The sequence below is a fragment of the Sphingomonas sp. UYAg733 genome, assembly GCF_054057355.1.
In genome coordinates this window covers 1-57,671 of sequence record NZ_JBSRZE010000014.1, presented here as the reverse complement: position 1 = coordinate 57,671, position 57,671 = coordinate 1, and the positions used below count along the sequence as shown (strand labels likewise).

53 protein-coding genes (1 of these 53 running past the window's edge) are annotated in these 57,671 nt (G+C 63.3%); 27 read left to right on the top strand and 26 right to left on the bottom strand.

What is annotated here, in order from left to right:
• On the bottom strand, positions 1–389 hold the 5' portion of the coding sequence (mreC, locus tag ACVWZA_RS17750) for a rod shape-determining protein MreC (protein ID WP_457312681.1). It extends 511 nt beyond the left edge of the window; only the first 389 of its 900 coding nucleotides appear in the window; the start codon lies at positions 387–389; its stop codon lies beyond the left edge, outside the window.
• 159 nt (positions 390–548) lie between these two features.
• Positions 549–1,595 carry a rod shape-determining protein gene (locus ACVWZA_RS17745; protein ID WP_457312679.1) on the bottom strand — a complete coding sequence of 349 codons (1,047 nt, stop codon included), beginning with the start codon at positions 1,593–1,595 and terminating at the stop codon, positions 549–551.
• 162 nt (positions 1,596–1,757) lie between these two features.
• On the opposite strand from ACVWZA_RS17745, the gene mutL reads away from it, so the two are divergent.
• Entirely contained in the window at positions 1,758–3,551 is a 1,794-nt protein-coding gene (mutL, locus tag ACVWZA_RS17740; protein WP_457312677.1) for a DNA mismatch repair endonuclease MutL, read from the top strand.
• Positions 3,552–3,672: 121 nt separating this feature from the next.
• Entirely contained in the window at positions 3,673–3,948 is a 276-nt protein-coding gene (locus ACVWZA_RS17735) for a hypothetical protein (RefSeq protein WP_457312675.1), read from the top strand.
• Between the two features lie 426 nt (positions 3,949–4,374).
• On the opposite strand, the gene rplI is transcribed toward ACVWZA_RS17735, so the two are convergent.
• The 4 genes from rplI to ACVWZA_RS17715 form a co-directional block, all read right to left on the bottom strand.
• Positions 4,375–4,989: a 50S ribosomal protein L9 gene (gene rplI / locus ACVWZA_RS17730; protein WP_457312673.1), complete on the bottom strand. Its 615-nt coding sequence runs from the start codon at positions 4,987–4,989 to the stop codon at positions 4,375–4,377.
• Between the two features lie 12 nt (positions 4,990–5,001).
• Positions 5,002–5,226, bottom strand: a complete 225-nt coding sequence (gene rpsR, locus ACVWZA_RS17725) for a 30S ribosomal protein S18 (protein WP_034158365.1) — start codon at positions 5,224–5,226, stop codon at positions 5,002–5,004.
• 13 nt (positions 5,227–5,239) lie between these two features.
• Complete coding sequence (rpsF, locus tag ACVWZA_RS17720; protein WP_183112728.1) at positions 5,240–5,662, bottom strand: 30S ribosomal protein S6; 423 nt, start codon at positions 5,660–5,662, stop codon at positions 5,240–5,242.
• Positions 5,663–5,824: 162 nt separating this feature from the next.
• A complete protein-coding gene (locus ACVWZA_RS17715; RefSeq protein ID WP_457312671.1) occupies positions 5,825–6,025 on the bottom strand; it encodes a hypothetical protein in 201 nt (66 codons plus the stop codon).
• A gap of 553 nt (positions 6,026–6,578) precedes the next feature.
• Here ACVWZA_RS17715 and fabD point away from each other — a divergent pair.
• The 6 genes from fabD (at position 6,579) to ACVWZA_RS17685 (ending at position 12,387) form a co-directional block, all read left to right on the top strand.
• Positions 6,579–7,514 carry an ACP S-malonyltransferase gene (gene fabD / locus ACVWZA_RS17710; protein ID WP_457312670.1) on the top strand — a complete coding sequence of 312 codons (936 nt, stop codon included), beginning with the start codon at positions 6,579–6,581 and terminating at the stop codon, positions 7,512–7,514.
• 104 nt (positions 7,515–7,618) lie between these two features.
• A complete protein-coding gene (fabG, locus tag ACVWZA_RS17705) occupies positions 7,619–8,356 on the top strand; it encodes a 3-oxoacyl-[acyl-carrier-protein] reductase (protein ID WP_457312668.1) in 738 nt (245 codons plus the stop codon).
• A gap of 88 nt (positions 8,357–8,444) precedes the next feature.
• Positions 8,445–8,681 (top strand): acyl carrier protein, encoded by a 237-nt coding sequence (locus tag ACVWZA_RS17700; RefSeq protein WP_034158361.1) that lies wholly within the window; start codon positions 8,445–8,447, stop codon positions 8,679–8,681.
• A 147-nt stretch (positions 8,682–8,828) separates the two neighbouring features.
• Positions 8,829–10,088 (top strand): beta-ketoacyl-ACP synthase II, encoded by a 1,260-nt coding sequence (fabF, locus tag ACVWZA_RS17695; protein WP_457312665.1) that lies wholly within the window; start codon positions 8,829–8,831, stop codon positions 10,086–10,088.
• A gap of 6 nt (positions 10,089–10,094) precedes the next feature.
• On the top strand, positions 10,095–11,063 hold the full coding sequence (gene mltG, locus ACVWZA_RS17690; RefSeq protein ID WP_457312663.1) for an endolytic transglycosylase MltG: 969 nt from the start codon (positions 10,095–10,097) through the stop codon (positions 11,061–11,063).
• Between the two features lie 55 nt (positions 11,064–11,118).
• Positions 11,119–12,387 (top strand): F390 synthetase-related protein, encoded by a 1,269-nt coding sequence (locus ACVWZA_RS17685; protein WP_457312721.1) that lies wholly within the window; start codon positions 11,119–11,121, stop codon positions 12,385–12,387.
• Here the strand turns inward: ACVWZA_RS17685 and ACVWZA_RS17680 are convergent.
• The 15 genes from ACVWZA_RS17680 to ACVWZA_RS17610 all read right to left on the bottom strand — a co-directional run bounded on the left by ACVWZA_RS17680 (position 12,378) and on the right by ACVWZA_RS17610 (position 26,478).
• Entirely contained in the window at positions 12,378–13,379 is a 1,002-nt protein-coding gene (locus tag ACVWZA_RS17680) for a Rieske 2Fe-2S domain-containing protein (protein ID WP_457312661.1), read from the bottom strand. The genes ACVWZA_RS17685 and ACVWZA_RS17680 overlap by 10 nt on opposite strands.
• The gene (locus ACVWZA_RS17675) at positions 13,376–14,509 is read right to left on the bottom strand and encodes a hypothetical protein (protein ID WP_457312659.1); all 1,134 of its coding nucleotides are present in this window, start codon (positions 14,507–14,509) and stop codon (positions 13,376–13,378) included. The genes ACVWZA_RS17680 and ACVWZA_RS17675 overlap by 4 nt, the downstream gene beginning before the upstream one ends.
• Positions 14,506–15,651 (bottom strand): hypothetical protein, encoded by a 1,146-nt coding sequence (locus tag ACVWZA_RS17670; protein ID WP_457312657.1) that lies wholly within the window; start codon positions 15,649–15,651, stop codon positions 14,506–14,508. The genes ACVWZA_RS17675 and ACVWZA_RS17670 overlap by 4 nt, the downstream gene beginning before the upstream one ends.
• Positions 15,648–16,484, bottom strand: coding sequence for an MBL fold metallo-hydrolase (locus tag ACVWZA_RS17665; protein WP_457312655.1), 837 nt, complete (start codon positions 16,482–16,484; stop codon positions 15,648–15,650). The genes ACVWZA_RS17670 and ACVWZA_RS17665 overlap by 4 nt, the downstream gene beginning before the upstream one ends.
• Entirely contained in the window at positions 16,477–17,463 is a 987-nt protein-coding gene (locus ACVWZA_RS17660) for an NAD-dependent epimerase/dehydratase family protein (protein WP_457312653.1), read from the bottom strand. Before ACVWZA_RS17660 ends, ACVWZA_RS17665 begins: the two co-directional genes overlap by 8 nt.
• Complete coding sequence (locus tag ACVWZA_RS17655) at positions 17,460–18,461, bottom strand: 3-oxoacyl-[acyl-carrier-protein] synthase III C-terminal domain-containing protein (protein WP_457312651.1); 1,002 nt, start codon at positions 18,459–18,461, stop codon at positions 17,460–17,462. Before ACVWZA_RS17655 ends, ACVWZA_RS17660 begins: the two co-directional genes overlap by 4 nt.
• A 40-nt stretch (positions 18,462–18,501) precedes the next feature.
• Positions 18,502–19,047 (bottom strand): TetR/AcrR family transcriptional regulator, encoded by a 546-nt coding sequence (locus ACVWZA_RS17650; RefSeq protein ID WP_457312650.1) that lies wholly within the window; start codon positions 19,045–19,047, stop codon positions 18,502–18,504.
• Between the two features lie 154 nt (positions 19,048–19,201).
• Positions 19,202–19,807, bottom strand: a complete 606-nt coding sequence (gene eda / locus ACVWZA_RS17645) for a bifunctional 4-hydroxy-2-oxoglutarate aldolase/2-dehydro-3-deoxy-phosphogluconate aldolase (RefSeq protein WP_457312648.1) — start codon at positions 19,805–19,807, stop codon at positions 19,202–19,204.
• Positions 19,807–20,772: a glucokinase gene (gene glk / locus ACVWZA_RS17640; RefSeq protein ID WP_457312646.1), complete on the bottom strand. Its 966-nt coding sequence runs from the start codon at positions 20,770–20,772 to the stop codon at positions 19,807–19,809. The genes eda and glk overlap by 1 nt, the downstream gene beginning before the upstream one ends.
• 17 nt (positions 20,773–20,789) lie before the next feature.
• Positions 20,790–22,607: a phosphogluconate dehydratase gene (gene edd, locus ACVWZA_RS17635; protein ID WP_457312644.1), complete on the bottom strand. Its 1,818-nt coding sequence runs from the start codon at positions 22,605–22,607 to the stop codon at positions 20,790–20,792.
• Positions 22,604–23,320, bottom strand: a complete 717-nt coding sequence (pgl, locus tag ACVWZA_RS17630; protein ID WP_457312643.1) for a 6-phosphogluconolactonase — start codon at positions 23,318–23,320, stop codon at positions 22,604–22,606. Before pgl ends, edd begins: the two co-directional genes overlap by 4 nt.
• Before the next feature lie 65 nt (positions 23,321–23,385).
• Positions 23,386–24,846 (bottom strand): glucose-6-phosphate dehydrogenase, encoded by a 1,461-nt coding sequence (zwf, locus tag ACVWZA_RS17625; RefSeq protein WP_457312641.1) that lies wholly within the window; start codon positions 24,844–24,846, stop codon positions 23,386–23,388.
• Positions 24,847–24,918: 72 nt separating this feature from the next.
• Positions 24,919–25,848, bottom strand: a complete 930-nt coding sequence (gene argC, locus ACVWZA_RS17620; RefSeq protein WP_457312639.1) for an N-acetyl-gamma-glutamyl-phosphate reductase — start codon at positions 25,846–25,848, stop codon at positions 24,919–24,921.
• A complete protein-coding gene (locus ACVWZA_RS17615) occupies positions 25,845–26,033 on the bottom strand; it encodes a hypothetical protein (RefSeq protein ID WP_457312637.1) in 189 nt (62 codons plus the stop codon). Before ACVWZA_RS17615 ends, argC begins: the two co-directional genes overlap by 4 nt.
• Positions 26,034–26,157: 124 nt before the next feature.
• A complete protein-coding gene (locus tag ACVWZA_RS17610) occupies positions 26,158–26,478 on the bottom strand; it encodes a MarR family transcriptional regulator (RefSeq protein WP_457312720.1) in 321 nt (106 codons plus the stop codon).
• A 308-nt stretch (positions 26,479–26,786) separates the two neighbouring features.
• On the opposite strand from ACVWZA_RS17610, the gene secG reads away from it, so the two are divergent.
• The 10 genes from secG (at position 26,787) to ACVWZA_RS17560 (ending at position 41,387) form a co-directional block, all read left to right on the top strand.
• Complete coding sequence (secG, locus tag ACVWZA_RS17605) at positions 26,787–27,161, top strand: preprotein translocase subunit SecG (RefSeq protein WP_457312635.1); 375 nt, start codon at positions 26,787–26,789, stop codon at positions 27,159–27,161.
• A 94-nt stretch (positions 27,162–27,255) separates the two neighbouring features.
• Positions 27,256–28,890: a CTP synthase gene (locus ACVWZA_RS17600; protein ID WP_457312633.1), complete on the top strand. Its 1,635-nt coding sequence runs from the start codon at positions 27,256–27,258 to the stop codon at positions 28,888–28,890.
• Between the two features lie 777 nt (positions 28,891–29,667).
• Entirely contained in the window at positions 29,668–32,136 is a 2,469-nt protein-coding gene (locus ACVWZA_RS17595) for a TonB-dependent receptor (RefSeq protein WP_457312631.1), read from the top strand.
• A 474-nt stretch (positions 32,137–32,610) separates the two neighbouring features.
• The gene (locus ACVWZA_RS17590; protein WP_457312629.1) at positions 32,611–33,861 is read left to right on the top strand and encodes a lipoprotein-releasing ABC transporter permease subunit; all 1,251 of its coding nucleotides are present in this window, start codon (positions 32,611–32,613) and stop codon (positions 33,859–33,861) included.
• The gene (locus tag ACVWZA_RS17585) at positions 33,854–34,528 is read left to right on the top strand and encodes an ABC transporter ATP-binding protein (RefSeq protein WP_457312627.1); all 675 of its coding nucleotides are present in this window, start codon (positions 33,854–33,856) and stop codon (positions 34,526–34,528) included. The genes ACVWZA_RS17590 and ACVWZA_RS17585 overlap by 8 nt, the downstream gene beginning before the upstream one ends.
• Positions 34,525–35,073, top strand: a complete 549-nt coding sequence (locus tag ACVWZA_RS17580) for a hypothetical protein (RefSeq protein WP_457312625.1) — start codon at positions 34,525–34,527, stop codon at positions 35,071–35,073. The genes ACVWZA_RS17585 and ACVWZA_RS17580 overlap by 4 nt, the downstream gene beginning before the upstream one ends.
• Before the next feature lie 4 nt (positions 35,074–35,077).
• On the top strand, positions 35,078–35,680 hold the full coding sequence (locus ACVWZA_RS17575; RefSeq protein ID WP_457312623.1) for a GNAT family N-acetyltransferase: 603 nt from the start codon (positions 35,078–35,080) through the stop codon (positions 35,678–35,680).
• Positions 35,677–36,156: a glutathione peroxidase gene (locus ACVWZA_RS17570; protein WP_457312621.1), complete on the top strand. Its 480-nt coding sequence runs from the start codon at positions 35,677–35,679 to the stop codon at positions 36,154–36,156. The genes ACVWZA_RS17575 and ACVWZA_RS17570 overlap by 4 nt, the downstream gene beginning before the upstream one ends.
• Before the next feature lie 110 nt (positions 36,157–36,266).
• Positions 36,267–39,779: a DNA polymerase III subunit alpha gene (gene dnaE / locus ACVWZA_RS17565; protein WP_457312619.1), complete on the top strand. Its 3,513-nt coding sequence runs from the start codon at positions 36,267–36,269 to the stop codon at positions 39,777–39,779.
• A gap of 15 nt (positions 39,780–39,794) precedes the next feature.
• Positions 39,795–41,387, top strand: a complete 1,593-nt coding sequence (locus ACVWZA_RS17560) for a long-chain fatty acid--CoA ligase (protein WP_457312617.1) — start codon at positions 39,795–39,797, stop codon at positions 41,385–41,387.
• A gap of 46 nt (positions 41,388–41,433) precedes the next feature.
• Here ACVWZA_RS17560 and ACVWZA_RS17555 read toward each other — a convergent pair whose 3' ends face one another.
• A complete protein-coding gene (locus ACVWZA_RS17555) occupies positions 41,434–42,504 on the bottom strand; it encodes a PA0069 family radical SAM protein (RefSeq protein ID WP_457312615.1) in 1,071 nt (356 codons plus the stop codon).
• Positions 42,505–42,582: 78 nt separating this feature from the next.
• A complete protein-coding gene (locus ACVWZA_RS17550; protein ID WP_457312613.1) occupies positions 42,583–43,530 on the bottom strand; it encodes a hypothetical protein in 948 nt (315 codons plus the stop codon).
• A gap of 148 nt (positions 43,531–43,678) precedes the next feature.
• On the opposite strand from ACVWZA_RS17550, the gene ACVWZA_RS17545 reads away from it, so the two are divergent.
• Positions 43,679–44,179, top strand: coding sequence for a YbjN domain-containing protein (locus ACVWZA_RS17545; RefSeq protein ID WP_457312611.1), 501 nt, complete (start codon positions 43,679–43,681; stop codon positions 44,177–44,179).
• A 27-nt stretch (positions 44,180–44,206) separates the two neighbouring features.
• On the opposite strand, the gene moaB is transcribed toward ACVWZA_RS17545, so the two are convergent.
• From moaB to ACVWZA_RS17530, 3 genes are all read right to left on the bottom strand, one after another.
• Positions 44,207–44,686, bottom strand: a complete 480-nt coding sequence (gene moaB / locus ACVWZA_RS17540; RefSeq protein WP_457312719.1) for a molybdenum cofactor biosynthesis protein B — start codon at positions 44,684–44,686, stop codon at positions 44,207–44,209.
• Positions 44,687–44,738: 52 nt separating this feature from the next.
• A complete protein-coding gene (locus ACVWZA_RS17535; RefSeq protein WP_457312718.1) occupies positions 44,739–46,472 on the bottom strand; it encodes a transglycosylase SLT domain-containing protein in 1,734 nt (577 codons plus the stop codon).
• A 62-nt stretch (positions 46,473–46,534) separates the two neighbouring features.
• On the bottom strand, positions 46,535–47,281 hold the full coding sequence (locus ACVWZA_RS17530) for a uracil-DNA glycosylase (protein ID WP_457312610.1): 747 nt from the start codon (positions 47,279–47,281) through the stop codon (positions 46,535–46,537).
• 116 nt (positions 47,282–47,397) lie between these two features.
• Here ACVWZA_RS17530 and ACVWZA_RS17525 point away from each other — a divergent pair, with 116 nt between their 5' ends.
• From ACVWZA_RS17525 to ACVWZA_RS17490, 8 genes are all read left to right on the top strand, one after another.
• Positions 47,398–49,059, top strand: a complete 1,662-nt coding sequence (locus ACVWZA_RS17525) for an electron transfer flavoprotein-ubiquinone oxidoreductase (protein WP_457312608.1) — start codon at positions 47,398–47,400, stop codon at positions 49,057–49,059.
• Positions 49,031–50,668 carry a tetratricopeptide repeat protein gene (locus ACVWZA_RS17520; RefSeq protein ID WP_457312606.1) on the top strand — a complete coding sequence of 546 codons (1,638 nt, stop codon included), beginning with the start codon at positions 49,031–49,033 and terminating at the stop codon, positions 50,666–50,668. Before ACVWZA_RS17525 ends, ACVWZA_RS17520 begins: the two co-directional genes overlap by 29 nt.
• A complete protein-coding gene (locus tag ACVWZA_RS17515; RefSeq protein WP_457312604.1) occupies positions 50,665–51,495 on the top strand; it encodes a 4-(cytidine 5'-diphospho)-2-C-methyl-D-erythritol kinase in 831 nt (276 codons plus the stop codon). The genes ACVWZA_RS17520 and ACVWZA_RS17515 overlap by 4 nt, the downstream gene beginning before the upstream one ends.
• Positions 51,496–51,701: 206 nt before the next feature.
• On the top strand, positions 51,702–52,436 hold the full coding sequence (locus ACVWZA_RS17510) for an N-formylglutamate amidohydrolase (protein ID WP_457312602.1): 735 nt from the start codon (positions 51,702–51,704) through the stop codon (positions 52,434–52,436).
• Between the two features lie 9 nt (positions 52,437–52,445).
• Complete coding sequence (gene ilvD, locus ACVWZA_RS17505) at positions 52,446–54,167, top strand: dihydroxy-acid dehydratase (RefSeq protein ID WP_457312601.1); 1,722 nt, start codon at positions 52,446–52,448, stop codon at positions 54,165–54,167.
• A complete protein-coding gene (locus ACVWZA_RS17500) occupies positions 54,154–54,555 on the top strand; it encodes a hypothetical protein (protein ID WP_457312599.1) in 402 nt (133 codons plus the stop codon). The genes ilvD and ACVWZA_RS17500 overlap by 14 nt, the downstream gene beginning before the upstream one ends.
• Before the next feature lie 62 nt (positions 54,556–54,617).
• Positions 54,618–55,946: an NAD(P)H-hydrate dehydratase gene (locus tag ACVWZA_RS17495; RefSeq protein ID WP_457312597.1), complete on the top strand. Its 1,329-nt coding sequence runs from the start codon at positions 54,618–54,620 to the stop codon at positions 55,944–55,946.
• Complete coding sequence (locus ACVWZA_RS17490) at positions 55,943–57,127, top strand: class I SAM-dependent RNA methyltransferase (protein ID WP_457312595.1); 1,185 nt, start codon at positions 55,943–55,945, stop codon at positions 57,125–57,127. Before ACVWZA_RS17495 ends, ACVWZA_RS17490 begins: the two co-directional genes overlap by 4 nt.
• The last annotated feature ends 544 nt before the right edge of the window (positions 57,128–57,671 follow it).

Below are 57,671 nucleotides of genomic sequence, written 5' to 3'. Positions count from 1 at the left end.
ACCGGATCGGCATTGCGTTCACGCAAGTGGAGCAACGCCTTGAGCCGGCGATTGTCATAGGACAGCGTGCGTGCGCGCAGCAGCAGGGCGCGGTTGTCGGCGATTTCCTTGCGCAACTGCGCATTCTTTTGATTGACGGCGAAATGATTGCCGATCGACGCCGGGATCGACGCGATGCCGCGGCCAAGTCCTGCCATGCCCGACGAAATCGGCGTAGTGATTTCGGCGACGGTCGCACGCAGCGCGGTAAAGGCCGGCGGGTTCAATGTATCGAGCGCGAGCAGGATCACCGCGACGATCGCTCCCGCGGCCGCGATGACATATCCCAGGAACAATCCGTATTGCGCCCGCCGCGAGAAACCCGGGCGCCGGTTGCGAGACGGCGCCATGTTACCCCCTCAAAAGCCCTAAGGCTGTGTACGATATACAAACGGTCTTCGGAACAATTGTTCTCACCTTCGTATAAGCCGTTCGCGCCGAGCGATGCGCTGGCCGTTCGTCCCGAACAAGGGGTTGGCCGGAACGAAAGGCTATCCGAATCGACGCCCTTAAGCGCTGTGCAACACGCCGCGGAACACCGGATCCTCAAGTGCGCGACCAGTGCCGAGCGCGACGCAGATCAGCGGGTCGTCGGCGATCGTCACCGGCAGGCCGGTTTCATCGCGCAACACCTCGTCGATGCCTTTGAGCAGTGCGCCACCACCGGTGAGCACGATACCTTGATCGACGATATCGGCTGCCAGTTCGGGTGCCGTATTCTCCAGCGCGATGCGCACGCCCTCGACGATCTGGCCGACTGGTTCGGACAGCGCCTCGGCGATCTGGCCCTGGTTGATCTGAATTTCCTTCGGCACGCCATTGACCAGGTCGCGGCCCTTGACGTGGATGGTGAGGCCGATGCCGTCGGGCGGCGGCTTGGCGACGCCGACTTCCTGCTTGATGCGCTCGGCGGTCGAATCGCCGATCAGCAGATTATGGTTACGGCGCACATAGGAGACGATCGCTTCGTCCATCTTGTCGCCACCGACGCGGACCGATGTTGTATAGGCAAGGCCGCGCAGGCTGAGCACTGCGACTTCGGTAGTGCCACCGCCGATATCGACGACCATCGACCCGATCGGCTCGGTGACCGGCATGTCGGCGCCGATAGCGGCGGCCATCGGTTCCTCGATCAGCCAGACCTGCGAGGCGCCTGCGTTCGATGCTGCATCGCGAATCGCGCGGCGCTCGACCGAGGTCGAACCCGACGGCACGCAGATCACGATCTGCGGCCAGCGGAAAAAGCGACGCTGTCCGCCATGAACCTTATGGATGAAATGCTTGATCATCTGTTCGGCGACGTCGATGTCGGCGATCACACCGTCGCGAAGCGGGCGGATAGCCTGAATGCTGTCCGGGGTCTTGCCCATCATCAGCTTGGCGTCGTCGCCGACCGCCTTGACCTTTTTCTGACCGTTGATCGTCTCGATCGCGACCACCGATGGTTCGTTGAGCACAATGCCGCGGCCCCGCAGATACACGACGGTATTCGCGGTCCCCAGATCGATCGCCATGTCGTGCGAGGAGAACCTGAAAAGTTTCGAGAAGAAGCTCATTGATCGTTCCGTTTCAGGCCGCCCCCATGTGACCGGGTTCGGCAGTTCGCACTGGTCCCGGCAAAACTGCTATATCCGAAGGATCCAGGGCGGAAATTCCACGCTCTGGATGCCTGTAGATGCGGGTCGCGGGATGCCGTCGCTTGGGCTACAGCATCATCCATGTCAATACGGCGCCTCCCCGAACATCTCGTCAATCGTATCGCTGCCGGTGAAGTGGTCGAACGGCCCGCCAGTGCGTTGAAGGAACTGGTCGAAAATGCGGTCGATGCGGGCGCGAATCGCATCGATATACGCTTGCGGGGGGGTGGCGTGGACGGAATCGAGGTGATCGACAACGGTTGCGGCATGACGCCCCCCGATATGACGCTCGCGTTGGAGCGTCATGCGACTTCCAAGCTCCCAGATGAGGCGATCGAGGCGGTGACGACGCTCGGTTTTCGCGGTGAAGCGTTGCCGTCGATCGCCAGCGTCGCACGCATGACGCTGGAAAGCCGGGTGCGCGGTGCGGAAGGCTGGTCGCGCGTGGTCGATAATGGCCTGCTCGATTCCGAAGGACCGATCGGCATACCGCCCGGCACAAGGGTGCGGGTCGATGGATTGTTCGAACGGGTGCCTGCGCGGCGCAAGTTCCTGCGCTCGGCCCGTTCGGAATATGCCGCCTGCCTCGATGTCGTGAAACGGCTCGCCATGGCGAACCCTGATATTGGCTTTTCGGTCGAACATGATGGCCGGCGGGTTCTGTCGGTGATGGGCGGGGAGACGCTGCCCGACCGCGTCGCCGCGCTGACCGATCGCGGGCTGGTCGAAAACGGCATCCTCATCGACCTGGAGCGTGAAGGCCTGCGGCTCGGCGGTATCGCCGGCCTGCCGACCTTCAACCGCGGCATCGCCGACCACCAATATCTGTTCGTCAATCGCCGGCCGGTGAAGGATCGCCTGCTCGTCGGCGCAGTGCGCGGCGCCTATGCCGAACTGCTCGCGCGGGACCGTCACGCGGTGGTCGCGCTGTTCCTCGACGTGCCGGGCGACGCGGTCGACGTGAACGTCCACCCCGCCAAGACCGAAGTCCGTTTCCGTGAACCCGCCATGGTGCGCGGCCTGATCGTCAGCGGCCTGCGCCGCGCGCTCGACGAAGCCGGCCATCGCAGCGCGCAACGCCCGGACCGAGGGGCGATGGCGGCATGGCAGAGCGAACCGATCGCGCCGCCCGCGTCGCAATTATGGGACCGGCAGCATGTCGGACAATGGGACGCGCCGTCTTCGTCGCCATCGTCGCAGACGCGCTATGCCGTGCATGATCGCCGCACCAGCTTCATTCCGCCACCGATGGCGCGGGCCGAGCCCGCCTATGCGCCGCCACCCGAAACGACCAGCTATCCGCTCGGCGTCGCGCGCGGCCAGGTGGCGAAGACCTATATTGTCGCCGAGGCGGAGGACGGTCTGGTGTTGGTCGACCAGCACGCGGCGCATGAACGGCTGGTGCTCGAACGCATGCGCAGGGCGATGGCGACCGGCGGTGTCGCGAGCCAGGCATTGCTGCTGCCCGAAGTGATCGAACTCGACGAACCCGCCTGCGACCGGCTCGATGCGCGCATCGCCGAACTGAGCGAATTCGGGCTCGATCTCGAACGCTTCGGTCCGCGCGCGATGCTTGTTCGAGCCGTGCCGGCGATGCTTGGCCAAAGCGATGTTACGGGCCTGGTCACCGATCTCGCCGATGAGCTTGCCGCGTTCGACGAGGCACTGAGCCTGAAGGAACGCCTCGATCATGTCGCCGCGACGATGGCCTGTCACGGCTCGGTCCGTGCCGGGCGGATATTGTCCGTGACGGAGATGAACGCGCTGCTTCGGGAAATGGAGGTCACGCCGCATTCCGGCCAGTGCAACCATGGCCGACCGACCTGGGTGAAGCTGGCACATGGCGATATCGAGAAACTGTTCGGGCGGCGATGAGGCTGTTTCGGCGCGTTGCGAATTTGCCTGAGCAGCGCGTGATCGCGGCGGCTGAGATTTTGGCGGCGACGCTTCTTGCCGAGGAGGATGAACAGGTCCGGCATTTATCGCCGACGGGTTCATGCCCGGTCAGGCGCATCGTTGCACCAACTTTCTGCCGATGGCCTTTAGCGGGCCGATCCTGGAAGATTTGGGCATCACTAAATTTGTGCCGACCATCAGTGTCCTTACGGCGGAAGGCGGCGAGATCCCGGCAAAGCTTGATCGACAACCCGAATATGTCGCCGCCCTCGCGCTGGCGCGGCGGCATTGTCAGGCGGTCCGGATGGACCATGATGTTTACGAAGCGATTGCATGCGGCATCGAAAATCGACGCCGTCAGCGCGGCTCTCAATGATGGCGTCGATATTGCGGGATCTTGCATTGCCTCCGCGCTGGTCGGCGATGGATGCGCCGAACACATTAAAATGAACGGCGATCGCGCGAGATAGCTGCTTCTGCAAACCTGTCGGCGCTGGTCAGTATCGCGACTCGGGCGTCGTGAAAAGGTTCCGGCATGCCGAAGAAAGATTCCCGTTCATCTGGCTGAAACCTTTACGCGCGGCGCGCATTTTTAAGTCAAGTCATCGAAGCAAAGCGACCTTATCATGAAAAGCATCGTGCCCCTTTTCCTTGCCCTGATCCCGCTGGTTGCCGTTGTCGGAGCGTGCGTGGCGGTGCCCTGAACCAACTATCCCGCCGATTGCAGCAGGGAGACAGGCAAATGAAAAGGGCCGCCCGGATTGCTCCGGGCGGCCCTTTTTCAATATCGCCGATGAAAGGCTCAGCCTTCGGTCGGCTCTTCCTCGGTCGCTTCGGGAGCAGCCTCGGACTGGACCTCGGCGGTCGCGCCGGGTTCCGCATTGGGGTCGTAAGCTTCGACGAAGCCCGCCTCGTCCTTTTCGAACATCGCGGACATGACGTCGACGCCCTGCGCCTGCATCTCGGCTTCTTCAGGCGAGCGTGCGACGTTGACCTTGATCATCACCGCGACTTCGGCGTGGAGCGAGACCTTCACGTCATACACGCCGATCGCCTTGATCGGCTTGTTGAGCACGATCGCCGACTTCGGCACCTTGTGACCATCGGCCTCGAGCAGTTCGAGCAGATCGCGCACCGCAACCGAACCATAGAGCTGGCCGGTGTTCGACGCCTGACGGATCAGGGTCAGCGTGATGCCGTCGATCGACTTGGCTTCGACCTCGGCTTCGCCGCGGCGAGCGTCGTTGTCGGCCACGATCTTCTCGCGGTTGGCCTCGAAGACCTTCTTGTTGGCGTCGTTGGCGCGCAGCGCCTTCTTGTTCGGCAGCAGGAAGTTGCGGGCGAACCCGTCCTTCACGGTGACGACGTCACCGATCTTGCCGAGTTTCTCGACGCGCTCCAGCAGGATAACATCCATGGTGCTCGCTCCTTACTTAACGATGTAGGGCAGGAGCCCAAGGTGACGGGCGCGCTTGATCGCCTGGGCGAGCTCGCGCTGCTTCTTGCCGCTCACCGAAGTGATGCGGCTCGGGACGATCTTGCCACGCTCGGACACGAAGCCCTGCAGCAACCGGACGTCCTTATAGTCTATCCGGGGAGCATCCTTGGCGGAGAAGGGGCAGCTCTTGCGGCGGCGGAAAAATGGGCGTGCCATGGTCTATGCCTCCTTATTCGCTATCGAAGTCGCGACGCGGGCGCTCGGGCCGGTCACCACGATCGGGACGATCGCCACGATCACCGCGTTCGCCACGGCGCTCACGGTCACGATCGCTCTTGCGCATCATCACGCTCGGGCCTTCTTCATGGCCGTCGACCTTGACGGTCATGTAGCGGATCACGTCTTCGTTGATCTGAGTCTGACGCTCCAGCTCGGCGACGACATCGCCGGGGGCGTCGATTTCGAGCATCACGTAATGCGCCTTGCGGTTCTTGGCGATCTTGTACGCCAGGCTACGCAGGCCCCAGGATTCGGTCTTTACGACCTTGCCCTTGTTGTCGGTGATGATCTTGGTGGCGTTTTCCGCCAGTGCGTCCACCTGCGCCTGTGCCAGATCCTGGCGCGCAAGGAACACATGCTCGTAAAGAGCCATGTCTTGTCCTTCGTCTTGGCCGATCGCTGACGCCCGCACCATGCGAAACGCCCCTCCGGCTATCGTTCTCAAAGCAATCAGGGGCGAAGAGCCACGCTCTCCACCCCGGAAGCGGCGATCCATAACGAGAAACGCGCGAAACGCAAGCGTTGACGATCCGCGTTACAGGATCGGTTGCGCCACCAGCCTGGCTTCCGCTTCGCATCCTTGCGGCCTGGCCATGGCGACATCGGCCATGAAACCGGCCTGACCATGCTTGGCCGCGACCGTCGATAAAGCGGTGGTCCGGCCGGCCTCGACCGCGCAGGCATTATGCACGCCGCACACGATGCGGCTTTCGCCATAAGCGCGTCCACGCGCCACAATCGCCGTGGCGCGCGAGTTTCGGCGAGCAACAAGGCCCAGGTCCAGCCCCAGGTGGTGTGACCCGAGCGATACTCGAAACTGCCCTTCAACTGCTCGGCCGGTTGACAGGTGGGGTCCTTGATCGATCTGGAAAGGGCGCGGCCGGTCTTAAAAACCCTTGGCCGCGACCCGACTGGCTATTGGCGTCGATGCCGGTCTTGCCGATCAGCTTGATCGTCAGTGGTGCATTGTCGGGCGTGATCGACACCCCGATTGCGTCAGCTGAACGCGCTCGCCATATAACGAATGGCGGTCGACACATCGCGCGTCGCCAATTCGCCGCGCGGCGTGTTCAGCAGAGTGCGACCAATGGATCGGGCGCCGCGAGAATGAACGTCTTCATAAACTGCTCCATCTTTTCGAATAGCGCCTCGTCTGGTGTCCTCATCTATCTATGATGCGGTCGTCGCAGCCCCGTGCCGCCCGAATGTCGAAATGGCCGCAAGGCGTCTCAGCTTGCCATGGGTCATTCATCTTTCTAGTCCGACGCCCCTGATCTGAAGGAGCCGAGATGCGCGCATTTATTTTTCCGGGGCAGGGCAGTCAGGCCGTCGGCATGGGCAAAGCCCTTGTGGATGCCAGCCCAATCGCCCGCGCGGTATTCCAGGAAGTCGACGAAGCGCTCGGCCAGCACCTGTTCCGGCTGATGACCGATGGGCCGGAGGATCAGCTGTTGCTGACCGAGAACGCCCAGCCTGCGATCATGGCCAATGCGATCGCGACCTTGCGCGTGCTGGAGAAGGAAGGCGGCATCCGCCTTGCCGACAAGGCCGACTATGTCGCCGGTCATTCGCTCGGCGAATATAGCGCTTTGTGCGCAGCCGGCGCGATCGACCTGGCGACGACCGCACTGCTGCTGAAGCATCGCGGCCAGGCGATGCAGGCGGCTGTGCCTGTCGGCGAGGGTGCGATGGCAGCCTTGCTCGGCACCGATCTGGACAAGGCCCGCTCGATCGCCGCGGCGGCGGCCGAGGGCGAGGTATGCACCGTCGCCAACGACAATGATCCGGGGCAGGTCGTCATATCCGGCGCGCGCGGCGCGATCGAACGCGCGATCGCGCTCGCCAAGGATATGGGTGCCAAGCGCGCGGTGTTGCTACCCGTTTCCGCGCCGTTCCACTGCGCGCTGATGCAACCTGCAGCCGATGCAATGGAAAAGGCGTTGGGCGAGGCGCGGATCGATGCACCGCTGGTGCCGGTCTTCGCCAATGTCACCGCATCTCCGGTCGGCGATGCCGACACGATTCGCCGCCTGCTGGTCGAGCAGGTCACCGGCATGGTGCGCTGGCGCGAATCGGTGATCGCGATGGCCGCGACCGGGGTCGAACATTTCGTCGAATTCGGCGGCAAGGTGCTCGGCCCGATGGTCAAGCGCAGCGCGGCCGATGTCGAAGTTACCAACGTGGTGACGATGGACGACATCGAGGCTTTGGCTAAGAACCTTTAACCTTCCGTCATCCCAGCGAAGGCTGGGATCTCGCGGCAATGAAGCGCGTCCGTGCGGCGCGAGATCCCAGCCTTCGCTGGGATGACGGAAGTGAGGAGATTGAGATGTTCGACCTGACAGGTATGACCGCGCTGGTGACTGGCGCTTCGGGGGGGATCGGTTCGGCCGTGGCGCAGGCGCTGGCGGCGCAGGGCGCGCGGTTGGCGGTGTCGGGGTCGAACGCGGCCAAGCTTGAGGCGTTCAGGGTCAGCCTCGACGGCGATCACGTCGCGCTGCCATGCGATCTGTCCGATGGCGCGGCGGTCGATGCGCTGGTGCCGAGCGCGGTGGAGGCGCTGGGCAAGCTCGACATCCTGATCAACAATGCCGGCGTGACGCGCGATAATCTCGTCATGCGCATGAAGGACGATGAGTGGGATCAGGTGATCCGCGTCAATCTTGAGGCGGCATTCCGCCTTGCGCGTGCCGCCGCGCGGCCGATGATGAAGGCGCGGTTCGGGCGAATCATCTCGATCACGTCGGTTGTGGGGACGACGGGGAACCCCGGCCAGGCAAATTACGCCGCGTCGAAGGGCGGCCTGACGGCGATGTCCAAGGCATTGGCGCAGGAACTCGCCTCGCGCGGTATCACGGTCAATTGCGTTGCGCCGGGTTTCATCACCTCGCCGATGACCGACGAATTGCCCGATGCGCAGAAGGAAGCGCTCAACGCTCGGATTCCGGTGGGAAAGATGGGCGAGGGGAGCGATATCGGCGCGGCGGTGGTCTATCTCGCGAGCAAGGAAGCCGGTTACGTCACCGGCCAGACACTGCACGTAAATGGTGGCATGGCGATGATCTGAACAGCGTCCGCCCCCTTGCGCGGGCACCAAGCGCGTTCTACGTGCGTTCAGGAATTACCAAAACCCCCAGCGATAGAGGGACGATACAATGAGCGAGACCGCAGACCGCGTTAAGAAGATTGTCGTCGAGCATCTCGGCGTCGAAGCCGACAAGGTTACCGAGGACGCGAGCTTCATCGACGATCTTGGTGCGGACAGCCTCGACATCGTCGAGCTGGTGATGGCGTTCGAAGAAGAATTCGGCGTCGAGATTCCCGATGATGCCGCCGAGAAGATCACGACCGTCAAGGACGCGATCACCTTCATCGACGAGCATAAGGACTGATCGGCGGGCATGGGCTGATGCATTCGCACCGCCCGCGCCCATCGTTTGCCTTCCTTTTGGCCATCGACATGACCGGCTCCCCGTCCCAGCGTATCGCACAGGGGCGGGGGGCCGTTCGTTTTTGCAGATGAAATACGGAGATCCGCCATGCGCCGCGTTGTCGTAACCGGACTTGGACTCGTCACCCCGCTCGGCGCAGACGTCGAGACGGCCTGGGCGAACATTCTTGCCGCCAAATCGGGCGCCGCCACGATCACGCGTTTCGATGCGACCGACTATGCGTGTCGCATCGCTTGCGAGGTCAAGCCGCCCCAGCATGAATATGGCTTCGATCCAGGCAAGCGCGTCGACCATAAAGTGCAGCGCCAGGTTGATCCGTTTATCATCTACGGTATCGATGCGGCCGGCCAGGCGCTCGAAGACGCCGGTCTGCTCGACATGACCGAGGAGCAGAAATATCGCGCCGGTTGTTCGATCGGTGCGGGAATCGGCGGCCTGCCTGGCATCGCCAGCGAATCGATCGTGCTCCATGAAAAGGGTCCGAAGCGCGTCTCGCCGCATTTCGTGCACGGTCGGCTGATCAACCTGATCACCGGGCAAGTTCAGATCAAATATGGCCTGATGGGCCCCAATCACGCGGTCGTCACGGCTTGCTCGACCGGTGCGCATTCGATCGGCGACGCTGCACGGATGATCGCGATGGACGATGCCGATGTGATGCTCGCCGGTGGTGCGGAAGGCGCGATCTGCCCGCTCGGCATTGCCGGGTTTTCCCAGGCTCGCGCGCTCTCGACCAATTTCAACGACACGCCGGAACGCGCCAGCCGCCCCTATGACACCGCCCGCGACGGCTTCGTCATGGGCGAGGGCGCCGGTGTCGTCTGCCTCGAGGAATATGAGCACGCCAAGGCGCGCGGCGCGAAAATCTATGCCGAGGTGATCGGTTATGGCCTGTCGGGTGACGCCTATCATGTCACCGCCCCGCATCCGGAAGGATCGGGCGCGTTCCGCTCTATGGAAATGGCGATGAAAAAGTCGGGCCTGGCGCTGTCGGACATCGATTATATCAACGCGCACGGCACCTCCACCCCGCTCGGTGACGAACTCGAACTGAACGCGGTGCGCCGCCTGTTCGGCAACAATATCGATACGCTGTCGATGAGCTCAACCAAGTCGGCGATCGGGCATCTGCTCGGTGGTGCCGGCGCGGTGGAGAGCATCTTCTGCATCCTCGCGCTGCGCGACCAGATCGTGCCGCCGACCCTCAACCTCGACAATCCGAGCGAAAATTGCATCGGTGTCGATCTCGTCCCGCACAAGGCGAAGGAACGCAAGGTCAAGGCGGTGCTGAACAATTCGTTCGGTTTCGGCGGCACCAATGCCAGCCTCGTCATGCGCGCGATCTGACCGCCCTTGCGTAGATTCGGCTGCTCCGCGCTGATCCTGATCTTTGCGCTCGGGATCGGGCTGTTTCTGGTCGTCCAATATTGGGGCGGCGCCGGGCCGCTGCCGCGCAACACGACGGTCGAGATTGCGCCGGGCACCAGCGTGGCCGGCGCGGCGGAGCAACTCGAAAAGGCCGGCGCGATCGGTTCGGCGCGTAATTTCAGGACGCTAGCGCGCATTTTCGGCGGCGGACAAGGCATCAAGGCCGGCGAATATCGGCTGCCGGCGCATCTTAGCCAGGCCGATATCCTGAAGCTGCTGCAAGGTGGCAAGACGCTGCAGCGCTTCGTCATGGTCCCGGAGGGCTGGCCATCGGTAATGGTCAAGGATGCGCTGATGAAGGCGAAGGGGCTGGAAGGCCCGGTCGCGGTTCCCGAAGAGGGCACGGTTCTGCCCGACAGCTACAGCTTCCAGCGTGGCGATACGCGTCAGGCGATGGTCGATCGCATGCAGCGCGCCATGAAAACCTATCTTGCCAAGGCTTGGGCGAAGCGCAAGCCGGGCATCGCGGTGACCACACCGCGCGATGCACTGATCCTCGCCTCGATCGTCGAGAAGGAAACCGGCAAGGAATCCGAACGGCGGTTGGTAGCAGCGGTTTATTCCAACCGGCTGAAGCGCGGCATGATGCTTCAAGCCGACCCGACGATCATCTACCCGATCACCAGGGGGCGGCCATTGGGGCGGCGGATCCTGGCGTCGGAGGTGCGCGCGGTGAACGGCTATAATACCTACGCGATGGTCGGGCTTCCGGCCGGGCCGATCGCCAATCCCGGCCGTGCGTCGATCGATGCGGTGCTCGATCCGGCGCAGTCGAACGCCTTGTATTTCGTTGCAGACGGCACCGGCGGCCATGTGTTTGCGGATACGCTCGAACAGCATAATGCGCACGTTCAGAAATGGTACGCGATCAGACGCGCACGCGGCGAGATGTGATCCTGGTTGGGCGCTCATCCTCAGGGGCACCTGGAAGGCAATCGGCGTGATCGCCATGCCGCCGGTCCTCACCGCGGTTTCGGCCTTCTGGCGGACGCGGTCATTGGTACGCCGGCTGAAAACACCCGTCGATCTGCGCGCATGGCAGGCGCGGCGGCTGAAGACTTTTCTGGGCGAGGCAGTCCCTCGGGTGCAAGCATTTGCCGGCATCTCGACATATCGGCTCGACCATCTCCCGATCATCGACAAAGCCGCGTTGCTGGCCGATTTCGCGGCCTATAACCGGCCCGGAATTACCGTCGAGGAAGTGCGGGATGCGCTCGATCGTGGCGCGGATCGCGTGCGAGGTTATCCGATCGGTCAGAGTACCGGGACCAGCGGTAATCGCGGGTATTTTGTGATCAGCGATGCGGAACGCTTCGTATGGCTCGGCACGATCCTCGCCAAGGCACTGCCGGACATTCTGTGGCGAAGGCACCGCGTTGCGCTCGCGCTGCCGGGGTTTTCCACGCTGTATCGTTCGGCGGAGCGCGGGCGACGAATTTCCCTGCGCTTTTTCGATCTCGCATTGGGCGTGGATGCCTGGGCCGACGAGCTGGCGGCATTCGCCCCCGATACGATCGTCGCGCCGCCCAAGATATTGCGCCGCCTCGCCGAGATAGGGCACTTGCCGGCGCATAATATTTTCAGCGGGGCCGAGGTCCTCGATCCGCTCGATCGCGCCGTCATCGAAACCGCGACCGGGGCGCGCGTTCGCGAAATCTATATGGCGACCGAGGGACTGTTCGGTGTGGCTTGCCCCCATGGCACACTCCATCTTGCCGAGGACGCAGTCCATTTCGAATGGCAGTCATCGGGTGATAGCGGGCTTGTCATACCGCTGGTCACCGACTTCACGCGCACGACACAGATCATGGCACGCTATCGGATGAACGACCTGCTCGCGCTGTCGGATGCGGCATGTCCGTGCGGGTCGCCGTTGCAGGCCGTTGCACGGATCGAGGGACGACAGGACGACAGTTTCGAGCTGATAGATAGCGCCGGGCACTGGCGCATGATCACGCCGGATGTCCTGCGCAATGCGGTCGTCGATGCCGACCGTCGCATTACCGATTTTAGGATCGTTCAGACTGGCCCGGCGGCGATTGCCGTACATCTCGACGCCGATTTACCCGCTGACGGCGATGCGCTGGTCGCGGCGTCACTGCTGCATCTGTTCGATCGCCTCGGCGTCGAATCGCCGGCATTATCCTTTCAGCGCGGCCTCACACTGGACGCCGGTCGCAAGCTCCGTCGCGTACGGCGCGACTGGCATCACAGATAAAGCGTCGTCGTCCGCTTTTCGTGCGATTGCGGACGGCCATTGGCCAGGCGCCAGACGGTCGGTCCGATCAGGTCCGCCGGGCCGACGGCGAAATCGATCTCGTCCCAATCTGCCAGCGCATTGACTTGATCCTCCAGCACGCGCTGATCCTGGCGCAGCAACGGCAAGTTGAAGGCTTTGAGTACCCAACGCTTGAGCCAGGCCGGCGCAATCGCCTTGCGCGTGGCGAATAATGCATAGGGCCGGGTCAGATCCACGTCTTCGGGCACGAAGATCGCGGTCAGCGATACTGTCAGCCCACGCTCGGTTTCGAACGCAAGCTGACCGATCGTCGGCGGGAAATAACGTCCGATCGACACCGTGCGCTTGCCCTCGAGCAGGCGCGGCATGAAGCCGTCGGCGCGAGCGTTCTCGTGATAGATCGCCTCGGCGCCATCGGGACCAAGCGTGACATCGACCTGCATCGCGCGGCGCTTGCCGATGCCGCGCAGGAACCAGGGATGAACATAATGCGGATGCGAGGCGTCGAGCATGTTCTCGATACCGTCGAGCAGGCGCATCTTGGTCGGCCCGACCGCCCAGCAAAAATGATCGAGGGCAGGATCATCGAGCAGGTCGGGAAGGCGCGGAAAGGATGGCGGGGTTTCCGCAAGCGACGTCCAGACCAGCCCAGCGCGGATCACGATCGGCAAGGCCTGTGCCGGCGCGTTCGGGACGATATCCGAACCCGGGACCTCGACGCATGCCCCGTCGGCACCGAACCGCCAGCCATGATAGGGGCAGGCGATCGCACCGTCTTCCACGCAACCGCCGGACAGCGGCAGCCCACGGTGCGGACAGCGATCGAGCAACGCGACTGGCTTGCCATCGCTCAGGAACAGCACGATCGGCTTGCCCATCAGCCGCCGGGCGAGCGGCTTGTCGCGGAGCGCCTTCACCTCGGCCAGCGGATGCCAGCCCTTCGCGATCTCGCTCGGCCAGTCCTTGCTCATAACCCCCGCCTCTTCATCATCGGCACCGCGATTCGATCGAGCACCAGCCGCATGAAACCAAACACCGCCCGGCGCGCCCAAGGCAAATGCGCGGTCGCGATCGCCATATATTCGATCACCCCGGTGGCACCGCGGTTGCGTTTGAAATGCGCCGCGCCGGCCGATCCGTTGAGCCGGGCGCTAGTCTCCATCGCGACCATAGTGAAGAGCAATGTCGCGATCCGATACAGCCCTTCCGATTGCGGCCGCAAGGTATCGTAACCGACCACCGGCGGCGTGAGTATTTTTCCACGGATCAGCGATCCGGCAACCGCCAGGATGGTGCCATCGGTGTCACGCACGCCGCGATAACGGAGGATATTCTCACGCCAGGTCATGTGCACATAAGCGGGCGAGAAGACGGGGTTGAGCGGCGAATATTTTCCGACATAAAGCAGATGATAGAGCGCCGCGATGCGGGCGGAATCGGCCTCAGACATGGTTTCGAAATGATCGATCGCCAGCCCACTGGCCGCAAGCAATGTGCGGTCGGCTCGCGTGTCCCGTCGCGGTTGCCATTGCACGGCGAGATCCGTCGTCACCCAGATCTGCCGGCTCGCCAGCAAGGTCCAGCCGTCTTGCGCGGTGGCTGCGAGCAACGCAGGTGACGACCAGCCATCGACCGAGCGAATTGCTATCGCATGATCGGGAAAGCGTTCGACGAGAAAGGTACGAATCTCGGCGATATCCGCGCCTTCCCAGTCGCCATGCAAATTGGTCGAGAGCAGCCAATTGTCGACATGGACGATACGGTTGATGCGCCCTTGGCGGAGCAGCCGGTCGGCAATGCCGATCAACCCGGCAAGCAGCGGCCGCAGCCTGCCGGTATCGACCAGGTCGAGCTCGGCACGTGCGTAGAGGATATAGGCGCTGTGCGGCAAGGTGACGTAGCTGCCGCCGATCGCGCCATCATTCACCGTCACCGGAAACACTCGCTCGCCAGAACGCAGCGCCAGCCAGCGCGTCGTCACATTGGGGATCATCGCGGTCACGCCGTCACGGGCGATGCCCTCGATATAGGCGCGCGTTTCGCATGGCTCGGGCCACACGTGCGGCGGCGGGTCGAGCGGATCGAACAGCGAAAGCGTCATCGGATCGCCTCGCCATTCCATTCGATATCGTCGGTCGTCGCGCTGGTCGGGCTGTGTCGGGCGCGAATGGCCTTGGCGGTGAAGCGGGCCGCGTCGATGACCGTGCCGATCACCGGCATCCGGTCACCCGCCCGGCCGATCGAGTCATGCCCGCGCCGCCAATCGGCCACGAAGGCGGGCAAGCGCCCCTTGATCAACGCGGCAGGCAATCCGAGCATCGCCATGGCGGGGCTGAGATAATTCAGGCCGCCGGTCGGTAGGGGATCGACATCCTCGCCCAGCATGGCGCGGGCAAGGTCCGGTTGGGCATCGAACAGGTGCAGGCCGCTGACCGCACGCGGATTGCACTCGATCGGCACGACCGCGCCATCCGGTGTCACGATCAGGTCCAACGACAAATGCCCGGTTATCGCGCCGCTGGCGGCGATCGTCCGCGCGATTCCGAGTGCGCCGGGGCACTCAACGACCTCGAACGCATAGGCGGCCGCCCGGCCGTGCCGCCACACCGGCCGATAGATCACCGCCGCGACGATCCGTCCCGCGCGCGCGAACGACCAGAGGCACAGTTCCTCGCCCGCGATGAAGCGCTGCGCCGCCCAGGGGCGCTCCGGGGTGGGGGACAGCCGTGCCAGGTCGGCGACCTTAGGGCGAATCAGGGTATGTGTCGCAAAACGCGAGAATTCCGGCTTGAACACCAGCATGGCGGGATCAAGCGGCAGGGCATCGAGGGTCGCGCGGCTCTCGATCCGCCAGGTTTCGGGCGTCGTGATGCCGAGCGCCCCAGCATAGTCCGCGAAATCTGTCTTCGAGTGCAGCGTCCGCAGCAGCGCAAGGGGCGGGGCGAGCACGCGCCCGCCAAGGTCATCGGCAGCCGCGGCGACGTAGAATATCTCCTCACAGGTCGGCACGATCGCGACCGGGTCGAGGCGCGCGGCAAGGGCGCGCAGGCCGAATGCGAAAGCCGCGAACTCGGTGCGCGGCGGCGCCAGCCGGTGTGTCGCCCGCACATGCCGTGACATCCGCGCCGCCCAGGGGCTCACCGAATCGGCGAGATGGACCTCATAACCCGCTGTGGCGAAGGATCGCGCGAGATCGACCGCGACCGGAGCGCGCGCGCCGGTCAGGATTATGCTCCTGCTCACTGCCCCGCTTCGGCGGCACGTTCCGGGCAATGAGCCGGGGTCAGGCGGATCGCGGGATTGCGTCGCCACAAAGCGTTGAGCTGTCGCAGCGTTGCCTCGACCCGCTTGGCACTGCCGAGGAAATTGCTGGTGATCGCGGGCGGCGGCATGTCGCGCCGGATGGCATCGGTCGACCAGGCCGCATCGGCGACCAGGAAATGTTCGCCATGTGCTTGGTCGTTGGAAACCAGGCCCCAATGGCCGGGACAATGCCCGGGCAGTTCGACCGCCAACAGGCTGCCATCGCCGAGGATGTCGGCACCCATGTCGAAGGGTTGCAGCGCGCCGGGCAGCGCGACGCGCGGTGCATTCTCGAAGAACCGCGCCCGTACCGCGATATCGGACGGCAGCAGCGCGCGCAAAACACCGCGTCGCACCGACGCGATTCTCCCGCCCGAGCATGCGGCGTCGAGTCCGGCCCTGGAACAATGGATCGTGGCAGTGGGAAAGGCATGAGCGCCCGCGATATGATCGGCATGGAAATGCGACAGGATCAGGTGGCGGATATCGCCGGGGGCGAGGCCGAAGCGCGCGAGTTGGCTGGCAACCTCGGAACCCGCGGCTAGCGTCACCGGCGTCAGCCAGCGGTAGAAGCGTTCGGGAAAGGGGGTGGTCGCGTCGAAGAAGGCGGGGTCGTAACCGGTGTCGAACAGCATCGGCCCTTCCACCGGATGGATGATCAGCACCGACAGCGCCGGATAGACGACGGAGCGCCAGCTGCCGTCGCGGATCGTCATGCGTTGCGGATGGATGCAGTGGCCGGCGCGGATCAGGGAAATGGCCGTTTCACGCATCGCAAGATTCCCGTGGCTTCAGCGCATGATCGACCATCGCCTCGACATTATGGCGCGGTGTCCAGTCGAGCAGCATTTTTGCGCGATCGAGGCCCATCGTTTGCGAATAGGCGAGCGCCATGATCGTATAACGCGTGGCGGGAGGTTCGGGCCGGCCCGGCAGCAGCATCGCGACACGTTCCATTGCGGTCGCCACGGCCAAAGCGAGCCCGGTCGACACGGACGTATAGCGCACGCCAGCGCCCATTCGGGCGAAGAGCAGGTCGAGCAATTGGCGCAAGGGGCGTGGGTCGCCGCCTGCAATGTTGATCGCATGACCGCCCGCGCGGTAGCACCAGCGATCGGCGGCCACGAAGGCGCTTACCGCATCCCGGACATCGGTCGGCTCGATCAATGCCTGGCCGCCCCTCGGTAGTGGGAACCGTCCCCGTGCCGCTGCGCGCAACAGGCGGGGCAGCAGCACCGTGTCGTGGGGGCCGATAATGGCGCGGGGACGCAACGCCATGGTTCGGAAGCCGGGAGCGTCCGCCGCGAGCACCAGGCGCTCGGCGGCATATTTGGTCGCCGCATAGTCATTGGCGAAGCGCGCCGCGACCGGGCTATCTTCGGTGAGGCCGATACGGTCGCGGCATTCGGTGTAGATTGACGGCGTCGAGGCATAAACGAAGGCACCGCAGCCGGCGTCGCGCGATGCCCGCAACAGGCGTTCGGTGGCATCGACGTTGATCCGGCGAAACGCATCGGCCGAACCCCAGGGCGATGAGAGTGCGGCGAGGTGGAAGACCGTATCGACATGTTCGACCAGCGGTTCGATCGGATCGGTCACAATGTCCGCACCGATGAACCGCGCGCCGAGCTCCGCGCCGATGCGTGCGTCGCGTCCCGTCGCGGTCACCCGATAGCCTTGCGCGACGAGCTCACCGACGAGCGCGCGACCCAGTCCACCGGTCGCGCCGGTCACCAACGCATGACGGCTCACCACCGGATCACCGCGCCGCCCAGCGATACCCCGGCCGAAGTCCCGATCAACAGGCTATGCGTGTCCGGCGCGGTACGGCCGGTACTGCGCGCGACGTGCAAGGCGTGCGGTATGCCCGCCGCGATCTGATTCCCATGGTCGCGAAAGATATCGACCGTCCGCGCATGGCCGTCGGGCATAGCGCGTTTGAGATGTTCGAGCGCTGCGGCGCTGGCCTGGTGCGGGATGATCGTATCGATCACGTCGGTAGCGACACCGGCCTCGCCCAGTAATCGCTTCAGAAAGGGCGGAAACCGGCGTGCGGTGGCGCTGAACAATGCCGGACCGTCCATCCGGAAGCGGCTCGCTGCGAGGAAGCCGTCAAGATCGTCATGGGGGCGGAGCCGGGTGCCGCCGGCTTCCAGTCGGCACAGATCTGCGCCGTCACCGAACGTGCTCAGTCGGGCGGCGAGCAAGCGACTAGGCCCGTTCGCCTCGACCGCGACCGCGGCCGCGCCGTCGCCGAAGATCACCGATGCCTCGGGCGAGGTGAAATCGAGCGCGGCCGATGCGATGTCGGCGGAGACGATCAGCCCGCGCCGCCATTTGCCGACCGCCATGCCCATCAGCAGCATTTCGAACGCGACGATGAACGACAGACAAGTCGCGTTGACGTCAAACGCGGTGATACCGCTGCCGCCGATCCCCAGCCGGCGCTGGATCAGCGGCGCGGTGCCGGGGATCGGCTGTTCCATCACGCCACAGGCTGCGACGATCACGTCCAGTTCGCCGGCATCCCATCCGGCATCGGCCAGCGCAGCGGCGCCGGCCCTTGCGCCGAGCATCGAGCTCGTTTCGTCCTGCTGTGCATAATAGCGCGTCGCAATGGCGAAATTCGCTTCGGCCCAGCCGGGTTCTGTACCGATCCGAAGGTCGATGTCGGTCGAGGGAACGGAAGTGCGTGGCAGCGCGATACCGCTGCCCGCCAATCGAAATCCAATGCCGCGAATCGCATTCATGACATATTATTGAACGGTGTTCATTTCTTTGTAAAGCGACTTATGCGGCGGCGATTGTTTCGAGCACGCGGCGATAGACGGTTTCGAGTGGCATGGTTTCACCCAGCAGGGCGAACGTACCGTTCAAGGTGAAGAAGCAATGGCCATGGACGGTTGCCAGCAATGATCGGGTAAGTGAATCGGCTTGCTCGGCCTGCTCCGGCGATAGCACGGAGGCGATCTCGTCGCGCACGATCCCGGTCAGCGAGCGGATCTGCTCGCGATAATATTCCGGCGCCTGCACGTCATCGGCCAGGCGATGGTCGTAGAGTGCGGTCCAGGCATGACGGTGAAGAATGGCGAATTCGAAATAGGCCTCGACCAAAGTACGCAGTCGGCCCTGCTCGACCGCCGCCAGCCGCACCTCGACATGAGCTTGCCACAGCGCCAGCGTTCTGGCGTTGATCGCCAGCACCAGCAAATCGTGTGATTCAAAGACGTTGTAGAGCGTCCCGATCGAATAGCCGATCCGCTTGGCCACTTCGCGCGCGGAGAAATGCGCAAAGCCGACTTCTGACATCTGGCGATGCCCTTCGCGGACGATCATTGCCCTCAGCTCTTCGCGCGTATGATCGGATCGTCTGGCCATGGCGCCTTGTCGTCAAGCGGGGGGGGCATCAAGCGGAGGCGCAGATCATTAAACACCGTTCAATAATATTCCAGCGCGATCGCTTCCGGACACGAAAATGTTTCGCGGGTCTTCAGCGGCGCAGGGCGTTGGCCGCGCGTGCCTTGATCTCCACTTCGGCCATCGTGCCGCCGGTTACCCAGCTTCCGCCGACGCACAGCACCGGGTCGAACGCCAGCCAGTCGGGAGCGCTCGCTTCGGTGATCCCGCCGGTCGGGCAGAATTGCGCCTGATAGAAAGGGGCGGCCAGCGCCTTGAGCGCCTTGAGCCCGCCCGACGCTTCGGCGGGGAAGAATTTGAAATGCGTCAGGCCAAGATCCAGCCCGCGCATGATGTCGCCCGAATTGGCGATGCCTGGCAGGTAGGGCACGCCGCTGTCGACGATCGGGCGGCCGAGCTTTTCAGTCAGGCCGGGCGAGACGATGAACTCGACGTCGAGAGCCATCACCTGTTCGAATTGTTCGAGTGTCACGATGGTGCCCGCCCCGACGATGGCGCCGGGGACCTGTTTCATCTCGCGGATGGCATCGAGAGCGGCGGGGGTACGCATCGTCACTTCGAGCACACGCAGGCCACCGGCGACGAGCGCCTCGGCGAGCGGACGGGCGGTCGCGGCGTTGTCGATCACCAGCACCGGGATAACCGCGCTGGTTCGCATGATCGCTTCTATCCCCGTCATCATGTGTGCTCCTGCGCATAGGCGGCAGCGGCGCCGTAAAGGCCCGGCTGCGGATGAATGATCAGCTTGACCGGAATCGCGGCCATCATCTGCTGGAAACGGCCCTTGGCCGCGAAGCGCTCGGCAAAGCCCGATCGCGCGAAATGCTCTTTAAGGCGCAAGCCTAGCCCACCGGCGATGACCGCGCCCTTGGCGCCATGCGCCAGCGCGAGATCCCCGGCGACCGCCCCAAGGCTGAGGCAGAAACGGTCGAGCGCGGCGAGTGCGAGGCTGTCTCGGCCTTCGAGCGCGAGCGACCAGATCGCCTTGTCGTCGAGCCGCTGGATCGCGCGGCCTTCGATTTCGGCGAGCGTCTCATAAATGCCGACAATGCCCGGGCCCGCGACGATTCGTTCGGTCGAGACGCGGGTGAACTTCTTGCGCAGATGCTTGACGAAGGCATCCTCGATGCCGTCGAGCGGTGCGTAATCGACATGCCCGCCCTCGGTTTCGAGCACATGATAGCGGTCGATCGCGCGAAAAACCTGCGCGACGCCGAGGCCAGTGCCGGGACCACATACGGTCAGCACGCCGGTGGCCGGAAATGGCTGCTCGGGGCCGGCGAGATGGAGGAATTCGCTATCGGACGCTTGGGCCACGGCATGGCCGATCGCGCCGAAATCGTTGATCAGGACATAATCGTCGACATCAAGCCGGTCGGGAATGAGGGCGGGGCGGATGATCCACGGATTGTTGGTCAGCTTGATCACCTCGCCGCCGATCGGCGAGGCGACGGCGATCGCTGCGGCGCGGGGAACCGGGCGGCCGAGTGCTGCCCCGAACGCCTGCCAGGCGGTCTGCAGGCTGGCATGCTCAGCGGTTTTCTGAGTCATTGGCTCGCCGAGTGAAACGACGCGGCCATCCGCGACCTCGGCGATGGCGAAGCGGGCGTGAGTGCCACCGATATCGACCGTTACGACTTCCATCTTACCGCCCCCCAACTCTACCACCCCATCGCCGCAAGCATCGCGGATGCGCCTCGTTCGGCCTCGTTGGCGCGGTCGCGCATGATCGAAAAAAGTTCGCGGCCGGTGCCCATCGCGGGCGGCGGCGCGGCGCAATGCTCGCGCGCCGCCCATTCGGCCGGATCGACCAGCGCGACCAGTTCACCTTCCTGCGCGCAGACGCGGATGATATCGCCATCGCGCACCTTGCCGAGCGGGCCACCGCCCAATGCCTCGGGGCTGGAATGGATCGCGCACGGCACCTTACCCGATGCGCCGGACATGCGGCCGTCGGTGACAAGCGCGACGCGGTAGCCGCGATTCTGCAGCACACCGAGTGGCGGGGTCAGCTTGTGCAGCTCGGGCATGCCATTGGCGCGCGGCCCCTGAAAGCGCACCACGACGACCACGTCACGATCGAGTTCGCCCGCCTTGAACGCGTCCTGCACCTCTTGCTGGGTGGAAAAGACCCGCGCCGGCGCCTCGATCGTCCAGCGGTCGCGGTCGACAGCGCTGACCTTGATGCAAGCACGACCGAGATTGCCGGCGAGAATGCGAAAGCCGCCCTCGGGCGAAAAAGGATCGGCGGCGGGCCGGACGATCGTGTCGTCCTTGCTCGCGCCCGGATCGACCCAGGCCAGCGTTTCGCCGTCGAGCGTCGCGGTCTTGCCGTAATCGGTCAGGTCGTTGCCCGCGACGGTCCTGATGTCGCGGTGAAGCAGGCCAGCATCGAGCAGTTCGCGAATGACATAAGGCATGCCGCCGGCATCCTCGAATCCGTTCACGTCGGCTGACCCGTTGGGATAGACCCGCGCGATCAGCGGGATCGAGCGCGATAGGCGATCGAAATCATCCCAGTCGATCACGATGCCGGCGCATGCCGCAATCGCCGGCAGATGGATCAGGTGGTTGGTCGATCCGCCCGTCGCGAGCAGGCCGATCGCGGCGTTGATGATCGCCTTTTCGTCAACGCATTCGCCTAAGGGGCGATAATCGTCGCCGGCCCAGCCGATCTTCGCCAGCTGATGGACCGCGCCTCGCGTCAGTTCCTGGCGCAGCTTTGTACCCGGATTGACGAACGCGGCTCCGGGCATGTGCAGGCCCATCATCTCCATCATCATCTGATTGGAGTTCGCGGTACCGTAAAAGGTGCAGGTGCCCTTGCCATGATAGGCGGCGATCTCCGATTCGAGCAATTGCTCGCGGGTCGCCTTCCCCTCGGCATAGAGTTCGCGAACATGAGCTTTTTCCTTATTGGCGATGCCCGAGCGCATCGGCCCGGCCGGAATCAGGATCATCGGTAGATGGCCGAAGCGCAGCGCACCCATTAGCAGGCCGGGCACGATCTTGTCACAGATGCCGAGCAAGGCCGCGCCCTCGAACATGCCGTGGCTGAGCGCGATGCCGGTGCTCATCGCGATCGCGTCGCGGCTGAACAACGACAATTCCATGCCGGGGTATCCTTGCGTCACCCCGTCGCACATCGCCGGCACGCCGCCCGCGACCTGCGCCGTCGCACCGGCTTCGCGTGCCCACACCTTCATCTGCTCGGGGTAGCGATAATAGGGCGCGTGTGCCGACAGCATGTCGTTATACGCGGTGACAATGCCGATGTTCATGCCGCCGCCGGCCTTCATCGCGTCGCGATCCTCGTCGGTGCCCGCATAACCATGAGCGAGGTTGGCGCAGCCGAGCATCGGGCGATGAACGCTATTGTCGCGCTCGTGCCGGATCAGCGCGAGATACGCCTCACGGGTCGGTCTCGATCGCTCGATGATCCGGTCCGTGACGGCGGCAACTGCGGCGTGAAGTGTCATTTTGCGTCGGGGCTCCAGTGGATATCGACGGGCAGTTCGGCGTCGGCGAGCACACGGCCGATCGGATAGGGCGAGGATGGCCCCTGCTTGATCGCCTGTTCGATGATCTTGCGCTTGGCGCTGCCGGTCACGGCAATCGTCAGCGCGCGGGCCGAGACGATCGCGGCAAGGCTCAGCGAAACACGTGGAACCGGGGCTTCGGGTGGCATCGGGTCGGGCATGACGCCGAGCGCGCGCCGCTCTCGCGGACCCGACAATGCTTCCTCATAATCGGGGCCGGGGAAGATCGACGCGGTGTGACCATCGGCGCCGACACCAAGCAGGCACAGGTCGAGCGGCCAGTGATGGTCGCCGAGCCGCGAATCGGCCGCGCGCCCGGCCGCCTTATAGTCGGCAGCGGCTTCGCTGATGATCGGGATAACCCGTGCGCCCTTGGGGATGAAGACCTTGCCGATGGCAGTGATGTTGGACAGGGGATCGCCGAGCGGCACGATACGTTCGTCGGTAGGGATGATCGTGACCCGCTTCCAGTCGATCTTGGTCGCGGCGAGCTTGGCGTAGATTGGCAGCGGAGTCTTGCCGCCGGGCAACGCGATGACGCACGCCCCGCGCGCATCGATCGCGCTTTCGATCACGAATGCGATATCGCCCGCGACCGCGTTCGCCATCTCGTCGGCGTCGTCATAATCCCACCATTCGATCTCTTCGCTCATCTGTCTTCTCGCAATTTTGAATAATGAACCGCTCGTGCTGAGCGGCGGTTGAATCGGCTGCTCACTCAATCATCCTGCCAGGTGACACCATCGCGCTCGGTCAGCGCGATCGCGGCCGATGGGCCCCAACTGCCCGAGGCATAGGCCTTCGGTTTGGTACCATTGGCATCCCAGCCCGCGCGGATCGCATCGATCCATTGCCACTGCGCCTCGACCTCGTCGCGGCGCACGAACAAGGTCGGGTCGCCCTCGATCAAATCAAGCAGCAGCCGTTCATAAGCAATGCGGCGGCGCGTCCCGGCAAATGCGCTGTCGAGGCTGAGATCGAGCGGCACTTCGCGCAGGCGGATTCCGTCGCGGTCGAGCCCCGGCTCCTTGGCCATGACCAACAGCCGGACATATTCCTCGGGTTGCAGCCGGATAATCAGCATGTTGGGCTGTAGCAGCCCGCCGCGGTCGCCGAACATCGAATGCGGCACCGCCTTGAACTGGATCGCGATCTCCGACCGACGCGCAGGCATGCGCTTGCCGGTGCGCAGGTAGAAGGGCACGCCCTGCCAGCGCCAATTGTCGACATGCGCCTTGATTGCGACGAAGGTCTCGGTGTTCGATGGCTTGCCCAGTTCATCGGCATAGCTTTTGACAATCTCACCATTGACTGCGCCCGCGCCATATTGCCCGGTTACGGTCAGGTTCGGCACATCGGCTGGCGCCATCTGGCGCAACGAGCGGAATACCTTGGCCTTCTCATCGCGGACCGAGGTCCCGTCGAAGCGGGCAGGGGGTTCCATCGCGATCAGCGCGAGAAGCTGCAGCATATGGTTCTGCACCATGTCGCGCAGCGCACCGGCGGTCTCGTAATAGCCTGCACGATCCTCCAGTCCGACCGTCTCGGCGATGGTGATCTGGACATTGTCGATGCCTCGCGCATTCCACACCGGCTCGAAGAAGCTGTTGCCGAAACGTAGAGCGAGGATGTTCTGAACGGTTTCCTTGCCGAGATAATGGTCGATGCGGAACACGCGGTCCTCGCTGAACGCGGTGGCCACCGTGTCGTTGATCTCTCGGCTGCTTTCCAGGTCGTAACCGAGCGGCTTTTCAAGCCCGATCCGCACGGTTTGCCCGGCCAGACCGGCGCCAGCCAGCCCCTTGATCACCGGCTCGAACAGGGATGGCGCGGTCGACAGGAAAATGGCGAGACCGTTTGAGACATCGCCGACCTTCTTCGCCAGATCCTTGTAATGCGCCATGTCGGTCGCATCGAGCGGCTGGTAGCCCAGCCGATCGAGGAACGACTTCATCGCCTTCTCATCCTTGCGGTCGTCAGGCAGGAATTCGTCGAGCGCACCCTTTGCAAACTTGCGGAAGCTGGCATCGTCATGCTCGGACCGCGCCGTGCCGGTGATCGTCAGCTCTTCGGGCAACAGTCCGTCGGCATGCAGGCCATAGAGCGATGGCAGCAGCATACGCTGCGCCAGATCGCCGGTCGCACCGAACAGGAGCAGCTTGGCTACCGGATTGCGCATGATCTCTTCCTTGGTTCGACGTGCCGCGCGGTACCGTGCGATACGCGCGCGGACAATCTGAATACGTGTGCGTTAGACGGTCAGCCCGGCGATCGGGTCGAATCCTGCCATGATGTTCAGATTCTGCACCGCCGCACCGGCCGCGCCCTTGCCGAGATTGTCGAGCGTCGCGATCAACCGCGCCTGGCCGGTGTCGGGATTGCCGCACACCCGGAGCGTGAGCCGGTCGGTGCCCGCATCCGCCTCGATTGCGATCGTGTCGCCGTCGTCACCGGCGATGCGGATCAACGCACAGTCGCGATAGGCCTCGCCGAGCACCGCCTCGCACACATGCAGGCTCGGCCGCCGGGGAAAGGCGTGAAGGGGCAACGGTACCTCGACGATCATCCCGCGATAGGTATTGGCGACCGACGGGGTAAAGATCGGCATATGTTCGAGCCGCGCATGTTTCTGCATCTCGGGCACATGCTTGTGTGCGAGGCCAAGTGCATAGGCGCGCGCGGCGGGCGGTGGGTTACTCCCCTCATATTCGGCGATCATCGTCTTGCCGCCGCCGGAATAGCCCGACACGGCATTGACCGTGATCAGCCAGTCCACCGGCACCAGCCCCATACGCACCAGGGGGCGCACGAGAGCCAGAAAACCGGTCGGATAACAGCCGGGATTAGTCACCCGCATCGCTTCGGCGATCGCCGCGGTCTGACCGGGCTCGAGTTCAGGAAAACCGTACGTCCACCCTTCCGCCGTGCGAAATGCGGTCGACGCATCGATCACGCGGGTTCGGTCATTGGCGATCAGCGCCACCGCCTCACGCGCGGCATCGTCAGGCAAGCAGAGGATTACGAAATCGACGTCGTTCAGCGCCTCGGCACGTGCGCCTGCGTCCTTGCGCCGTGCGTCATCGATCTCGACGATGGCGATATCGGCACGACCGGCGAGCCGCTCGCGAATTTCCAGGCCGGTGGTGCCGGCGGCACCGTCGATGAACAGGCTGATGGTCATGATACGATCGCTGTCAGGCGGTCCGCGTCGAGATAGCCAACCAGTCCAAGAGCGGGAGCGATGCCCCAGGCGTTGCCGCCTGAGAATTCGAGCACTTCGAAAATTTCCTCTGCCTTCAGGATCGCGACTGTTTCAGAAGTCCGGGACGGCTCCGTACGCAGAATCGTCTCTCCATCAATGCCCATGGCGAGGGGGGCTGCATAGTGCGGTGCGAAGACGAGCTCCGCGAGGCGAATGTCGGCAATGTCTCGACGAACGGCATGTGTACGCGGGTCGAGTCTGGTCGACGGCCCAGTCAGCGCAAACCTTCTACGCGCTGGCCCGGCGGGCGGCGGGTTGCTCGGCATCGCCGAGGAAGTGCCCGAACTCTTCAAGAAACTCTGCCCCTTCACTGGTCTTCGCGACGAAAATGTTGCGCTTGTCGGTATCGTCGCGCTGGCGGCGCAGATAGCCCAGCCCACCGAGCCTGTTCAAGGCGCGTGTGACGACCGGTTTAGATACATTCAGCACCCGGGCAAGCCCACGCACCGTATGGGGCCCTGGTTTGAGATAGACGACAAGCAGCAGCGCCATCTGTCGATTGGTCAGATCGGGCTCGCCGGATCGGACATAATCGACCAGCGCCTGCATCCAGGAGCCGAGAGAAGCGCCCGCCGATGCGGTCGAGCCAAGGGAACGTTCAAGCATGGTGGCCACAATAGAATTCCACATTACGCAATGTCGGAGACAGCGACATCAATGCCCATAACGCCCGCGAACGCGGCTGGTTTCAGTGCGGAGGCGAAATGTTCATCTTAGCCGCCAAGGCGTTTCCCTGGCGCGATGGTTTATCGATGGTGGTCGATCGCCGGGGTAGGAGATCGGGGGGGTAGTTGATCGGGGGGGCCACGTCGCCTATGTGGCCGCTTTCCCCATTCAAAGATCGCGCAGCCCACCTCATGTTCACTTTCATCCTCGTCGTTCATGCCATCATCGCCGCCCTGCTGGTCGGCGTCATTCTGGTGCAGAAGTCGGAGGGGGGTGGTCTGACGACCGGCGGCAGCCCGTCGGGCCTGATGTCCGCGCGCGGCGCGGCGGATTTCCTGACCCATGCGACCGCGACGCTCGCGGCGCTGTTCGTCACGTTGAGCATCGTGCTCGCGATCATGGCATCGACTCGCCAGACGCTGACGATCGATCCGTCGCTCGCCCGCAGCGTGCCCGTCGCTCCGGCCGCTGCGCCGCCGCCGGCCGTCGATGCGGCGACCGCCGCCGCGCTTGCGGCGAACGTCACGGCACCAGCGAGTAATAATGCGGTCCCGCTCGCTCAATAATCACGTCGCGATCCGCACCTCGTCGGATTTTTAACGGTATTTCGGAGTCGCGCGCTTGTCGCGCGGCCCATAACGACGCTAGGCCTTTGCTCCCATGGCGCGGTTTATTTTTATCACCGGCGGCGTGGTCTCCTCGCTCGGCAAAGGTCTCATGGCGGCGAGCCTCGCGGCTCTCCTGCAGGCACGCGGCTATCGCGTGCGCATTCGCAAGTTCGATCCTTATCTGAACGTCGATCCCGGCACGATGTCGCCTTATCAACATGGCGAAGTCTATGTGACCGATGACGGTGCGGAGACCGATCTCGACCTTGGCCATTACGAACGCTTCACCGGTGTGCCGTCGCGTCAGTCGGACAATATCACCTCAGGGCGCATCTATCAGCAGATCATCGCGCGCGAACGACGCGGCGATTATCTCGGCGCGACGGTGCAGGTGATCCCGCACGTCACCGACGCGATCAAGGAATTCGCCCAGGCGCAGACCGACGATGTCGATTTCGTGCTGTGCGAAATCGGCGGAACCGTCGGCGATATCGAATCGCTGCCCTTCATCGAAGCGATACGCCAGTTGAGGAACGATCTTGGTCGAGACCAGTCGGTCAGCATCCATGTAACTCTGGTGCCGTACATCGCTGCTGCGGGCGAGCTGAAGACCAAGCCAACCCAGCATTCGGTGCGCGAGCTTGCCGCGCTCGGCGTTCAGCCCGACATTCTGGTGTGCCGCTGCGAACAGCCTCTGCCGGCCAGCGATCGCGCCAAGATATCGCTGTTCTGCAACGTCCCGCAGGCCGCTGTCATTCCTGCACTCGATGCCAAGAGCATCTATGCCGTCCCGATGCAGTATCATGCCGAAGGGCTCGATTCGGAAGTGCTGCGCGCCTTTGGCATCGAACCGGGCGAAGCGCCCAAGCTCGACCGCTGGATCGACATCGTCGACCGGCTGGAGAATCCAGAAGGCGAGGTCACGATCGGTGTGGTCGGCAAATATGTCGGGCTGCCGGACGCCTATAAGTCGCTCAACGAAGCGCTGATCCATGGCGGCATCGCCAACCGGGTCAAGGTCAACATCCAGTGGATCGACGCCGAACTGTTCGAGCAGACCGACAATGATATCGCGGCGAAGCTCGAGCCGCTCCACGCGATCCTCGTGCCCGGCGCGTTCGGCGAGCGTGGCGCCGAGGGCAAGATCGCCAGCGTGCGCTTCGCGCGTGAGCGCCGCGTGCCCTATTTCGGCATCTGTTTCGGCATGCAGATGGCGTGCATCGAGGGCGCGCGCGACCTGGGCGGCATTCCAGACGCGTCGTCGACCGAATTCGGCCCGACCGAAGAACCGGTGGTCGGCATGATCACCGAATGGATGACCGCCGACGGCATCCAGAAGCGCGAGGCGGGTGGCGATATGGGCGGCACGATGCGGCTCGGCGCCTATCCCGCAAAGCTGACCGGCAACAGCGTGGTCGCCTCGATCTATGGCGGTGACGACATCAGCGAGCGCCATCGCCACCGCTACGAGGTCAACACCGGCTATCGCGACACGCTCGAAAAGGGCGGCCTGGTCTTTTCGGGCATGTCGCCCGACGGTACGCTGCCCGAGATCGTCGAGCGGCCCGACCATCCCTGGTTTATCGGCGTCCAGTTCCATCCCGAACTGAAAAGCAAGCCGTTCGACCCGCATCCCTTGTTCGCCAGCTTCGTCGAAGCGGCGGTCAAGCAGAGCCGGCTGGTCTGAAGCCCGGGTTTCTCCCTGTTATTCGACAACAAGGAGCGTGGATCAATTCATACCAGAACTCATTGATAACAAACCGTTCGTGCCGAGCTTGTCGACAGGCCCAGGGCGAATGGTAATATTCGCTTCGACGCAGGCGGCTAAGGTTCTCCTGATTGACGAAGCAGTTCAACTGCACGGTCTTTTCCCAGACTGGGGAAGGGCCGTTTGCATTTGGCGATCCTGTTTCGACGATAAGAAAGAGCGAGCCGGGATAGCTCCGGCATGAGGCTGTCATGACCACATCCTGCGCCATGATTGAATCATAGCGCGCGGCGGAGTGGGAGCAGGGAGATATGTTACACCGGGAATGTTCCGCTTCTCATGCTGCGGCATCATGAGAAATTTAATATAACATGTTATATATCAGTAGTTTAACGTTAATAGAACGACGTGGGTGGTGCCGGGATTTGGGGAGATATGGAACATGGAATCCAGTCCGAAATCGATCGCCCGTTAGTGCGCCGAATGTCATTTCCCGCAAATTCTCCAGTCTGGCTTTGCCCGGACGATCTTCGCCCGGCACGAAATCAATCGGATCAAACGCGCGCTGCCTGAGGCTGGATTTGGGGAGCGGATGCCACCATGCGGCGCTAATTTGGGTCGCTTCATCGACGGAGCACGCGGCAAAAGCGCGGATTGCGTTGGCATGAAGTTCAACTTTAGGCGGGGCAAGAACGCAGCGGGTCGAAGTCCCAGTAAAATAGTGGAGTTTAGGTGAGTCTCTAGGGGGAATCATTAATGCTCGCTCACACACTTTCCGCTTTGTTGGCTTCGACCGCGATTGGCCAAACCTCTCCGCAACCTGCGCCACCGCCCGTCACGCCGACCCTGGCCGTTCCGGGTACGCAAGAGCGCGACGAGGAGGATGTACAGCGCAGCTCGGTCGCGTCCGACATCATCGTCACCGCACGCCGTCGCGCGGAAGCGGTGCAGGACGTGCCGATCGCAATCTCGGTCGTCGGCGTCAAGGAACTGGACAGCACCGGCAGCTTCAATGTGCAGCGGCTCCAACAGCTTCAGCCGACGCTGCAATTCTATTCGTCGAATCCGCGCAATTCTTCGGTCAACATCCGCGGCCTTGGCGCGCCGCTCGGCCTGACCAATGACGGGATCGACCAGGGCGTCGGCGTCTATATCGACCAGGTCTATTTCAGCCGCGTCGCGGTCGCCACGCTCGATTTTCTCGATGTCCAGCAGGTCGAGACACTGCGCGGTCCGCAGGGGACGCTCTACGGCAAGAACACGGTGGCCGGCGCAATCAACATCACGTCGAAGCCGCCAAGCTTCGATTTCGAGGGGCGCGCCGAAGTTACCGCCGGCAACCTTGCGTTCAAACAGGCCAAGGCGTCGGTTTCGGGCCCGATCAGCGATACGCTCGCCGTACGTCTCGGCCTCTCCACGACCACCCGGCGCGGCACGATCTTCAATACGGCGACGAACACTTATATCAACGCACAGGACAATGTCGGCGTTCGCGGCGCGTTGTTGTGGAAAGCGACCGACAGCTTCAACCTGACTTTGTCGGGCGATTACAACCGTCAGGATCCGGCATGCTGCGCGCAGATCTTCGTGCGGAACGGCACGACGCAGCGTCCGATCTATCGGCAGTATGACGCATTGTCGACGGCGCTGAACTATGTGGTGCCGAGCCGCAATCCTTTCGACCGCGTGACCGACGTCGATGCCGAGCTGAATGCGAAGAACATCCTTGGCGGTGTGTCGCTGCGCGGCGAACTGGAGCTTGGATCGGGAACGCTGACCTCGGTCACCGCATGGCGCTTCTGGGATTGGGGGCCGAAGAACGATCGCGACTTCACCGGCTTGCCGATCACGACCCTGTCGCAGAATCCGACCAAGCAGAACCAGTACACGCAGGAATTCCGCTACGCCGGTAAGAAGGAAGGCTTCGATTACGTCCTTGGCGTGTTCGGTTTCTATCAGGACATCCATACCACCGGCACGCAGCGGCAGGGCTCTGCCGCGAGCCGCTGGCTGCTCAACGCCGGGGCGGATGGCTGTTTCCCGGGGGCAACCGCGCTGGCTTGTGACCCAAGCGTCCTTGATGGGCTGACCGCCAAGAATGACATTCGCCTGAAGAATTTCAGCGGGGCGGTGTTCGGCAAGCTCAACTGGGATCTGACCGATCAGATCACGATCTCGCCCGGCATCCGCGTCAATTATGACAACAAGATCGGCAGCTATGTCAGCGTCGTGACCGACCGGCTGGGCAACCTCGTGCCCTATAGCGGCGGCTCAGCCATCAATGCTGCACAACGCGAGGCGATCCAGCCCCAGGCATTCACCGACAAGGCCTATAAGGCGTGGAACCTGTCCTATGACCTCACAGCCTCATACAAGCCGACGCGTGATGTTCTGGTGTACGGCACCTATGCTCACACCTTCAAATCGGGTGGTCTGAACCTCAATGGCGTGCCGGTTGTGGCGGGTGTGGTCCAGACTCAGCTCGCCCAGGTCAAACCGGAAAAGGTTGATCACTTTGAAATCGGTGTGAAGTCGCAATTCTGGGCGCGCAGGGCGACGCTCAACCTCACCGCCTATTGGACCGACATCAAGGACTATCAGGCGATCGTGAACGACAGTTCGACTTCCTCGTTGCGCGGCTATCTCGCCAATGCACCGAAGGTGCGCGTTCGGGGCGTCGAAGCCGATTTTTCCGTTCGTCCGTCGGAGCGGTTCAACTTCTATGTGAATGGCGCCTACACCGACCCCAAATATGTGGATTTCAGGAATGCGCCTTGCCCGCCCGAACTCTCGGGCGGCGGTAGTGGTGCGGTGATCGGTGCCCCGGGCGCGCCGGGCACCAACAGTCCGCTGGTCTGCAATATTTCGGGCCAGTTGCTGCCGGGCATCTCGAAATGGGCCTTCTCCTATGGCGGGGAGTATAATGTTCCGGCGAAATTGTTCGGACGCGATGGCGAAGCGTATCTGGCGGCCGATGCCAATTCGCGGACGACATTCTCATCGAACGCCTCGCGCTCGATCTATACCGACATCAATGGCTATACCCTCGCGAACTTCCGCGTCGGATATCGCACCGACGACTTCAACATCTTCGGCTGGGTGCGTAACGCCTTTGACGCGAAGTATTTCGAGCTGCTCGCGACCACGCCCGGCAACACCGGCCTGATCGCCGGCAATCCCGGCGATCCGCGCACTTATGGCCTGACTGTCAGCGCCTCGTTCTAAAAGCATCGGTGGCCCTCTGCTGCGTGCGGGAGAGGGTTTTCCTCTTTTGCCTGCCCAGCCGCCAACGGCCGGCGCGCGCCGGCCGAGTTAAACGGCTCGCCCGGAACAATGCATTGTCGATCTGGAATATTGCGCCGATGCGCACGGGGCCGCCAGCCCCAGAAATGTCAAACGCCCGGACTGTCTCCAGCCCGGGCGCCTGCGTGACGATCGCTCGTCAGCCCCCTTGTCCCGCCCTCGCTGCACACCCCTTTTGAGGTGGAGCTGAAAGCATTCCCCGAACCACGGCCGTTGCCTGTGTGTCAGTGTTGGAACTGCTAGGATCGGCAGTGCGGTTTGTCACCGGCATTATGACCATTGTGGTTCGATTGCGGCCACCCTGTGGCGATTGCGCAACAGGGCGTTTTGGTTGCGCACGCTGCAAGCTCGACGTAGAGCGGCAGCGTCTTTCCTCGGATGGCATCACCGAAACCCATGATATTGTCACGCTACGAACGCATGATCGCGCGGCGCTACCTCCTGCCCGGCAGGGGCGAGGCGTTCATTTTCCTTGTCGCGGGCATCAGCCTGGTCGCGGTGATGCTTGGCGTCGCCGCCCTGGTCATCGTCATGAGCGTGATGAATGGCTTTCGCGCCGAGCTGTTCGACAAGATCGTCGGGCTGAACGGTCATGCGGTGGTGCAGGGAGTCGGCGGACGGCTGCCCGACTGGCGCGAGATCGTGAAGAACGCCCAGGCGACACCCGGCGTGACCCGCGCCACGCCGATGATCGAACAGCCATTGATGACCAGTTATAATGGCCGGGTGGAGGCGGTGCTGGTGCGCGGCATGCGGGTCGAGGATATCCTCGGCAATCCAACGATCCGCTCGAAAGTCGTGATGGGATCGCTCAGAAATTTGAAACAAGGCAGCGGAAAGATCGCGATCGGATCGCGGCTGGCCGACGCGCTCGGCGCGCAGGTCGGTAGCGAAATCTCGCTGATCAGTCCGCAGGGCCAGACCACGCCGTTCGGCACCGTGCCGCGGATCGTATCCTACACTGTCGGCGCGATCTTCGAGATCGGTGTGTACGATTACGATAAGGCCTATGTGATCATGCCGATGGAGGATGCCCAGACATTGCTCCTGCTCGGCGACAATGTGGGGATGGTCGAGATCCAGACCGAGGATGCCGACCGCGTGGGCACGATCCTGGCGCCGCTCGCCGACAAGATCGGGGGAAGGGCGGTGGTCGCCGACTGGCGCCAGCTGAACGCGCAATTGTTCGAGGCGCTGGCGGTCGAACGGGTGGCGATGTTCACCGTGCTGTCGATCATCATCCTTGTCGCGGTATTCAACATATTATCATCGCTGATCATGCTGGTGCGCGCCAAGACGCGCGACATTGCTATCCTGCGCACGATGGGCGCGTCGCGCGGCGGCCTGATACGCATCTTCATGGTGGTTGGTACGACGATCGGCGCGCTCGGTGTGCTTGCCGGGCTGATCCTTGGTTTCATCTTCCTGTATTACCGACAGGGCGTGGTGAATTTCGTGCAGTTCCTCACCGGGCAGAATCTTTGGGATCCGGCGATCCGCTTCCTGACCGAATTGCCGTCCAAGACCGACCCGGTCGAGATCGTCGCGATCGCGCTGATGGCGTTGGTGTTCAGCTTCCTCGCCACGCTCTATCCGGCATTCAAGGCGGCGAGCACCGATCCGGTACAGGTATTGCGTTATGAGTGAGCCCGTTCTGGCCGTAAAAGGCCTGGTCCGCAGCTTTACGCAGGGCGACGTCACGATCGAAGTATTGCGCGGCGTCGACCTGACCGTGGGCAAGGGTGAGATCGTCGCGTTGCTCGGGCCGTCGGGGTCGGGCAAATCCACGCTGTTGCAGGCGATCGGGCTGCTCGAGGGCGGGTTCGGCGGATCGATCCGCATCGCCGGCAGCGAAGCGGCGAAGCTCGATGCGCATGGCCGCACGCTGGTGCGCCGCGACTATCTCGGTTTCATCTATCAATTCCATCATCTGCTGCCGGATTTCAACGCGGCCGAGAATGTCGTCCTGCCGCAATTGATCCGCGACAAGACTCGCGCCGAGGCTGATGAACGCGCTGCCTCGCTGCTGACCGCGCTCGGCCTTGGCGAGCGGTTGACGCACCGGCCGAGCCAATTGTCGGGCGGCGAACAGCAGCGCGTCGCCGTCGCCCGCGCGCTCGCCAACCGGCCTGCGCTGGTGCTCGCTGATGAGCCGACCGGTAATCTCGACGAGGCCACGGCCGACATCGTCCTTGCCGAATTTCTCCGCCTTGTCCGCCATGAAGGATCGGCGGCGCTGGTCGCGACTCATAACGAGCGCATGGCGTTGAAGATGGATCGGGTGGTGAGGCTGCACGAGGGGACTTTGGCTTGACGACTCCCGCAAAAGCCATTTGGTTCGCCGCCATGGCAGGGTTGGCGATGCCGCTCGCCGCCCAGACCGTAGTCGCGCCGGTCCCCGCTCCGCTATCAGCGCCGGCATGCGCCGATACCGCATATCGGCAGTTCGATTTCTGGGTTGGGCACTGGGATGTGCGTCCCAACGGAAAGGGCGCGATCATCGCGCATTCGTTGATCGAGAAGCTCTACAATGACTGCGCGATCCGGGAGAACTGGATGCCGATTGCCGGAAACGGTGGCGGCAGTCTCAGCAACTACGACCGCAAGACAGGCCAATGGCGTCAGGCCTGGGTCGATTCGACCGGCACACGAGTCGATTTCACTGGCGCTTGCAGCGGCGACGCGATGGTCCTGACCGGCGACTGGGCAGGAGTGGTCGGCCCCGGCAAAGACGGACTGGTGCGCATGACCTATTCGCGCCAGCCGGGCGGCGTGGTGCGCCAGTTGGGCGAAGTATCGACCGACGGCGGCAAGAGTTGGAGCCCGTCGTTCGACTTGATCTACAGCCCGGCCGCCTGACGCGATGTCGGTATGGACCAACGTGCCGACATTGTCCGGACAGCATGTCACGCTTCGCCCACTCCAGCACGGGGACGGCGAAGCGCTGATCGCGGCGATCACCGAAGATCTGGCTGATCAATTCTACACCTTCGTGCCCAATGCCGCGACGGTCGCCACCTGGATGGCGAAGCTGATGAGCGAGCGCGACGCCGGACGGGCGATGCCCTTTGCGGTGCTCGATGCGAATGGCGCGATCGCCGGCACCACGCGCTTCATGCGCATGAGCGAGCCGCATCGTCGGGTCGAGATCGGCGGCACGCTCTATGCACGCCGTGTGCAGCGCACCGGACTCAACAGCGATACGAAGCGGCTGCTCCTGACTCATGCCTTCGATGGCTTGGGCTGCTCGTGCGTCCAACTGCGCACCGATTGGCTCAACCAGCGTTCGCGGCGCGCAATTGAGCGGCTTGGCGCGAAGCTCGACGGCGTTCTGCGCAACCACATGGTGATGCCCGATGGCCATTTGCGCGATACCGTAGTTTATTCGATTACCGCCACCGAATGGCCCGGGGTCCGCGCCAATCTCGATTATCTGCTCGCGCGCCATGAAGGAGCGACCGCATGACCGCAGTGACCGATATGAGCGTAAAAGCTGCCGATGGCAGCAATGCTGACCTGTCGGCCTATGCCGGCAAGGTGCTGCTGATCGTCAACACCGCCTCGAAATGCGGCTTCACCCCGCAATATGAAGGGTTGGAGGCGCTGCACCGCAAATATGCCGATCGCGGGTTCGAGGTGCTCGGTTTTCCGTGCAACCAGTTCGGTGGCCAGGAGCCCGGCGATGCGGCGGCGATCGCCAATTTCTGCACGCTGACCTATGACGTGACCTTCCCCGTGTTCGCTAAGGTCGACGTCAATGGATCAGACGCGGATCCACTATTCCAGAAGCTGCGCTCGGAAGCGCCGGGCCTGCTTGGATCGACCGGTATCAAATGGAACTTCACCAAATTCCTGGTCGATCGGACGGGCAAGACGATCGCCCGTTATGCCCCGACGACCAAGCCCGAGGATATCGAAGCGGATATCGAGAAGCTGCTTTAAGGCGGCTCGGCCAGTGGCCGGACGATGCGGCAGCTCTATCGACCGTTTTGCCCACAGATTTCGCCGCCTCGACGCTTCCCTTGAAGCGCTAGTGTCCGCATAACGCGCCGATGCCTCATTCCGCGTTTGTGCCGTTACGTATCTTTTCGTCCTACACGATGCTCGATGGCGCGATCGAGCCGAAGGCGATCGCCAAGCGCGCCCAGGAACTGGGCTTTCCCGCCGCCGCGCTGACCGATCGCAACGGCCTTTATGCCGCGATGGCCTTTTCCGATGCCGCCAGGGGCGCAGGCGTGCAGCCGATCATCGGCGCAATGCTCGGCGTGGCGCGGCCCGATATGCCGGAAGGGGTCGAGGCACCACTCGACTGGCTGGCGCTCTACGCGCAGGACGAGGCCGGGTATCAGAATATCTGCGCTCTGGTGTCTATGGCGCATCTCGGCCGGCCGATCGAGCAAGCGCCGCACGTCGATTTCGCGATTCTCGAAGGCCGCACAGATGGTGTGATCGCGCTGACCGCCGGTCGCGAGGGTGGCCTGACGCGGCTGCTGGCCGAAGGGCAGGATGATCGTGCACGCGCTTATGTCGATCGGCTGCAGTCATTGTTCCGCGATCGACTCTATATCGAACTGACCCGCAGGCTCGACGAGATCGAGGGCAGGGCGGAACCGGCTTTGCTCGATCTCGCTTATGAACGTGACCTGCCGCTGGTCGCGACCAATCCGTGCTGCTTCGCCGATGAGGACTTTAGCGAGGCGCACGACGCGATGCTGTGCATCGCCAATTCGACCTATATTGCCAGCGACGATCGCCCGCGCAGCTCGCCCGACGCCTGGATGAAGCCGGCCAAGGACATGCGCATGCTGTTCGCGGATTTGCCCGAGGCGATCGCCAATACGCTGGTCGTGGCGCAGCGCTGCGCCGTGGCCGCACCGGCACGCAAGCCGATCCTGCCGAGTTTGGCCGGCGATCGCGATGCGGAGTCCGAAGCGCTGCGCATCGACGCGCGTGCAGGGCTGGATCAGCGACTCAAGCGGATCGCTGAACTGCAAAAGCTGCCGTTCGAAGCGAGCGATACGCCCGCCGACTGGACCATTTCCTATCGCGAGCGGCTGGAGTTCGAGCTCGACGTTATCATCCAGATGGGCTTTCCTGGATATTTCCTGATCGTCGCGGATTTCATCAAATGGGCCAAGGATCACGATATCCCGGTCGGGCCGGGCCGTGGTTCGGGCGCGGGATCGGTCGTCGCCTGGGCGCTGACCATCACTGATCTCGACCCGATGAAGCTCGGTTTGCTGTTCGAACGCTTCCTCAACCCGGAACGCGTGTCGATGCCCGATTTCGACATCGATTTCTGCGAAACGCGGCGTGAGGAGGTGATCCGTTATGTCCAGCAGAAATACGGCGCCGACCATGTCGCACAGATCATCACCTTCGGGCGATTGAAAGCGCGCGCCGTGCTCAAGGACACCGGCCGCGTGCTGCAGATGAGCTATGGTCAGGTCGATCGGCTGGCGAAGCTCGTGCCCAACCATCCGACCGACCCCTGGACGCTGGACCGCGCGCTCAACGGTGTCAGCGAACTGGCGCAGGAATATCGCAACAATGAAGGCGTCAGGCGGCTGCTCGACCTCGCCATGAAGCTGGAGGGGCTTCCACGCCACAGCTCGACCCATGCCGCCGGCGTGGTGATCGGCGACCGTCCGCTAAACCAGCTGGTGCCGCTCTATCGCGATCCTCGATCGGACATGCCGGTCACCCAGTTCGACATGAAATATGTCGAGGCGGCAGGTCTGGTAAAATTCGACTTCCTTGGCCTGAAGACGCTATCGGTACTGAAGAAAGCGGTACAACTCCTTGCAAAACGTGGGATAGCAATCGACCTGGATGCGCTGGAATGGGATGATGAGGGCGTCTATAAACTGCTCCAAAAGGGTGACACTGTCGGAGTGTTCCAGCTGGAATCGGAGGGCATGCGGCGCACGCTCGCGGCGGTCCGGCCGTCCAATTTCGGCGATATCATCGCGCTGGTGTCGCTTTATCGTCCCGGCCCGATGGATAACATCCCGAGTTTCGGCGCGCGCAAGAACGGGCGCGAACCGATCACCTATCCGCATCCACTGCTCGAGCAGATCCTCTCCGAAACCTATGGCATTTTCGTCTATCAGGAACAGGTGATGCAGGCCGCGCAGGTGCTCGCCGGCTACAGCCTGGGCCAGGCTGATCTATTGCGCCGGGCGATGGGCAAGAAGATCAAGAAAGAGATGGATGACCAGCGCGCTGGCTTCGTCGAAGGGTGTATGGCGGTCAACAAGATCGCCGCGCCCAAGGCCAACGAGCTGTTCGATTTGATCGACAAGTTTGCCGGGTATGGTTTCAACAAATCACACGCCGCCGCTTATGCGCTGCTCGCCTATCAGACTGCATGGCTCAAGGCGCATCACCCGCATGATTTTTTCGCGGCATCGATGTGCTATGATCTGCACCTCACCGACAAACTCGCCATTTTCGCCGATGATATGCGGCGCATGGGTGTCAAATGCCACGCACCGTGCGTCAACGAGAGCGAGGCGGAATTCAGCGTCGAATATGATGGTGACGGACTGGCCGTCCGCTATGCGCTCGCCGCACTGAAGGGTGTTGGCGAAGGCGCGATGGAAAAGCTCGTCGACGAGCGCACCGCCAATGGCCCGTTCGACACACTCGATGACTTCGCGCGTCGCGTCGATCCGCGCTTACTCAACAAACGGCAGCTCGAAGGACTGGCCGGGGCGGGGGCGTTCGATTCGATCGATCTGAACCGCGCTGGTATCTTCGCCACGGCCGAGACGCTGCTGGCGACCGCGGCGCGGACGCAGGAGATGAAGACCAGCGGGCAGGGCGGATTGTTCGGCGAGGGCGAAGCGCAGGAACCGGCGATCAAGCTCCCGTTGAGCGCGCGCTGGACGCTGGCGCAGCGCATGGAGCAGGAGAAGGAGGCGTTCGGTTATTATTTCTCCGCGCATCCGGTGGATCGTCATTCGCATCTTGCCAAGGCGCATGGCGCGCGCACCTATGTCGCGCTCGGCGACCTCGCCATCCCCGATGACGGCAGCCGGGCGGGTGCGACGATGGCGGCGTTGGTCGAGGATGCGCGCTGGCGCACATCGGCCAAGGGGCGCCGTTATCTGATGGCAACGCTATCCGACCCGTCGGGCCAGTTCGTCGCGACATGTTTCGACGATCTTGTCGCGGCCGATCTCGAAGAAGCGGCGCGAAGTGGCGGATGCGGAATCCTGACGGTCGAACTGGATCGACGACCGGGCGAGGAATCGCCGCGCGTCACGATCAAGCGCATCCAGCCGTTCGAGGCGCTGGCCAACAATGCGCGCTTCGTGGTCGAGGCGGCGGTGGCGACTCCGGCGGCGATAATGGCGCTTGCCGAAATGCTCGCCGAGCATCGCGGCGCTCGTGGCCAAGTATGGGTGAGGGCGGCACTTCCCGATGGCGGCAGCGCTCGCGTGTTGCTCGGACGCGACTTCCTGCTCGACGGCGAGCTTGCGGGACGCATCGAGACCTTGCAGGATGTCAGCGATGTGGAGCTGAGAACCTCAGAAACGAGGCTCGCTCTGGTTGGCTGACAAGAGAGGGTGTCGATGCTGGGTGGAATGCAGGATTTCGAGCTTCGCGTCCCGAGGCTGATCGATCACGCCGCACGCGAACATGGCATGCGCGAGATCGTCAGCGTCTGGGCCGACGGCCGCGAAACCCGCACCAACTGGGCCGGCATAGCGCGTGATGCAAAGAAGCTCTGTCAGGTTTTGGAACGGTTGGGCTGCGGGCCGAGCGACCGCATCGCCACATTGGCGATGAACCATAGCCGCCACCTCGTCTCCTGGTATGGCGCGATCGGCATTGGCGGCGTGATCCACACGATCAACCCGCGCCTGTTCGACGAGCAACTCGTCTATATCGCCAACCATGCCGAAGACCGGGTGCTGTTTTATGACAAGCAATTCCAGTCGCTGGTCGACCGGCTCAAGCCGCAATGGACCAGCATCGAGCATTATATCGCGTTCGACGATGACGGCCCCGACGGTTTCGAGGCGCTGATCGCGGCCGAGGACGGCGATTATGCCTGGGTCGAGGGCCCGGAACGCGACCCGTGCATGCTCTGCTATACCAGCGGCACGACCGGCAACCCAAAAGGCGTGCTGTACGAACATCGCTCGACCATCATCCATGCGATGGCGGAGGTGGCGCCATGGGTATTCAACCTGTCGGCCAATGCGGTGGTGCTGCCGATCGTGCCGATGTTCCATGCCGCGTCCTGGGGCCTGCCCTTTGCCGGCGCGATGTCGGGCGCGAAGTTTGTCTATTCGGCAGTCAACGATCCCAAGATCCTGTGCCGTTTGATGAACGACGAGAAGGTGACGCATTCGGCCGGCGTACCGACGGTGTGGTTGTCGATGTTTCAGCATATGGATTCGACCGGCGAGGAACCGCGGCATTTGCAACAGGTAACGATCGGTGGATCGGCAGCGCCGCGCGCGATGATCGAACGCATCATGGGCATGGGCGTGGTGGTCAAGCATCTCTGGGGCATGACCGAGACCTCGCCGATCGGCACCGCCGGTTTCCCGCCACCGCATTGGGGCGAGATGACATTGGGTGAGCAACTTGACCTGGTGTCGCGCCAGGGGTCCATCCCGTTCGGCGTCGAATTGCGTGTGCTCGACGATGGCGATCGCGAACAGCCGCGCGATGGGGTTAGCTCGGGTCGGCTGCAAATCCGCGGCCCTTGGGTATTGAAGCGCTATTTCAAGGCAGATGAGGATGCGGTCGATGCCGACAATTGGTTCGACACCGGCGATGTCGCCGTACTCCACCCGGATGGCACGATGCAGATCACCGATCGGGCCAAGGATGTGATCAAATCGGGCGGCGAATGGATCAGTTCGGTTGAGCTGGAGAATGCCGCGATCGGCTGTGCTGGCGTTGGCGAAGCAGCGGCGATCGGCGTATATCATCCGAAATGGGATGAGCGCCCCTTGCTGCTGGTCGTCAGGAAGCCCGGGAGCAGCGTGACGCCTGACGAGATTACCGCCCATCTCGCCAATCACGTGGCGAAATGGTGGCTTCCGGATGAGATCCTGTTCGTCGACGAACTGCCGCACACCGCGACCGGTAAGCTGCTCAAGACAGATCTGCGTGCACGCTACAAGGATTATCGGCTGGCCGCTGCCTAAGGTCGGGTATCAGCTTCGCCGATCATATGGCCGCACACCGTGCCGGTCAGAACAACTCACCCTGCGGTCCCTGAGGCGCGCGAAACAAATCTCTACGCATCATGATGCGATCGCCGTTCAATCCATATTTGCGGCAGGCGATCTTGAACCGCGTGCGCAGCAGTTCCGCCCATGGTCCCTGGCCGCGCATCCGCGTGCCGAAATTAGGATCATTATCGCGACCGCCCCTGATATCGCGGATCGTCGCCATCACCTTGTCCGCGCGATCGGGGAAATGTTCATCGAGCCATGCCCTGAACAGCGGCGCGACCTCATGCGGCAATCGCACCGGCAGAAAGAACGCGGCGCGCGCACCGGCCTCGGCCGCGCGTTCGAGGATATGCTCCATTTCATGATCGGTGATTGCCGGAATGACCGGGGCGATCGAAACAAAGGTCGGGATGCCGGCCGCTGACAGTTTGCGCACGGCGGCAAGGCGTCGTTGGGGCGAGGGTGCACGCGGTTCGACCGTCATCGCTATCTTCGGGTCGAGCGAGGTAATTGACAACGCGACCGCCGCTAGTCCGCGCGTCGCCATGGGTGCGAGCAGGTCGATGTCGCGTACCACCCGGTCGGACTTCGTGGTGATGGTCAGCGGATGGCCGGTTTCGGCGAGTATCTCGATACATTGCCGTGTGATGCGCCAGTCGACCTCGATTGGCTGATAGGGGTCGGTGTTGGTGCCGAACGCGATCGGATTGACGACATAACCGCGCTTGGCGAGTTCAGCACGCAACAGGATCGGGGCATCAGGTTTGGCGAATAGCCTGCTTTCGAAATCCAGCCCGGGCGACAGATCGTGATACGCATGGGTGGGTCGCGCAAAGCAATAGATGCAACCATGTTCGCAACCACGATACGGATTGATCGAGCGGTCGAACCCGATGTCGGGCGACTGGTTGCGCGTGATGATCGTACGGGGTTTTTCGACCGTCACGGTCGTGCGGACCTTCGGTACATCACCGTCGATATCACCTCGCGCGTCCAGCCAGTCGCCATCCGCCTCGCGCTCAGGGAGGTTAAAGCGCACGCTGTCGCGATTGAGCGTGGCACCACGCGTGGGGCGTTTTCCGGCCATCGCCATGAGATAGCGGAAACGATAGAACGAAACAAGAACGCAAGGCGCGGCGATGCCGGCGGGATCCGATATAGGCTGCTAGAGAGCGGGCCCTTCGCCCTCGCTGTTGATGAACTCCAGCAATGCTTGCTCCAGCGGATCTAAGGCGTGATCGGACTCAAGCCGTGATGTGAGCCAGGACCGTTCGTCGTGGGCGATAGCGCGATCGGCAGCGACCGCAACGTCATGATCCTGGACCAGGCCCTTCCGGCCGAATACGGCGGCAAAGCTGGTACCGACGCTCGATCCAGCGATGCGACGGGAAAAGCCGGCGACGCTCGACCGCGTGTCGTTCATGAACCTATCGAGTTCGGCGGCGCGTTCGCGGTCCAGCGGATGATAGTCGCTGTGCGCCATCAGGTGATTGCCGACCGCCTGAACGAACAAGGTCGGCCATTCCGGTGCATTGGTCGCGGTGAGCGTCGCGTCCTTGAGGCGGAACAGCATATCGGCCTCCGCGCGGCTGACCATCGCCGGACCGTCACCGCCTTGCGCGAATAACAGGCGGCGCAACAGTTTAACCTCGGCAGTGCTGATCGATCCCGCATCGAGCGATCCGCCATCGCGCGTCGGGCCCGTGCCGATCAGCACGATCGCCTCGATCTGGCTGAGCGCATAGGATTTGAGCGTGTCGGGCACGTTGGTTGCGGTTTCCAGCAGCTTGACCAGCAATTCGAGCTCGCCAAGCGTATCGACCCGGCCGTCGCTGTCGATCTTTGTCATCAGCCAATTGGCCTTGGCCTCGTCGATATAGCCGGTCGGCTCTTGTTGCTCGACAAGATAGACGGTCATCGCCTCGACGAAGAAATCGACCCAGTCGCGCGACTGGCCCTTCACGCTGGTGTTGAGGTCGAAGATCGCATCGGCCTCGGCCGGGTCGATCATGCCGTCGGGCCAGGCGAGACGACGCATTGCCAGCGTGTCCTCGGACGTGATGTCCGCCTTGGCCTTCAGCTTTGCGGTCAGGTCGAAAATCGGCGCGGTCATCCACGGGCCCCTCAAATGATCGGTGCCACGATAGCTGCAGGGGTTTAACAGGCGCTTACAGGGGCCGTCGCCTGGCACCGTATCTTAAAACCCGGCTTGATCGGTCGCGTACCCGGGTTAGACAGAGACGACTCCGGGGGAATGGCACGTGAAAAAATTGGCAATGATTGCAACGGTGTTGCTCTTCGCAACGCCAGCTGCCGCAGCAACGGAAGAACGAATCATCGATGTCAGCGATGTGAAGACCGTCGCCGGGATTTTGATGCAGGCCGGTTACAAGGCGGAATTGAAAAAGAACAAGACCGGCCAGTCCTATATCGCGAGCGCGACCAACGGCACCGAGTTCACGGTTAATTTTTATGGATGCAAGAACGACACCGGTTGCGATTCGTTCGAGCTGTTTTCCTGGTACAAGAAAAAGCCCTATTATTCGCTGGAGATGGTCAACGAATGGAATCGCGACAAGCGTTTCCTGAAGATTGCGATCGACGAAGACGGTGACCTGGTCGAATATATCTATGTCAGTGCGATCGGGAAGATGACCTACGGCAATTTCGTCGATTATATCGAATGGTACGCCGCGATGGACAGCTCGCTGAGCAAGTTCCTCACCGAAAAGGAAGCGGCGGCGGCATCCGCCAAACCTTGACTCGGCGCTCGTGCTCGTGATCCAGCGCTATCGCTCCATCAGCCGTGGCATCAGTTCGACGAAATTGCAGGGCTTGTGCCGGCTGTCGAGTTGATCCCGGAGGATACCGTCCCAGCCGTCCTTCACTGCACCGGTCGATCCGGGCAAGGCGAAGATATAGGTGCCGCGCGTGACGCAGGCGCAGGCGCGTGACTGAATGGTCGAAGTGCCGATCGTCTGGAAGCTGAGCCAGCGGAAAAGCTCGCCGAATCCGGGGATCGGCTTGTCCTGGATCTGTTCGATCGCTTCGGGGGTCACGTCGCGTCCGGTCACTCCGGTGCCGCCGGTGGTGATGACGCAATCGACCTGATCGTCGTCGATCCAGCGCGTCAGCCGAGCGACGATAGTCGCGACATCATCGACCACAACTGCCCGGTCGGCCAGAAAATGACCCGCTGCCAACAGACGCTCGACCAGGATATCGCCCGACCGGTCATCGGCAGCGGTGCGGGTGTCCGATACCGTCATCACCGCGATCCTGACCGGCAGGAACGCGCCAGAATCGTCTATCGGCGGCTCGTCAATTGGCACTGAGGATCGTGCCGGGGGCTTTTGCGCTCAGCCGCACGCTCGACGCGCCAGCCATTCCGGGAAAGCGCGGCCACATGCCTTGCGACAGGGCGACGCGGCTCGGCGAAACGTTCTTGCCGCTCTGGCTTTCGTACATCCAATAGTTGCGCAGCACGGTCGACACATAACCGCGTGTTTCCCAATAGGGGATCGATTCAATGTAGAGCAAAGGATCGCCGCCATCCCGCGATTGGGCGTTCCACAGCTGCACCGGCGCCGGCCCGGCATTATAGGCGGCGATCACTTTGGGCAGCAGCCCGCCGGTCAGCGGCAGATCGCGCAATTGTTCGAGATAGCTCTGTCCAACCTCGATATTGGTCGAGGGCCGGGTCAATGCCGAGCGATCGAAGCTGCGTCCTTGCTTACGTGCGATATCGCTCGCCGCGCCGGGGCGGACCTGCATCAGGCCATAAGCGCCCGCGCTGCTCACCACGTCGGTACGGAATTTCGATTCCTGCAGCGTATGGGCATAGACTAGCGAGCGATCGACCCGCCAGCCTCCATCGGGCGTCCAGTTGGGGGCGGGGTAGCGCGCCTCCATCGACGGCGCCGCGCCGACCGGGCCGTTATGTGCCAGCCACACCAGAGTGCTGGGCAGGTTGAGGTTTGAGGTGAGGCGCACCAGCGATCCGAATTCACTCGGGTCGCCCAGCTTCGCCTGCTGCTTGATCACCTTGTCTGCGAGATCATTCTCGCCGATCTCGACCAGCGCGGCGGCGACACGGATATTCGGTCGGCGGCCGAGCGCTTGCCAGTCGCCGGCCACATAGCTGGCGGCGCGCGGGGCGGCATCGCGGATGCCGAGCGTCTGACGCGCGAGCAGCCCATAGAATGTCTCGCGATATTGCGATGCGCTCTTCAGCCGCGCTTCGATCCGGTCGGGCCGGCCGCATGCCATATCGGCGCGCGATGCCCAGTATAGGCCAGCGGCCCGGAGTTCTATTTCGCTAGCCCGTGCGGCGACGGTTTCGAAGCCGGTGCCGGCCGCCGCGCAATCATGCTGCCGCCATGCCGCCAGCGCGCCGACCCAATCGCCCTGGATCGACCAGTCGCCGACGCCGCGTGCGGCCTTGGCGGCCATGGTGCGTGCATTGGCGTCGTCGCCCTGCAGGAAATAGATCCAGGAGACCTTTTGCTGCCATTCAGTTTCGGCCTCCGGGGTCAATCCTTCGGTCGATTCGAGCAGTCCCTGAGCGTCAGCGCCGCGATCCTCCTTGACCAGAGGCTGCATCTTGATCGCCAGCTCCGCCGCGACGAGATCACTCTTGATGCTTTTGGCGCGCGAGCGAACCGGCGCGCTGCCGAGCCAGGTGAGGCGGCGCATTTCAGGGAGCGTCGGCAGTTCGAGCGCGCCGCGCGATCTCGCCATGGTCAGCATCTGTGCGGCCTGGGGTAGCTCTGGCGCCTCGCTGAGCAATTTCATCAGCGGATCCAGGTCCGCCTTGGGTGAACCCTTGGCGGTGAGCATTTCGGCCTTGGCGATCGAGTGGAGCGGGCCGGGCTTCATCGAATCGAGCTGAAGCTGCGCATCGAGCCATTTCTGCGCGCGGATGCTGGCGAAAACGGCGCGATATCCGTCGCGCTGGGCGGAATCGAGCTGGGTCGGGATGCCGTTGCCGCGCCCTGATGCCGAAGGTACCGCGGCATCTCCGCTGTCGGTCGCGTTTGCCTGGGTGAGCGGCATTGCCGCCAGCGCACAACCCAAAAGCGTCGTGCCCAGCAAGGCCCTTACGGTCGCGGTGCGGATCACGACACCAGTCCCCCGATCAACATTTGCAGGTCCTTCCACGCTTCGGCCTTGTACGCCGGTTTCTCGAGCAGGAAGCGCGGATGGAAACTCGCCACCGCCTCAATGCCAATGTCCACCGTGCCAAGGTTAAGGTTAAGCGATCGTAAACCACCGCGCGCCCGCGCGGCGTCCGCCCCGAGCAGCGCACGGCTTGGCGCATTGCCAAGCAAAAGCAGCCTTTTTGGCGCGGCGAGCGCGACATGATGGCGAGCGAGTTGGTTGAGGCGTTCCTCGATCTCGGACGACACCCGCCCGCTAGCCGGGCGCGACGTGCAGACCGCGGCAAGATAGACCGAATCCCGGTCACGGCCGATCGCGGCAAGCATGCGGTCGAACAAGCGTCCGGCTGCGCCACTCAGCAAGATGCCGGCCTCGGCGTCCTCGCGCTCGGGCAGGTCGACCAGGATCATCAGTCCCGACGATACCGCACCCGTCGTCGCAATCATCATGCCGGGCCAGCCGGCCTCCGGCGCGTGGGGACCGCCCCGCCATGCGGTGAAAGCTTCCAGCGTATCGGGAAGTATCTCAGGCAGGGGAGCCGCCGCCGCTACGGAAGATTGGCTCGTTTCGACCGGAGCCAGAGCAGCACGCGCCAGCCAGTTACGGGGCGCTTCATCGATCGTCGCGTCGACACCGGCATCGCGCCACCAATCGATCGTGCTCGCCGCGGCATATCGCCAGTCGAAATTTTGGTCAGCCCCCATCACTTACCTTAGAGTCACTAGTTGACGGCGCGGTCAATTCGCTGGCACCGGGACAAGGACAAGGCGTTCCGGCAACGCGACGAGCGTGCATGGGGATGCCCCGACGGAGGACTAAGATGAGCGACCGTGAGTCGATGCCCTATGACGTGGTGATCGTCGGCGCAGGCCCGGCGGGCCTTTCCGCGGCGATCCGATTGAAGCAATTGGCGGCCGAAAAAGGCAGCGAGTTTTCGGTCTGCGTGCTCGAAAAAGGCTCCGAGGTCGGAGCGCATATCCTGTCGGGCGCGGTGATCGACCCCAAGGGGCTGGACGAGTTGATCCCCGACTGGCGCGAGCGCGATTGCCCGATGGCCGAAGTGCCGGTCAACGACAACCAGCACTGGATCCTGACCAGGACCAAGCAGTTCAGCATGCCGCACTTCGTCACGCCGCCTTTCATGCACAACAAGGGCACCTATACCGGCAGCCTGGGCAGTCTTTGCCGTTGGCTGGCGGGCCAGGCCGAAGAGCTGGGCGTCGAGATTTTTCCGGGCTTTGCCGCCGCCGAAATATTGTTCAACGAGGACGGGTCGGTCAAAGGTGTGGCGACCGGCGACATGGGCGTGGCGCGTGATGGTACGCACAAGCCGGATTATACGCCGGGCCTTGAACTTCACGCCAAATACACCCTCTTCGGCGAGGGCGTACGCGGACATCTCTCCAAGGAACTGATCCGCAATTTCGAGCTCGCCAAGGACAGCCAGCCGCAAGTCTATGGCCTCGGCATCAAGGAATTGTGGGACATTGATCCCGAAAACCATTTTCCCGGCCGCGTGATCCATACCCAGGGCTGGCCGCTGACCGAGACCGAGGGTTCGAACGGTGGCGGGTTCCTCTATCATCAGGCCAATGGACAGGTCGCGCTCGGCTTCGTCACCTGGCTTAATTATTCCAATCCCTATCTCTCGCCGTTCAACGAGATGCAGCGCTGGAAGACGCATCCGGCGATCGCGGCGATCCTGCAAGGCGGCAAGCGCGTGTCGTACGGCGCGCGGGCGATCAGCGACGGCGGGTTCCAGTCGGTGCCGAAGCTGGTCTTCCCCGGCGGTGCGCTGATCGGCGACAGCGCCGGATTCCTCAATGTGCCGCGTATCAAGGGCACTCATACCGCGATGAAATCGGGCATGATGGCCGCTGAGGCCGCGTTCGACGCAGTGACGGCAGGTCGCGAGCATGACGAACTTGCCGCCTTCCCGGAGGCCTATAAGACCAGTTGGGTCGCCAAGGAATTGTCCAAGGTCCGCAACGTCTTGCCGTTGGTCGAGAAATTCGGCGACCTGATCGGATCGGGGCTGGCCGGCATCACCATGTGGGCCGAGCATCTCGGACTGAAGATGCCCTTCACGATGAAGCACCATCCGGACAATGAGAGCCTGTGGCGCAAGGATCTGGTCAAGCCGATCGTCTATCCCAAGCCCGATGGCGTGCTGACCTTTGATCGGCTGTCCTCGGTGTTCCTGTCGAACACCAACCATGAGGAGGACCAGCCGGTCCATCTGACGCTCAAGGATCCCGAGATCCCGGTCTCATACGACCTGCCGATGTATGACGAGCCGGCGCAACGCTATTGCCCGGCGGGCGTTTACGAGATCGTCGGGGAAGAAACCGGCGACCCGAAGTTCGTCATCAACGCGCAGAACTGCGTCCACTGCAAGACGTGCGACATCAAGGACCCGACCCAGAACATCAACTGGGTCGTCCCCGAGGGCGGTGGAGGACCGAATTATCCGAACATGTAAGCGCCTGTTATTACTCGGCCTGACACTTGGCGCGACGAGCCCCGCGTTCGCTGACGCCAGGGCAGCGACCGACCTTACCGCTTATGCTCGCGCCCGGGCGGCCGATGGCGACGGCCATACGGAGCTGGCGGCGGCGGGGTATGACAAGGCTCTGCTCCAGGCGCCGGAAAGCGTCACCGTGGCGCGCCGCGCCTATCGCGAGGCGCTGGAGGCGGGCGACGATGCGCTGATCGACCGTGCGGTAGCGGTGCTCAACAAGAACGGCACGGCACCGCCCGACGCGGCGTTGCTTGCGCTCGCCACCGCGGTGAAAAACAACGATCTGCCCGCGCAAAACACGGCGCTAGCGCGGATTGCGACCAGTCCGTTCGAATTCATCCACGCGTCGCTTCAAGCGTGGGTGACGTTCGAGCATGGCGGCGATGGATTGGCGGGGCTGGATCCCGGCAAGGGGAAAGCGATCGCGCGCCGTTTCAACGCCGAAAACCGCGCCTTGTTGTTGATCGCGACGGGCCGGATCGATGATGGGGTGATCGCGCTCCAGGCGCTGATCGGGACCGATCAGGCGAGCCTCGACCTGAGGGTCAACGCGGCGCAACTGCTCGCCGGGCAGGGGCGGAACGACATCGCGCAATCGCTGCTGCGCGGCGACGATCGGGTAGTGGTCGCGTTCCGGTCGCGCCTCGGCACTGGCGTCAAGGCGTCGGCATCGTTTGGTCTGTCGCGCCTGTTCCTGCGCCTTGCCGCCGATCTGGCCCAGGGCGACCCGACACCGCTTTCGATCGCACTGGTCCGCGCCGCGTTGCGCGTCGAACCGGACAGCGACCGGGCCCGCCTGCTGCTCGCCGCCGCGCTGTCGAGCAACGACGCGACCGAAGGCGCGCTCTCCGCCTTGCAGGCGGTCAAGCCGGACAGTCCATTTTACCCGGTCGCGCTCGACGCGCGTGTCACCGTGCTCAATCACGCCGGTGACTCTGCCCGAGCGCTGCTCGCGGCGCAGGTGCTGTCGGCGTCGCCGGGCGCCGATAGCGAAGATGCGACCCGGCTCGGTCAGTTGATGATCACTGCGCATCGCTACGACGATGCGGCGAAGGCCTTTACGCTATCGATCAAACGGGCAGGGGACGAGGTCAGCTGGGCGCACTATCTCCAGCTCGGCGGCGCGCTCGATCAGGCGAAACGCTGGCCCGAAGCGCGCAAGGCGCTCGAGCGGGCGGTCGATATGGCGCCGCAAGAACCGCTCGCACTCAACTATCTTGCTTATGCGCGGATCGAGCGGGGAGAGAAGATAGCGGAATCGCGCGCGATGCTCGAACGCGCGAGCAGCCTTGCGCCCGACGATGTCTCGATTACCGACTCGCTTGCCTGGGCTTATTTCCGGACCGGCGATGTGGCGCGTGCGCTGCCTTTGCTCGAACGCGCCGCCATGGCCGCGCCCGCCAATGGCGAGATCGCCGAGCATCTTGGCGATGCCTATTGGGCGGTCGGCCGTCGTTACGAGGCGCGCTATTCTTGGCGTGCCGCGGCGATTGTTGCCGATGCTGGCGGCAGTGCACGGCTCGCCGCAAAGATCGCCACAGGGCCGGTCGAGGCCAGCCAGCGCCCGTGATCGTCGAACCGGCGCCGGCCAAGATCAATCTCGCGCTGCACGTTCGCGCCCGCCGAGTGGATGGCTATCATGAGATCGAGACGTTGTTTGCATTCCTGAGAGATGGCGACATTATTACGATAGAAGCATCTGTAAAGGATCAGTTTCAGCTATCGGGACCCTACGCGCCTGATCTGTTCGGACCAGTCGAAAATCTGGTCACCCAGGCGGCCGATCGATTCCGTGACACGTTTAATTTGCATCAGCCGGTCAGCATCACGCTGGACAAGCATTTGCCAGTTGCGTCCGGTATCGGCGGCGGTTCGGCGGATGCCGCCGCGACCTTGCGCGGGCTCGCGCGACTGTATGATATTCCAGTTGACGATCGCCGCTTGTTCGATTGCGCCGACGCTCTGGGTTCCGACGTCCCGGCGTGCCTTTTTGGCAAGACCGCATTGGGCAGAGGCAGGGGGGAGCGGCTGGACCGTATCGACGGCCTGGCTGGCACGCCGGTCCTGCTGCTCAATCCCGGCGCCGCGGTTTCCACGGCGGCGGTTTTTCGTGTGTGGGATGGTGTGGATCGCGGTGGCATCGCCGATGGGTCGTTGCTCGACCGCTCTCTGGCTGGGCGGAACGATCTCGAAGCGCCGGCCCGGACGATCGCACCGGTTATCGACGAGGTGCTCCATGCCTTGGAGGCCCATGGCGACCCGATGCTCGTCCGTATGTCCGGCTCGGGCGCGACCTGCTTTGCGCTTTACCGGCGAGAGGAAGAACGAAACGCAGCCGCCCGGGCGATCCGTGCGGACCGGCCCTTGTGGTGGTGTCTCGAATCGACACTCGCGTGACAGTTTTCCGCCCCGAAACGGCACAACCGCAAAGCCCTCGCCGCCGCGCGCCTTCGTGCGGCCCGTCTGGCATCACTCTTGCTAGGCACTATCCGAACGGATCCGGCGCCCTGGGGTACCGCGTCCGCTGATGGTCCACGGTCCCCCCGCGCGCCATCTGACCGGAAGGGCGGTGGGCTTGGTTCCGCCGCCCTTCTTTCACGATCATGAGCGCCCCCAACATCCTTGACGGAACAAGCGGCGGCATCCTGCTGATCTGCGACCATGCATCCAATGCGGTCCCGACGGATATCGCCCTGGGTATCCAGCCGGCGCTGCTCGACAAGCATATCGCGATAGACATTGGTGCGGGGCCGTTGACCGGGGCGCTTGCCAACACGCTCGGTGCGCCGGCGATCTTTGCTACGGTATCGCGCCTGGTTATCGACCTGCATCGTCAGCCCGATCATCCCTCGCTGATCCCGGCTGCCAGTGACGGCCATATGATCCCCGGCAATGAGGGGCTCGATCGCGCCGCGCATATCACTCGTTTTCACGCGCCCTATCACCGGGCACTCGCCGCTTTGATAAGACGGCATCGGCCGACTTTGCTCGCGTCGATCCACAGCTTCACGCCCGAACTGGAGAGCGGCGGGGCTGACCGTCGGCCATGGGAGGCGGGAATCCTCTACAATCGCGATACGCGCGCCGCGCATCTGGTGATCGATCTGCTGCGTGAGCGCGGCATCGTGACTGGCGATAACGAACCTTATTCGGGCCGTGTCCTCAATGCGACGCTCAACCGCCACGGCGAGGCCAACGGCATCGCCAGCCTGGCGATCGAAATCCGTAACGACGGCATCGCCGATGCCGCCGGCGTGACACGCTGGAACGAAATTCTCGCGCCGATGCTCGAAACCGTACGCAACAGACTTGCGTCAAAGGGGCCTCTCGCGACATAGGCTTTCGCCATGACCCGTATATTCGACAAGTCTCGCCTGCCGAGCCGCCATGTTTCTGTTGGTCCGGAGCGCGCGCCGCACCGTAGTTATTATTATGCGATGGGCATATCCGAAGAGGATATCGCCAAGCCATTTGTCGGCTTGGCCAGCGCCGGCAACAACTCCGCGCCATGCAATACCACGCTCGATGCGCAGGCCGATGCAGCGCAGGCCGGCGTGATCGCCGGCGGCGGCATGCCGCGGCGCTTCAACACCATCACCGTCACCGACGGCATCGCGATGGGCCATCAGGGCATGAAGTCCTCGCTGGTCAGCCGTGAGGTGATCGCCGATTCGATCGAGCTCAGCGTGCGCGGTCATTGCTATGACGGGCTGGTCGGTTTCGCCGGCTGCGACAAATCTCTGCCCGGGATGATGATGGCTATGCTTCGGCTCAACGTGCCGAGTATCTTCGTCTATGGCGGATCGATCCTGCCCGGCAGCTTTCACGGCAAAGATGTCACCGTGGTCGACGTGTTCGAGGCGGTCGGCAAATATGCCGCCGGCGGATGCCCGTTGCAGGAGCTGATCGAGCTCGAAAAGGTCGCCTGTCCAGGACATGGCGCGTGCGGCGGACAATTCACCGCCAACACAATGGCGTGTGTCGGAGAGGCGATCGGCCTGTCGTTGCCCAATTCCAATATGATGCCGGCACCGTATCGTGGGCGCGATGAGATTGCGCGTGCGGCGGGCGATCAGGTCATGGCGTTGATCGAGGCGAACATCCGCCCGCGCGACATCTGCACGCGGGAGGCGTTCATCAACGCGGCACGGGTCGTCGCGGCGACCGGCGGTTCGACCAACGGCGCGCTGCATCTACCCGCCATGGCCAATGAAGCGGGAATCGAGTTCGATCTGTTCGACGTTGCAGATGCATTTAAATCAACGCCTTATATTGCCGACCTGAAACCCGGTGGGAAATATGTCGCCAAGGACATGTATGAAGCCGGCGGCGTCTATATGCTGATGAAGACGATGCTCTCGGGTGGCTTCCTCAACGGCAATTGCCTGACCGTCACTGGCAAGACGCTGGGCGAGAATATCGATCAGGTGACGTGGAACCCCGACCAGAAGGTGATCTATGACGTCAAGACGCCGATCACAGCAACCGGCGGTGTGGTCGGCTTGCGCGGTAGTCTTGCCCCCGATGGCGCGATCGTGAAGGTAGCCGGCATGCACCGGTTGCAATTCAGCGGTCCGGCGCGCGTATTCGATTGCGAGGAGGACACTTTCGCGGCGGTCGAAGCGCGCGACATCGCCGAAGGCTGCGTCATCGTCATCCGCTACGAGGGGCCAAAGGGCGGCCCCGGCATGCGCGAGATGCTCTCCACTACCGCCGCGCTTTACGGCCTCGGCCTGGGTGAGAAGGTTGCGCTGGTCACCGACGGGCGCTTCTCTGGCGCAACGCGCGGTTTCTGCATCGGTCATGTCGGTCCGGAAGCCGCCGAGTGCGGCCCGATCGCGCTGGTCGAGGATGGCGACATGATCGGCATCGATGCCGCAGCCGGCACGATCGACCTCGATGTAGCCGAGGACGTGCTCGCCGAGCGGCGTGCCCGATGGCAGCCGCGGGTGAATGATTACCAGTCCGGTGCGCTGTGGCGCTATGCGGCGACCGTCGGCCCGGCCTATAAGGGCGCGGTCACGCACCCGGGAGCCAGCGCCGAACGTCATGTCTATGCGGATATCTAGAGGAATCCTGCTTGCCCTGTGCGCCACCGCATGTGGCGAGACCAAGACCGACCACGGCACGCTCGCCACAGTCGAGGCCGAACAACGCGCTGCGGTCGAGGACAAGGGCGAGCTGGTTTGCGCGCAGGCCGGGTCGCTCGCCTTCGTGCGCAATTGCACCGTGGACCGTGAAACCACGGCGGAGGGGCTGGTCCTGACCGTCCGTCATCCTGACGGCGCGTTCCACCGCCTGCTGGTGACCAAGGACGGGCGCGGCCTTATCGCTGCGGACGGCGCCGAACCGGCCAAGGTTACCATTATCGACAAGGACCGGATCGAAGTGGCGCTCGGCGGCGACCGGTATCGCCTGCCGGCCACGGTGAAAGCTGTCGTGCCCGCGAAGCCATGACGCCACTTGCAGGTCAACCTGTTCTAACTGCTGCGGAAATGCGCGCAGCGGAAGATGCCGCGATGGCCACTGGCGCAACTGTCGACAGCGTGATGGCGCGTGCGGGGCTGGAAGTCGCACTGGTCGTTCGACGTCTTGCTTCGGGGAGCGAGGTGCTGGTCCTGTGCGGCCCGGGTAATAATGGCGGGGACGGTTATGTCGTGGCGGCCGCGCTGAAGGGCTGGGGCTTGCCGGTTCGGGTTGCCGCATCCGCACCGCCGGCGACCGAAGCGGCGCGTAGGGCGTGTGAGGGGTGGAGCGCACGTGTCGAAGATTTCCATGATGCGAGGGCGGCACCGGTGCTGGTCGATGCCTTGTTCGGCACCGGCATGTCGCGACCGCTTGAGGGGTCGATCTGCGATGGGTTGCGGCGATTATATGATCGCGCCCACTTGTCGATCGCGATTGACTTACCGAGCGGGGTCGGCACCGACGATGGCGCGCTGCTTGGCGATATTCCGGTTGCCGATGTGACGCTGGCACTCGGTGCCGCGAAGCCCGCGCATCTGCTCTATCCGGCGGCCGCCCGCTGCGGCGCCGTTCGTGTCCTCGATATCGGCGTGCCAGTATCGAGCGATGCTCGGGTCATGGGCAGGCCGCCGCTGCGACCGCCCGGTGCGGAATCGCATAAATATTCGCGTGGCATGGTGACCATAATCGGCGGCGATATGCCCGGCGCCGCCGAACTCGCGGCGGTCGCAGCGCTGCGCGCTGGTGCGGGCTACGCACTTCTGCTGGCCGAGGGTGGCGCGGCGCAACCGCACGCGGTCGTCCGCAGGCCGTTCACCGATGAGGCGCTGACCGACAAGCGGATCGGCGCGCTGGTGATCGGTCCCGGCCTGGGTCGGGGCGCGGAGGCTGGAGCCCGGTTGAGCCACGCGTTGGCGTCGCCCGCTCCGCTGGTTATCGACGGGGATGCGATCCACCTGCTCGATGACGCCGGTCTCTCGACCATTCGCGATCGTGCGGCACCCGTAATCATGACGCCACATGCCGGAGAGTTCGATTCGCTGTTCGGCGGGGCGGATGGCGGGGCCAGCAAGATCGACCGCACCCATGTCGCCGCGGCGCGTGCTGGTGCGACGATCGTCTTTAAGGGCCCCGACACGGTTATTGGCTCAGTCGACGGCCAGGTTCGCATCGCTCAGGCGGCCAATCCTTGGCTATCCACTGCGGGAACTGGTGACGTGTTGGCGGGTGCGATCGGCGCGTTCCTTGCGTCGGGACTGAGTCCGATTGATGCGGCTCATGCAGCCGTCTGGTGTCATGGCGAAGCGGCATCCAGCCTGGGGGGAGCTTTTATCGCCGACGATCTCGCCAATGCCCTGACAACCGTCAGGAGCAGGTCATGACCGATACGATCATCCGGGTCGCCGCGCGTGGCGACGGGATCACCGCCAACGGCCGTCACGCCGCGCTGGCCGCGCCCGGCGATACGCTGACCGCCGCCGGGGATGTCCTCCCCGGGCCTCATCACCAGACGCCGCCATGCCGTCACTTTCCCCGCTGTGGCGGGTGCCAGCTGCAGCATCTCGATGACCTCAGCTATGCCGATTTCATAACCGATCGCATTATCGGGGCGCTGGCGGCGCACGGCCTCGAAACCGAAATCCGTGCGCCGCAGCTTTCACCACCGCGCAGTCGGCGGCGTGCGGCTTTGCAAGCCGAGATGAAGGGCGGTCGCGTCCAGATCGGCTTCAGTGAGAATGCCAGCCACACGCTGGTCGATATCGAGGAATGCCATATCCTCACCCCGGCATTGTTCGCGCTGATCGCACCCTTGCGCCCGTTATTGGCCAGGTTCCTCAAGAAGAACCGCCGCGCCCGGCTTCATCTGACTGAAGCAGATCAAGGCATCGACCTCCTTATCGAAGGCATTGAACCCGAAGGCCTCGCGGCGGCTGAGGCGATCGGAGATTTTTGTACGCGCTACAATGTCGCCCGCTTCGCGATCGACAGCGGGCTGGGCGCGGAGATGCGGTGGGAACCTGAGCCGGTGACGATCACTCTGGCCGGCGTGCCCGTGGCTTTGCCGACCGGCGCATTCCTCCAGGCGACGCGTGATGGGGAGACGGCGCTGATCGATGCGGTGCGCGAAGCGACCGGCGGTGCGACGACCACCGCCGACCTGTTTGCCGGTCTCGGCACCTTCACTTTCGCGCTTCCCGGCCGCGTCTATGCCGGCGAAGCCGCGCGCGATGCCATCGGTGCGCTCAAATCCGCGGCGGCGCTGGCCGGCCGCCAGATCTTCGCCGACCATCGCGATCTGTTCCGCCGGCCGCTCACAACCGTAGAACTGGATCGGTTCCAGGCGATCGTGCTCGATCCGCCGCGTGCGGGCGCGCGCGAACAGGCATTGCAGCTGGCCGAATCGAAAGCGCCGTTGATCGCTTATGTTTCATGCAATCCCAGCAGTTTTGCCCGCGATGCGGAGATGCTGTGCAAGGGAGGCTATACGCTCGACTGGATTCAGCCTGTCGGCCAGTTCCGCTGGTCGACTCATGTTGAATTGGCGGCACGCTTCAGCCGCTAGGGGATTCCATCTGACGGATACACAAGGCAACGCGTCGATGGCATCGTGGCAAAGCTGTTTTCGACACTGAGAAAGAGCGCGCCGGTACAAGGCCGACGAGCGACGATATGCCCGATCTCGTGTGATGCTTGAATCGTTGGCGACGGCGCGACTACGGGGATGGCGACAAGAGATATGTTACACCAGTCGTGTTACATATCTCAGGCCGCCACCTCGGTAAGAGGCGGGAGATATGTTACACCGGTTTGTCGCATATCTCGGACCACCACCCCGGCAGGTCGTCTGAATTATATATCAATATATCATATGCTTAATTGTAAGGCTGATGATTTAGCCCGGCGTGGCACGTGCGGAAATTTTGACGCACGGAACGCCCGTCCACAGGCAATGGGACGCTTGTTCGGCAGATGTGATTCCGCGGAGGAGACCGATGAGAGGGTGAGCGAAAGCTACGCTAGTGGATTGATCGGAACGAAGGAGTCCGTTTTAGGATTCCCATGGCGGCTGCGGCATGCGACGTTGCGACATGCGCACTGGTATCACG

What these genes read in the sequence shown, in the direction of transcription:
- ACVWZA_RS17745 (WP_457312679.1), bottom strand. Translation starts at nt 1,595, where the DNA reads ATGAGCTTCTTCTCGAAACTTTTCAGGTTCTCCTCGCACGACATGGCG.
- mutL (WP_457312677.1), top strand. Translation starts at nt 1,758, where the DNA reads ATGTCAATACGGCGCCTCCCCGAACATCTCGTCAATCGTATCGCTGCC.
- ACVWZA_RS17735 (WP_457312675.1), top strand. Translation starts at nt 3,673, where the DNA reads ATGCCCGGTCAGGCGCATCGTTGCACCAACTTTCTGCCGATGGCCTTT.
- rplI (WP_457312673.1), bottom strand. Translation starts at nt 4,989, where the DNA reads ATGGATGTTATCCTGCTGGAGCGCGTCGAGAAACTCGGCAAGATCGGT.
- rpsR (WP_034158365.1), bottom strand. Translation starts at nt 5,226, where the DNA reads ATGGCACGCCCATTTTTCCGCCGCCGCAAGAGCTGCCCCTTCTCCGCC.
- rpsF (WP_183112728.1), bottom strand. Translation starts at nt 5,662, where the DNA reads ATGGCTCTTTACGAGCATGTGTTCCTTGCGCGCCAGGATCTGGCACAG.
- fabD (WP_457312670.1), top strand. Translation starts at nt 6,579, where the DNA reads ATGCGCGCATTTATTTTTCCGGGGCAGGGCAGTCAGGCCGTCGGCATG.
- fabG (WP_457312668.1), top strand. Translation starts at nt 7,619, where the DNA reads ATGTTCGACCTGACAGGTATGACCGCGCTGGTGACTGGCGCTTCGGGG.
- ACVWZA_RS17700 (WP_034158361.1), top strand. Translation starts at nt 8,445, where the DNA reads ATGAGCGAGACCGCAGACCGCGTTAAGAAGATTGTCGTCGAGCATCTC.
- fabF (WP_457312665.1), top strand. Translation starts at nt 8,829, where the DNA reads ATGCGCCGCGTTGTCGTAACCGGACTTGGACTCGTCACCCCGCTCGGC.
- ACVWZA_RS17685 (WP_457312721.1), top strand. Translation starts at nt 11,119, where the DNA reads ATGCCGCCGGTCCTCACCGCGGTTTCGGCCTTCTGGCGGACGCGGTCA.
- ACVWZA_RS17680 (WP_457312661.1), bottom strand. Translation starts at nt 13,379, where the DNA reads ATGAGCAAGGACTGGCCGAGCGAGATCGCGAAGGGCTGGCATCCGCTG.
- ACVWZA_RS17675 (WP_457312659.1), bottom strand. Translation starts at nt 14,509, where the DNA reads ATGACGCTTTCGCTGTTCGATCCGCTCGACCCGCCGCCGCACGTGTGG.
- ACVWZA_RS17665 (WP_457312655.1), bottom strand. Translation starts at nt 16,484, where the DNA reads ATGCGTGAAACGGCCATTTCCCTGATCCGCGCCGGCCACTGCATCCAT.
- ACVWZA_RS17655 (WP_457312651.1), bottom strand. Translation starts at nt 18,461, where the DNA reads ATGAATGCGATTCGCGGCATTGGATTTCGATTGGCGGGCAGCGGTATC.
- ACVWZA_RS17650 (WP_457312650.1), bottom strand. Translation starts at nt 19,047, where the DNA reads ATGATCGTCCGCGAAGGGCATCGCCAGATGTCAGAAGTCGGCTTTGCG.
- eda (WP_457312648.1), bottom strand. Translation starts at nt 19,807, where the DNA reads ATGACGGGGATAGAAGCGATCATGCGAACCAGCGCGGTTATCCCGGTG.
- glk (WP_457312646.1), bottom strand. Translation starts at nt 20,772, where the DNA reads ATGGAAGTCGTAACGGTCGATATCGGTGGCACTCACGCCCGCTTCGCC.
- edd (WP_457312644.1), bottom strand. Translation starts at nt 22,607, where the DNA reads ATGACACTTCACGCCGCAGTTGCCGCCGTCACGGACCGGATCATCGAG.
- pgl (WP_457312643.1), bottom strand. Translation starts at nt 23,320, where the DNA reads ATGAGCGAAGAGATCGAATGGTGGGATTATGACGACGCCGACGAGATG.
- zwf (WP_457312641.1), bottom strand. Translation starts at nt 24,846, where the DNA reads ATGCGCAATCCGGTAGCCAAGCTGCTCCTGTTCGGTGCGACCGGCGAT.
- argC (WP_457312639.1), bottom strand. Translation starts at nt 25,848, where the DNA reads ATGACCATCAGCCTGTTCATCGACGGTGCCGCCGGCACCACCGGCCTG.
- ACVWZA_RS17615 (WP_457312637.1), bottom strand. Translation starts at nt 26,033, where the DNA reads ATGGGCATTGATGGAGAGACGATTCTGCGTACGGAGCCGTCCCGGACT.
- ACVWZA_RS17610 (WP_457312720.1), bottom strand. Translation starts at nt 26,478, where the DNA reads ATGCAGGCGCTGGTCGATTATGTCCGATCCGGCGAGCCCGATCTGACC.
- secG (WP_457312635.1), top strand. Translation starts at nt 26,787, where the DNA reads ATGTTCACTTTCATCCTCGTCGTTCATGCCATCATCGCCGCCCTGCTG.
- ACVWZA_RS17600 (WP_457312633.1), top strand. Translation starts at nt 27,256, where the DNA reads ATGGCGCGGTTTATTTTTATCACCGGCGGCGTGGTCTCCTCGCTCGGC.
- ACVWZA_RS17595 (WP_457312631.1), top strand. Translation starts at nt 29,668, where the DNA reads ATGCTCGCTCACACACTTTCCGCTTTGTTGGCTTCGACCGCGATTGGC.
- ACVWZA_RS17590 (WP_457312629.1), top strand. Translation starts at nt 32,611, where the DNA reads ATGATATTGTCACGCTACGAACGCATGATCGCGCGGCGCTACCTCCTG.
- ACVWZA_RS17585 (WP_457312627.1), top strand. Translation starts at nt 33,854, where the DNA reads ATGAGTGAGCCCGTTCTGGCCGTAAAAGGCCTGGTCCGCAGCTTTACG.
- ACVWZA_RS17575 (WP_457312623.1), top strand. Translation starts at nt 35,078, where the DNA reads ATGTCGGTATGGACCAACGTGCCGACATTGTCCGGACAGCATGTCACG.
- ACVWZA_RS17570 (WP_457312621.1), top strand. Translation starts at nt 35,677, where the DNA reads ATGACCGCAGTGACCGATATGAGCGTAAAAGCTGCCGATGGCAGCAAT.
- dnaE (WP_457312619.1), top strand. Translation starts at nt 36,267, where the DNA reads ATGCCTCATTCCGCGTTTGTGCCGTTACGTATCTTTTCGTCCTACACG.
- ACVWZA_RS17560 (WP_457312617.1), top strand. Translation starts at nt 39,795, where the DNA reads ATGCTGGGTGGAATGCAGGATTTCGAGCTTCGCGTCCCGAGGCTGATC.
- ACVWZA_RS17555 (WP_457312615.1), bottom strand. Translation starts at nt 42,504, where the DNA reads ATGGCCGGAAAACGCCCCACGCGTGGTGCCACGCTCAATCGCGACAGC.
- ACVWZA_RS17550 (WP_457312613.1), bottom strand. Translation starts at nt 43,530, where the DNA reads ATGACCGCGCCGATTTTCGACCTGACCGCAAAGCTGAAGGCCAAGGCG.
- moaB (WP_457312719.1), bottom strand. Translation starts at nt 44,686, where the DNA reads ATGACGGTATCGGACACCCGCACCGCTGCCGATGACCGGTCGGGCGAT.
- ACVWZA_RS17535 (WP_457312718.1), bottom strand. Translation starts at nt 46,472, where the DNA reads ATGCCGCTCACCCAGGCAAACGCGACCGACAGCGGAGATGCCGCGGTA.
- ACVWZA_RS17530 (WP_457312610.1), bottom strand. Translation starts at nt 47,281, where the DNA reads ATGGGGGCTGACCAAAATTTCGACTGGCGATATGCCGCGGCGAGCACG.
- ACVWZA_RS17525 (WP_457312608.1), top strand. Translation starts at nt 47,398, where the DNA reads ATGAGCGACCGTGAGTCGATGCCCTATGACGTGGTGATCGTCGGCGCA.
- ACVWZA_RS17510 (WP_457312602.1), top strand. Translation starts at nt 51,702, where the DNA reads ATGAGCGCCCCCAACATCCTTGACGGAACAAGCGGCGGCATCCTGCTG.
- ilvD (WP_457312601.1), top strand. Translation starts at nt 52,446, where the DNA reads ATGACCCGTATATTCGACAAGTCTCGCCTGCCGAGCCGCCATGTTTCT.
- ACVWZA_RS17500 (WP_457312599.1), top strand. Translation starts at nt 54,154, where the DNA reads ATGCGGATATCTAGAGGAATCCTGCTTGCCCTGTGCGCCACCGCATGT.
- ACVWZA_RS17495 (WP_457312597.1), top strand. Translation starts at nt 54,618, where the DNA reads ATGGCCACTGGCGCAACTGTCGACAGCGTGATGGCGCGTGCGGGGCTG.
- ACVWZA_RS17490 (WP_457312595.1), top strand. Translation starts at nt 55,943, where the DNA reads ATGACCGATACGATCATCCGGGTCGCCGCGCGTGGCGACGGGATCACC.